The organism is Rubritalea marina DSM 17716, assembly GCF_000378105.1.
Lineage (GTDB): Bacteria > Verrucomicrobiota > Verrucomicrobiia > Verrucomicrobiales > Akkermansiaceae > Rubritalea > Rubritalea marina.
Window position 1 is genome coordinate 1 of record NZ_KB899248.1, and the last position, 57,671, is coordinate 57,671.

A 57,671-nucleotide genomic window follows, 5' to 3' on the forward strand; every position below is an offset into this window, starting at 1 on the left:
ACACAGTGGTAGATGGCGGGCTTGGGTAACTTGCCAAGCCAAGGAGCGAGTGTTCTGGGGGAGGACATAGAAAGGATTGTAGCACGGGAGAGTGCATGGCATCAACGATCCTCTGTATTTAGTCTGTCTAATATAAGAAATAGTCTAATATAAGAAATAGATCTGGAGAGGGAGAAATAGATCTGGAGAGGGAGGACTTGGAGGGTATTGTGTTAAAACCAAGAAGGCCGTCCTGTTGAAAGGACGGCCTTCTTGGTTAAAAGTACGCAGACTGGGACTCGAACCCAGGACCAATTGGTTAAAAGCCAACTGCTCTACCAACTGAGCTATCTGCGCATGTGCTGGTGGGCGGAGACGAGATAGTGGGAATGGTGGGTGCTTGCAAGAAAAAATAATGTGAAGGCGATGGTTTTTTTCGGTGGCGGCTCTGAGGTGGTCCAGAGTGAGGTGTGTAATCCATTGTAGAATAGGGGAATTAACTTGTTTTTGGTGGTGCTTTTGCAGCTGAGATAAGTCTTGCACCTAGGGGATTATGTGCTAAAGAAGTGGCAACAACTTCAGCCGTCAGGGAGGAGTGGGTGATTTTTACCCACTCTTTTTCGTATCAAGATCAAAGCTTCAATGCGAATCCTGCGGTGTAATCCACGACAATTTACAACAGAGATTATGACAAACGACATTGTAGCTCTCATTGACTACTACGAGAAAGAGAAGGGAATCGATCGCGACAAGGTATTGGCTGCGTTGCAGTTTGCGTTCTTGTCGGCGTACAAGAAGATGGTTCCTGGAGCTGAGCACATCACTGAGCTGCGTGCTGCGATCGACACCAAGAAGGGTGATACGACGATTTACGCGACACTCAACGTGGTAGCAGATGGCGAGCAGACCGATAAGTGGAACCAGGTCGTTCTCAGTGTTGCTAAAAAACTCAATGCGGATGTCGAAGTGGATGGTCAGGTCGAGTTCAATGTCACTCCTAAGAACTTTGGGCGTATCGCGGTGCAAACTGCAAAGCAGACCATGATGCAGCGCTTGCGTCAGGCTGAGAAGGAAATGATTTATGACGAGTTCAAAGACCGTGCGGGCGATATCGTGAGTGGCACAGTGCGTCGTTTTGAGAAGAACGATGTGTGGGTCGATCTCGGAAAGTTTGAAGGCAAGATGTCATCCCGTGAGCGTGTTTCTACTGAGGAATACAATATTGGCGACCGTATCCGCGCCTACGTTGTGGCGGTTGAGAATGAGCAACGTGGACCTGAGATCATTCTATCCCGTAGCCACCCGAACTTTGTGCGTCGTTTGTTCGAAGCTGAGGTTAGCGAGATTGCGGACCGCACTGTGGAACTACGTGGCATTGCTCGCGAGGCAGGTTACCGTACCAAGGTAGCTGTTTCTAGTGTCGATGAGAATGTTGATCCAGTAGGCGCCTGTGTGGGACTCCGCGGTGCACGCGTGAAGAACATCGTACGCGAGCTCAACAACGAAAAAGTCGATATCATCCGATGGAACGACAATCCTGAAGAATTTATTCACGAGGCACTCAAGCCGGCAACCCTTCGCTCCGTGTCACTGGATGAAGAGAAGAAGGTGATCAATGTTACTGTGGACGAGGAGGAACTCTCCAAGGCGATTGGTCGCCGTGGGCAGAACGCTCGTCTTACCTCCCGCCTGATCGGCTGGGATGTGCAGGTTCGCAAAGACGAGAGCCAGCAGGAAGAGTTTGAAGCACGCATCAGCAATGCGTCACATGGAGTTGGTGACCAACTCGGTATCGACGATGAGTTGGCAGACAAGCTCTTCCGCGCGGGTGGAGCCACACTCGAGTTGGTATGCCAGATGCCAGCTGAATACATCGCTAGCGCGATCGAAGTGAGCGAAGAAGAAGCTCAAGAAATTCTCACGAAAGCTCAAGCAGCACAAGAAAACGCAAATTCCTAGTTCGCTAGGTATATTGCACACATCTGGCTCCTGTCCACGGAACATTCGGAGGGAGCCAATCATACCAACTAAACATCGAAAGACAGCTCAATGGCTGATCAGAAAGATAACAAAAACGAAAAGAAAGAAGTGCTCGACCTCTTGGACGACAGCAAGTCCAAGAAGCCGTCCAGACGTGAGCGTCAGAGGCAAGAAGCTTCAAAAGTGAAGACGCTTGATGACAAGAAAGCCGAAGCACTCGATATCTTTGATGATGGAGGCAAGAAGAAGACTTCTGTCGTTAAGAAAGGTAAGGGCAATGCCGCATTACCAAGTATTTCCAAACTCAACGAAACCGCTGAAGAAGCCCCAAGCAATGGTCCTGAAGAGGCTGCTCCTGCTCCGGTAGAAGAAGTTCCTGCAGCTCCAGTTGTGAGTGATGGTAAGGTGATTCACATCAAACCACCTATCATTGTGAGCGACCTTGCGGATCTCATGGATCTCAAGCCATTCCAGTTGATGGCAGACCTCATCAAACTCCAGGTGTTCGTAGCGCCAAATCAAGCGATTGATCCAGAAGTGGCTGAGAAGCTATGCCAACAACACGGGTTTGAATTTGAGCGCGAAAAGCGTGAAAAGGGAGCAGGTGTTCACAAGGTAGAAGAAGTCTTCTTAGAGCCAGAGCCAGAGGAAGATGTTCCTGAGGACAAGCTCGAGCTTCGTGCGCCAATCATCACATTCATGGGACACGTTGACCACGGCAAGACATCCTTGCTTGATGCGGTTCGTGATTCACGTGTGGCTGCTGGCGAAGCTGGCGGCATCACCCAGCACATTGGTGCCTATGGGGTGAAAGACAGTGAAGGTCGCCCGATCACCCTTCTCGATACTCCAGGTCACGCCATCTTCTCAAAGATGCGTGCTCGCGGTGCAGACATCACAGACATTGTGGTGCTGGTTGTGGCTGCGGACGATGGCATCATGCCTCAGACCAAGGAAGCAATCGATCACGCCAAGGCGGCTGAGAAGACAATCATCGTGGCGATCAACAAGTGCGACGTTCCGGGTGCTGACCCAACGCGTGTTCGCACGCAACTGATGGAGCACAGTCTCACGCCAGTGGACTTTGGTGGTGATGTGGAATGTGTCGACGTATCAGCCAAGACTGGTGACGGTATGGAAGACTTACTTGAGCTCCTTGCGCTGCAAGCTGAGGTGCTTGAACTCCGCGCCAACCCGAATGCCAATGCTCGTGCCTCTGTGATTGAAGCGCGCGTGCAGCCAGGCAAGGGGCCAACCGCTACTGTCATTGTCGAATCCGGCACTCTCAAAGTGGGGATGCCATTCATCTGTGGTCCATTCAATGGTAAGATTAAGTCTATGCTCGATGACCATGGCAATTCAATGAAGAAGGCTGGTCCAGCCACTCCTGTTGAGGTTCTCGGTTTTTCCGAACTCCCGAATGTGGGTGATGCGATGGTGGAGATGGACTCTGAGCGAGCTGCGAAGAAGCTCGCGGCTGAGCGCCAAGGTACGAAGCGTAGTGAACGTCTCGGTGGTGCCCAGAAGAGTCGCTTGGACGACTTCATGGCGATGGCGAAGGGTGATGCCCAGAAGGCTCGCCTGCAGTTGATTCTCAAGACCGATGTACAAGGTTCAGTAGGTGCTATTACTGGTGCGATCGAGGATATCGAGTCGCAAAAGGTAGAAGCTCGCTTCATCCATTCCGCTGCTGGTTCCATTACCGAATCTGATATTCTCTTGGCAAGCTCAGCCAACGCCATCGTGCTCGGCTTCAACACCAAGGTGGAAAGCCGTGCTGTACAAGCAGCAAAACGCGAAGGGGTGGAGATTAAACTCTACTCAGTGGTGTACGAATTGATCGACACTGTGAACGACGCGATGCTCGGACTTCTGGAACCTGAAACCCGTGAGACCATCATTGGTCACGCTGAGGTGAAGCAGGTGTTCAAGGTCAACAAGGGCAAAGCTGCTGGTTGTATCGTTAAGGATGGTAAAGTCACCCGTGTGGCGCACGCCCGTGTGCTGCGTGGTGGTACTCCGGTATTTGATGGCAAGATGTCCACGCTCCGCCGCTTCCACGATGAAGTGAAGGAAGTGAAGCAAGGTATCGAATGTGGTATCAAGCTCGGCGACTTCAACGACTACGAAGAAGGCGACGTTATCCAGTGCTACAACCTTGAGAAGGTAGAGCAGACGCTCTAACCTCAAACTCATGAATTATTTAGCTCGCAGAGCCACTCTGGTTCTGCGGGCTTTTTCTCACCAATAAATAAGCTAAGATCCACGATCATGTCACAACGACTCAGCAGAATCAACGAGCTCCTCAAACGTGAAATCAGTAGCGTGGCTCAGAAGGAATTTGAGTTCCGCAACATTTTGGTAACCATCAGTGATGTTGAAGTCACTGATGACCTCCGCGAAGCTAAGGTATTTGTCAGTGTGCTCGGTGGCGACTCTGAGCCGGTGCTTGAAAAATTGACCAAGAGCAAGTCGGTATTCCAGTCCGTGATTAACAAGCGTACTAACCTGCGTTGTACTCCGGTACTTAGCTTTAGGGTCGACAATTCGGCCTCACGTGGCGTGGATATCGTGAACCTCCTCGATGAGGTAGAGAAGCTTCCTAAAGCTCCTGAAGAAGAAGCCTAAGCATGGCCGCGACACCCCAATCCAAAGCATCAAGCACGGCGGGCATGATCTACTTGATCGGCATGGGGTGCTTTTTGTTTTTTCTTGGTGGGGGCTTTTGTTGGCTGATGTGGAAGAGTTACGCATCTGCCAAGGACACGCGAGCATGGCAGGAAGTGCCGTGTCTGGTGATTCAGTCGGAAATGCGCACCAGAGTCATTGGGACTAGCCCAGAGGAGTATCAATGGAAGGTCCTCTACAAATACCAGTTTGAAGGCCAAGATTTGATTAGTGAGCACTTTAAGCCACGCGGCCAACGCTGGAGAAAAGACCCTAAAGATGTTCAGTCAATGGTGGAGCAGTACCCTGTGGGCTTGCAGACCACCTGCTACGTGAATCCAGAGTTCAGTACCTCGGAGCCTGGAGTGCAAGCGGTGCTGAAGCACGACACCCTCGCAGCAGGGTACAGTATTTGGTTTCCCGCCTTATTTTCGGTGGGTGGGATCGGTATCATCGTAGGTGTCATCCGCAAGAAAAAGTAGAGCGCCGGTAGGGTGACTCTTGCCATAAGCGATGTGGTTCAGCGGTGCTTCAGGGACCTGTATGACCGATGTTTTTGCTGCTGGTTGAAATAATTTGTCAAACGGTTGATTGAACTGAAATATCCTCAATTTACTGGGTGTTTCAGCTGTTCGAGGCTCTCATGAACTCGATCAGTAAAGAGGTGTAGGAATTTAAGCTATGCAAAGATGATCAGCGTCTTTATACCGTCTGACACACTACAACCTTTGCTGATAGAAGCTTGTGCTCTTTCGGCAATCAACCCCGAGCATCATTGGATGCTCAACCCACACTCAAAGAAACACAACATTCCACTTCTCGGTGAAGTCGAGCATCACCTGTATGATTGCTGGTGGTGAGAAGTGTTTCTTCCACCCGAATACACGATGATTAAACAATTCACGCGTGCTGCTCTGCTGTGCTTTAGCTGCATAGGAGTAGCCTCAGGCGACACCGCTTCTGATCTAGCTGCAGTAGCAGCTTTAGGAGACCTCACAACGGCACCTGCGATCTATGGTATCGCTGATGAAAATGATGTTTCTGTCTTGATTGACGCTCAGGCTGCCACTTCCACAACCCTCAGCCCTGGAGACAACAAGGGGATTTATATGGATGGGCTCACATACGATGGCTCAAGCACACGCATCTACGCACGTGTGAAGATTCCAGCAGGAGCGAGTGCGGCCAATAAGGTGCCCGCAATCGTATATGTTCATGGTGGCGGAGGCACCGCATACAAGAATGCAGTGACTGCTTGGGAGGCTAAGGGATACGCCTCGATCAGTATTGCGACAGAAGGTCAGGTAGATACCAAAGACACCAATTTCACTCAAATCAATACCGGGTGGAACCAACATAATATGGCCGGTCCTATTCGTCCGGGTATCTATGGTGACAGTGCCAACGCGATCGAAGAGCAATGGATGTATCATGCCGTCAGTGGTGCTGTGCTGGCTAATTCTTTGATGCGTAGTTTGGATTTCGTCGACGCTTCCAAGGTTGGTATCGTGGGGACTTCTTGGGGTGGTGTGATCACCAGCACAACGATGGGAGTGGATAATCGTTTTGCGTTTGCTATTCCGATATACGGTTGTGGCCACTTGTACGATTCACTCAATTTTTATGGAACCAACTTAGGGGCGAATGACACCTATCGAAACGTCTGGGATCCTATCCTACGTTTGGCCAACTTCACTCAGCCGTCTCTGTGGCTTTCCTACCCACAAGAGACAAACTTCCAGCTCGATTGTCTCGTGTACAGCTTTCACGAAGTAGGGGGGACGGCTGTGATGTCATTGCCGGATAATCTTGGACATGGCGACACGATTGGCTGGATAACTGAGTCAGCCTTTGATTTTGCGGATTCGGTGGTAGCCACTGCGGCACCATGGGCCACTCAGGTGAGTAAGAATGTGCTTGGGAGTACAGCCACAGTGGTCTTTCAGTCGACGCGACCACTCACAGGGGCTACCTTGTTGAGCACTACAGATTGGGGTACCACGCCGAATTATAGTGATGCGACCGATGTGACGTGGACATCAACTGTGCTCACGGCTCCAAGCGACAACCTCGACGGGACCTACACTGTGACCGCCACGCTTCCAGCGGGCACGCGTGCGTGGTTTGTGAATGCGACTGATGGCTCCGGGACGCCTCCATTTGGGGATGCGGTGATCAGCTCAGACTACACCGAGGTGATTTCTGTGAACGCGGTGACTGCCGACCTGAGTATCGATCATGTCATCTCCAACACGCAGACCCAATCGGGTATCACCCTGAGCTACAGCTATCCGCACAATATTGATATGACTGCGGCAACGATCTCTGGGGAATCTCACGTCGGAGCCTTTTCGGTACTCACCAGTTTTCCATTGGTGCAGAACAACGACCCTGATGATGCAGGCACGAATGACACGATCAATGTCCAGTTCGATAATAGTACAGCGGGCTTGGCCGTGGGGCAGTCGGCCACAGCGACACTCAATATCCAATATGAAAATGTCGACCAATCGATTAGCACCACATCGCTTGCGATTACAGCCACGGTGGTAGAAAACCAAGAAGTCGTCTACGACAGTACCTCTGATTGGTCAGCTCAGACGGTGAATAGCTATGATGATGCAACGATTCGAAATAATGCCGTGGTGACCACAGATGCTTCTGGCATCTTGGGTCCTAACCTCGTGACTGATGGTAGTTTTGAAGCGTATGGGACCGCTAGTATTCAGGCTCTGGATGCTGGTGCGAGTGCACTTTCTCCATGGGTGATTGGCGGGGATGGCCTGACGCTTGTGGACACATTCAACACTGGGAACTATACAACCGAGGCGGCTGACGGCGATCAGTTCGTGGCTCTTCAAAGCTTCACCAACACCGGCACAGGAACCCTCACTCAAACAATTGCGACTACGGCAGGGAAGACCTACCGATTGAGCTTTTCCTATGGTGCTGTGGATTTCTCCGCGAGATCAACGACGCTCGAGTATTCGATTGGCTCGTTGAATCGCTCGGTCAATTTCACTTCTGATGCAAACGATATCGGCTGGACGAGTGAGACTTTTGACTTTGTCGCAGAGGCTGGCACGAGTACGACGCTCACCTTCACGGGGGATTACTTCAACGGTTTTTGGGGGGGCGTTTTAGACAATGTGGTGGTGCAAGAAGTTCAAGACATTGCTGCCTTTGTTCTGACGGTAGGTGATGAAGCCAGCCCTAGCACGGCGACCTTGAATGTGACCAACAATGTGGAGGTCACGAGCTCCTTGCTGCTTGGCGCTGGAACTGGCTCAGGGGTGGTGAACCATTCTTCTGGGGTGCTGACCACTCCAAGCCTGCTGATCAATTCGAGTAACACAGGGGAGCCCTCCACCTACAACCTTACTGGCGGTACTTTAAGCCTCACAGAGGCGGCGAGCTTTCAGATTGGTCTAAATAGCTCCCTTGTCGTGCAAGGTGGCACGGCCAGTAAAGTGTACAATTCGAGCTCAACGACGATGGATATTGGGGCTTTGGGCTCAGGAAGTCGCGTGGAGGTGCTCTCGGGTGCCTTCCAAATTATGAATGGAGTGGTGGGTACCAATGTCGCCACCATCCATGCTGATCTCCATCTTTCAGGCGGCGATATCGACGTCACCGGCTATATCTGGCAATATGGTGATATTACCATCAATGGAGATGACGCGGATGTCGATCTTGGTGGGATGATTGCCCTAGGCGGGCCTAGCCTCAGCTTCGTTTTTGATAGCTCGGGCATTAGCAGCCTGGACTTTGCTAACTGGGTGGATGCTAGCCTCTTCAGTACAATTACTGTGGACGGTTCTGACTACACAGGTGGTGCTCAGAGCTTTAACCTCATCAATGCTACTGGTGGTGTTCTAGGCGACCCTGTGAGTGTGACACCTAGCGGTTTTTCAGAACATGGCTATACAGCGACAGTGTCGCAGACGAGTACCGTACTGAGTGTGGCGATTGTGCGTAATTCCTTCGGCGTTTGGGCGGAATCGGAAGGCCTCAGTGGTGCTGAGATTGATATCACGGCAGACCCTGACAATGATGGTCAGAGCAATCTCTATGAGTACGCGTTCAATGGTGATCCGAACGTAGCAGACCCGGGAGTGTTTCCGATGGCTTTTGACGCTGGAAAGGTAACTCTCACGCGTCGTGAAGGATCGGCTGCTGGCCTCATTTATACCGTGCAAGAATCTAGCACCTTGTTATCTAACGATTGGGCTGACATCAATTCTGGGATCACCACTACTGTATTGAGTACTGATGGTGACTTCGAAACCGTTGAGATCACTCCAGACCTAGGTAACTGGGGGGCAAGCGAAAAATTCCTTCGCATTAAGGTTGATTTTAACCCGTAGGGGAATGCGGCACTGGCATGCGGCCCCCACCGGCTCGATGCTCTAGATAGCATCGAGCTTTTTTCTTGTCTGTGATTACCATTCGATGGCGCTAGCAGCCCAGGTGAGGCCGGCTCCAAAGACTACGAGGATGATGGTGTCACCACGTTCAAAGCGACCGGAGCGATGAGCTTCATCCAGTGCGATTGCCACAGCTGCAGCGGAGGTGTTTCCATATTTATCGAGGTTCACAAAGACTTTCTCGTTGGGCACGGTGAGTCGGTCGGCGATGGCGTCGATGATGCGGAGGTTTGCTTGGTGTGGGATGACAAGTTTGATGTCGTCGGCAGTGAGGCCTGCACGTTCAATGACCTTTTCAGAGGCATTTTTCATCGCATTGACTGCGAGCTTGAATACCTCGCGGCCTGACATTTGAAGAGAAGCGAGTTTTTGATCCACATTCTCAGAGCTTGTGGGGCAAGCTGAGCCACCGCCAGGAATGTTGAGGATGCCAGTTTGGGCTCCGTCGGTTCCCATTTCGGTGGCGAGGATGCGGCCTTCACCTTCCTCGGAGCGACGAAGTACGGCAGCGCCTGCGCCGTCACCGAAGAGCACGCAGGTGTTGCGGTCTTCCCAATTGACGAAGGCTGAAAGCTTTTCAGCACCAATAATGAGTGCGTTTTTGTAGGCACCATCGGAGATCATGCGCTTGGCCATTTTCATGGCATATAGAAAACCAGAGCATGCTGCAGAGATGTCGAAGGCGATGGCCTGAGTGGCTCCGAGCTTATGTTGCACGTAGCATGCGGTGGCCGGGGTGATGGTGTCCGGCGAAATAGTGGCAACGATGATGAGTTCGATGTCTGCGGCAGCGATGCCAGCCTGGCTGAGTGCATTTTCTGCGGCCTTAGTCGCGAGGTCTGAGGTGTTTTCACCCTCGGCGGCTATACGGCGAGCCTTGATTCCAGTGCGGGAGGTGATCCATTCGTCGGTGGTATCAACGATCTTTTCGAGATCCGCGTTGGTCATCACGCGTTCTGGAAGGTAGCTGCCGGTGCCGGCAATCATGACGGGATATTCAGATGCTATAACGCTCATCGCTGAACTAAATAGACGTGATTCGGTGGTGGGTCAACTATTAGTATTGGCAGAGATGTATCTGTTGTTGGGCTCCATTGAGGCGAGGTGGCGATTGTGCTAGGTTGCTGAGTCAATGGTGCTTTGGCCATGTGGTGTTCATTGAAATGATTGAAAGAATCCTTAATATGTAGGAGTAGCAATGTGGATGTATTCACGGAAAATTCTATGGTTCACTGGGCTTATTGCATTGGCTCTCTCGTTCATGGCGCGCGCTGATGAGCGCCCAAATATCCTGATTCTTTTTGCTGATGACCACGCCTATGATGCGCTGCATGCACACGGTAATTCCGTGGTCAAGACACCACATTTAGATAAGCTTGTTGAACGTGGGGTGAGCTTCAGTCATGCCTACAATTCAGGAGCTTGGAATGGTGCGGTTTGCATGGCTAGCCGGCGGATGCTGATGACGGGGAAGCAAGTTTGGGGAGCAAGTAAGTTCAATGTGGCTACAGCGGTGAACAATCGCGAGATGCTACCGCAGAGAATTGCCGACGCTGGCTATGACACATACTATGCAGGGAAGTGGCATGTCGGTCCGCAGGTTTTTTGTGAAAAGACCTGGGGCAATACCCGGAACATCCGCCCTGGCATGCCAAACCAAACCAAAGCGCGCTATGAGCGAGACTTTACCCCTGGGCGTGACACTTGGGATCCTGCTGACCCAGATTTTCAGGGGTTTTGGAAAGGTGGCAAGCATTGGTCCGAGGTGCTAGCCGACGATGCAGAGCTATTCTTTGAACAGGTTAAAAAATCAGAGAAACCATTCTGTATGATGCTGGCGTTCAACGCGCCGCACGACCCGCGTCAAGCGCCACAAGCATTCCAAGACCTTTATCCCTATGACACCATCCCGGTGCCAGACAATTTTCTCAGTGAGTATCCATACGATTTGAAGGAAAAGAAGATCCGCGATGAAATGCTAGCTCCCTTCCCGAGAACCAAGCATAGCGTTCAAGTGAACCAGAGTGAGTATTATGCTTTAGTCTCCCACATGGATGCTCAGATTGGCAAGATCCTCGCCCACCTCGAAGCCAGTGGTAAGGCTGAGAATACCTACATTATTTTCACAGCTGACCATGGGCTCGGTTGTGGCCAACATGGGCTCTTGGGGAAGCAAAATATGTATGACCATTCGGTTCGAGTTCCTTTCATTGTGGTAGGGCCCAAATTGCCAGCTGGCAAGACAGTGCGCAGTCCGATTTACCTGCAATCAGCGATGGCAACCGCGCTCGAACTCTCGGGGGCGAAGAAGCCTGAGGGACTCGAGTTTGAGAGCTTCTTGCCATTGATCCATGCTGACACGCGCATGCGCGACATCTACTCGAGCTATTGTGATTCACAGCGCATGGTGACAGATGGCAGGTGGAAATACATCAGCTATCCATTGCTCTCTCAAGATCTTCTCATTGATCTGCGTGCCGACCCGTCTGAAAAGAAAAATCTCTCCAAGAACCCAGAGTACCAATCGGTGCTCGAGACCATGCAGGCGAAGCTCAAGCAACAAATGCTGGCGATGCAGGATCCAATGGATCTGGACAATCCCGCTGAGTCATACGCGAAATTTGGGCCACAGCGCGCAAAGAAGAAAAAGAAGTCGTCAGGCCACTGAGGGAGTTGCGCCCAGTCGCTTTTATGGTTTACGCCCCCCAGCGACTCTCCATACTGGTGGGACCTCATTTATGGGAGAGATCTCGAACCAGAACCTCGGGGAGGTGTGGCACATCAGCTGGGAGTTCCCACCGCATCATCGCGGTGGGCTTGGGATTGCTTGCCTAGGGCTCACAGAGGCTCTGATCGAGGCTGGGGTGTCATGTCGTGTGTTCTACCCAGGCGCAATGGGGGAGGTAGGTTTCGGTGGAGAGCCGATCGATGCCTACTGTGGACCCTCACTGAATACGAATGACCCTGAGCGATGGCTCGAGGAGATGTTAGCGGGTGAGTGGTTGAACGGGAATGCTGGGGAGGAACAGGTGTTGCGTTTTAGCCGGTGGGTGCTTGCGCAACTGAAGTATGGGAGGCCAAGTCTAGTGCATGCGCATGATTGGCACGCGGCACTTGCAGGTGTTGCACTTCAGCGCCTGCTTGGTATTCCCTTGGTCCTGCACATGCATTCTAGTCATGTCGAGCGAATGGGGTTGCAGGTGAACGACGCCTTGTATCGTTTTGAGAATTGGGCCATGCAGCAGGCAAACCAGGTGGTCGCTGTGAGTGGTCTCTCAGCAGGAGTACTCAGCGAGAGCTATGGTTTGCAGGAACGTGGGCTGACTGTCATTGCCAATGGGATCCATCAAAAGCGAGTAAGCCCGTCCGATGATGAAGGGGCTGAGGAGAAGCGCATTGATATCTTATGGGTGGGGCGCTTGTGCTTACAGAAGAACCCAGTCTTCATGCTCGAACTATTCAGGCTTCTCTGGAAGAAGCAACCCCGCTTGCGTCTGCGCATGGTCGGTGAGGGGACGCAAAAGAAACTCTTGCAGCAATTGATTGACTTTCGTGGCCTACGCGATGCTGTTCAGTTGTTGCCGACGATCGGGCATGAGTGGATGCCTGAGCTATATGCAGATGCAAGCTTACTGTGCATGACTTCGTCGTCCGAGCCCTTTGGTTTGGTGGCGCTGGAGGCAGCTGCCGAGGGGGTCGTTCCAATACTCACAGAGGCCTGCGGCGTGCGCGAAGTCCTCCCCAGTGCGCCGGTACTCAAGGCGGGTGAGATGCATGCTTGGGAAAAGCAAATACTTGGCCTGCTCGATACGCAATCGAGACGCCAAGCGCTCCAGCAGGCAGTACAAAAAGAAGCGGCATCTGCCACGTGGACAGATGCCGCTGAAAAGTGTGTGTCGCTCTATCGAGAGCTACTCAACCGATAGGTGCCTTATGCACGACGGCCGATACCTGTGATTACAGGAATGATGCAGAGTGCGCCCCATGCGGCTAAGCCACCCCAAACCTTGTAGTTAGGGCCAGCAAGCTTCTCGGACTTGATCACTTCACCTGACTTTGGCTCTGCAGGAACAGCTGCAGCTGCTGGAGCTGGGGTTTCAGTGCTGGAGCTCGCTGGAGCTGCCTCTTCTTTCTTCTCCTCAACCTTGGTCGGGTCGACGAGTTCTTCTGCCTTAAGCATTGGCTTGCCCACTTCTGAGCGGAGCGCTTTCACCATATCCGGTGTGACAGCTGAAGCATCGTTGCCGAAGTTGCTACGGATGTAGGTGAGAACAGCGGCAATGTCTTCATCACTCATGGATGCATTAGGTGGCATCACAGAGTTGTAGGTAGTGCCCTTCACAGTGATGGGTCCCATGAGACCGCGGAGCTGGATGCGAATGAGGTTTTCGACTGGGCCATTGACCCACTCAGACTCAGCAAGTGGAGGGAAAGCTCCCGGGATGCCTTGACCAGTAGCTTGGTGGCAGGCTGCACAGGTAGCGTAGACTTTTGCTCCGTCAGCTGCTTGAGCGGCATTGAGGCTGAGAAGCGCGGTGGCTGCAATAAGGGCGATGTTTTTCATAAGACTGTTACAGGGTAGAAAGCTGACAGCCTTGGTTCAAGAAAAATCAGTTCATTGTGCCAGCCAATCTATCGAAACCTAGCAGGGACTCTATTGAATCAGGGAATGAGATTTTTTTATAAGTTGTAAGTGGCTCAACATTAATTATTCATGAAGGGTGAATGCGCTGCCGTGAGAGGTTCATGTGTAGAAAGTTCTTGCTATTGAGACTCTGTATCATTAGTTTGCGTGCAGCAGCAGGTTCTCATCCTGCAGTTCGCTAGTGGAAATGTGTGGATCTGGTAGTGAGCGGTGGTGATGAGAGAATGCTCGAAACACGGATAATTACATACTATGAGCAAATCACTTCTTACCGCAGCTGTTGTAGCAGCAAGCGCGACAAGCATGGCAGTAGCAGGGTCAGATGCAGAGGCATTGGACGCAGCACTCGTGAGTACTGAAAAAACATTTTGGGATCGTTTTTCTTTCGGAACCTACGGTGAAATTCACTCCACCTTTTATAAAGATGGCGGCACTGACATTGACCCTCACCGCATCGTTCTCTTTGCAGACTTCGAAATCACCGACAAATTGAAGTTGGTGACTGAGACTGAGCTTGAGCACGCATACCGTAAGAAGCCGGGTCAAAATTTCACAAGCAGTGGCGTAGAGCTGAAGCTTGAGCAGGCGTACCTCGAGTACACATTCGACAATGGTATCGTGGGTAAAGGTGGTTTGATTCTTGCGCCAGTAGGCCGCATCAACGAGGTGCACGAGCCCACCACATTCTACGGTGTGGAGCGTCCTAATGTTGAGAAGAACATCATCCCGACTACTTGGACTTTACTCGGTGCTGGTGTGACTAAGAATGTTGGCGAGGACTGGCAGTTAGATGGTCTCTTCCACGGTGGCAACGACACCAAGGGTGGTTCTATCCGAGGTGGTCGCTCAAAGTATGGTATCGACCTTTTCACTGTGAACTCAGAAGGTAACCGTTTCAACCAGAACACCGAGAGCTGGGCTCTCACTGGTCGTGCAAAGTACAATGGCTTTGAGAAGGTAAACCTTGCAGCATCTGTGCAGTACCAATCTGACATGGACAGCACAGTGGATGGCTCACAAGACGGTGTTCTTACTGAGGCACACGGTATCTTCAGCCACGGTGGTTTCCAGTTCATCGCACTCGGTTCCGCATGGAATATCGATGTAGAGGGTGAAGGCGACAACCAGTGGGGTTACTACCTAGAGCCATCATACGCATGGGACACACCCATTGGCAAAGTCGGTGTCTTCGCTCGTTACTCACAATACCAGTACGCAAATCTCAAGGCAGGATCCACTGCTAAGAAGAACACTGAGTACAACGCAGGTGGTAACTACTGGATCAACGAAAACCTCGTTCTTAAAGCAGATTATCAGACAGTGAGCACCAAGGGTAAAGAAGGTGGCACTGAAACATACAACTTCGGCTTCGGTTGGTATTACTAATCAGCTGATCAACTTACTAGCCAGGTCATGAGGCTTGGCTAGTTATTCCAATGATTATGGGGATCATTACAAGTTTGTTATTCAAAAACTCCGTTCGGTCATTTTTTGGCCGAGCGGTATTTTCGTTTCTAGTATTGGGCTGTTTTAGCATGACAGCGGAGGCAGCGGCCAAGGTGTATGAGAAGCCATCGAGCTTCATGAAGCGCCAATTTGGTGCTGTGCCAAAGACGCAGGTATTGGTCTTATCGAAGGAACAGCACAAGCAGCTAAAATCGATCTTAAAGCATCGCTTCAAAGAAAAGCAGGTACGCTACTGGAAGGGGGCTGGCAAGACCGCCTGGATTCTCAATGAGACCGGTAAAAGTGAGTTCATCACCACTGGAGTGGTGGTCAAAGGCGGAAAAATCCATGAAATCAAGGTGCTTGTGTACCGAGAGAGCCACGGCTGGGAAGTTAGTAAATCATTCTTCACCCAACAATTTAAAGGTGCCCAACTCGATGGTCGTAAGCTGGATAGGCGGATCGACGGGATCGTTGGTGCGACCTTGTCGGTCAATGCGATGAAAAAAGTTGGTGCTGCAGCCTTGTATTTGAGCTCACAAGTTGAGAAGTAAAGAAATGTCGTCACAAGGGAAGCAACCAGACCAAGTAGAATTCGCCGTTGGCTGTTCTCCTGTTTGTGACGTGGTTCGGAAGCCGAAAAGGAGGAAGCGTAAAAGTAGGCCAGCGCATCGTTTGCTAGGTGCTTTCACGGCATTGCCGCTAGTCTGGGTCTTGATCACTGGCTTTTTCTTGAACCATGCTGAAGACTTCAAATTAGACACGACGAAGGTGAGCCACCCATGGGTTCTTGCTGCCTACGGGATGCTGCCGGAGGGGCAGGCCTATCGTGCTGAGCATCAGGGGGTGGTAGTCACGGAGTGGGATGGTGTGGTGTTCTATCATACGAGAGTATTAGAAAACACTACAGGTCTGCGTGCAGTGGCGGGAGATACTACCGGGCTCGCGTTGTTACTCGATGATACGATTATCAGGCTCGATTCAGCGGGAGAGGAAATCGAGCGATTGGACGAGCTTAGTTTTCCCGCAATGCCAGTTGATGGGCTTGCGAGCTACGAAGGAAAGGTAGCGCTCCTGGCGGCTGGAGATTGGTACTTGCCTGATGCGGATTGGGTAGAATATGACAAGGTGGATGTGGTGCTCGAACCCGCTGGGCTTGAACTCGTCAATGATACTGCGAGTTTGGAGTTTTTGCAGCGTGAGTGGAGCGGTGGAGGTGTTAGCATGTCACGTTTGATGCTTGATCTACATGCAGGCAATTTTCTAGGTGCGTTCGCCAAGTATTTTTATGATTTAGTGATTGTGTGCACCTTGGTGTTGATTGGAACTGGCTTGGTGCTGCAATGGCGCAGCAGTGGCCGCGGCCGCGCTAGCAACGCCAAGCTATGAAGGGCTCACAATGGCTCGGCATTAGTAAGTGCGTGCTTCTCACATGTGCCATCATGCTGGGCAGTTCCTGCCGTGAGAAGCATGTTGATTCTGAACAGGCATTGACGGCGGATGTGGCAGCCTCCAGATGGAGTGGCATTGTCTTTGGGATACCGATGCAAGCGCAATTCTATGGTCTCGATGCAAGCGAGGCTGAACAATTGCATGCTGCAATCGAGCGTACCGCGCGGGAGTATGAAACGAGCTTTTCTCTGTACAGTGATCGCTCTGAGCTGAGCCAGCTGAATGCATCTAGAGTGCTCAGTCAGCCCAGTGCCTTGATGCTGCGTCTGAGCGCGCGCGCGCAACACCTCCATGCGATGAGCGGCGGGTACTTTGATCCGGCGATTCAAGCGCTCTGGGACGCGCTAGACGTGGCTGATACTGAGCAGGTCATCCAGCGATGGCATGTGCCAGCAGCGTACTCTCATGTGCTGATCCAAGAGTCGGCGATTGAACTGGTAGAACCGCGGGTAAAGCTGAGTTTTAATGCTCTGGTGCAGGGGGACTTTGCCGATGCCGTGGCTGCCATTGCGCGCGGCATGGGCGTTGAATCAGCGTTGCTAGAATTGGGTGAAACGGTCGCTATCGGCCAACACCCAGAAGGACGAGCATGGGCATTGGCCGTGCGGTCTGCTGAGGGTGGAGAGCTTTTAGGTGTGGTTGAGCTGAGCGATCGAGGATTGGCTATTTCATCGCAGAGTATTGAGTCTCCGGGCTTTGATCCCTTGGCTGGAACTACCGTGACACGCGAGCTCACGGTGGCTGTCGAATCTCAGGCCGGCGCTGCTGTTGCGGATGCCTTTGCTACAGCATTTCTAGCGGCTCCAGAGGAGCAATGGGAGTCACTCTACATAGCGTTGAAGAGCTATGGAATGGCTCGGGTGCATGTGTGGGGTGAGGATGGTATGCTTGCGAGCTATGTGGAAGAGGAGCTCTTTGACCGCAAACAGTTGCCCCCGTGTTGTCAGTAAACGAGGGTCTAGATGTTTTTCATCTGAAGAATACTCGCCTTGAGTGGGTCTTGTGCTGCTAGGTGGGCTAGTGCAATGGCGAGCGCATCGGCGGCATCGTGAGCGGGGGTTTCATTGAGGCCAAGTAAGGCACGGACCATGAATGCTACTTGGTCTTTGCCGGCGTTTCCATTGCCGACGACAGCTTGTTTGATTTTTTTAGGCGCGTATTCGTAGATCTCGAGCCCAGCATCGGCGGCTGCGATGAGGGTGGCGGCGCGTGCCGCTCCCATGCTGATGGCAGTACGCATGCTTTGGACATAGATGATGCCTTCCACGGCGACCACCTCTGGCTCGTATTGTTGAATGAGGTTCTTGAGCCCGGTGCGCACCGCAGCGAGAGCCTTCGATTGAGGTAACTTTTGAGGGATTCGGATCACGCCGTAGTCGATCGCAAATTGTTTGTGTTGGTCGCCCTCGATGATGGCGTAGCCGGTGTTGCGGATGGCGGGGTCTACAGCGAGAACTTTCATAAAAAAATGCTAGAAAAGCATGTGGCTAATCTAGCAATGAGGTTTGGGTGATTGGAAGTTTGAAATTCGATCTATTAGCGGCGGCGGCGCTTTGGTGCTGGTGGACGCTTCTTGCGCACCGGCTTTGCTGGTTTGTCGTCGAGCAGAGCGGTGTACTTATAGTTGAAGCCTTCTAACTTTTTACGTTCGATTTTCTTGCCGATGAAGTTTTCCACAGAGTTTGCGTAGTCGAGCTCGTCGGCAGTGAGGATGGTGAAGGCGTCGCCCTCGGATTCGGCACGGCCAGTGCGGCCGATACGGTGGACGTAGTCTTCCGCGTTCTCAGGAACTCGGTAGTTAATGACGTGTGAGACAGAAGAAATATCGATGCCTCGTGCAGCCACGTCAGTGGCAACTAGGATATCGTAGGTGCCATCTTTGAAGCCAGCGAGGGCTTTCATGCGGTCTTTCTGACCAATGTCTGAATGCATTGCCGTGACGTTGGCATCTAGTTTTTCGTTGAGAAGCGTGCAAACAGTATCAGCTTCTTTACGTGTGCGGGTGAAGACCATCACGGATTGAGTTTCTGATTGCTTCAGCAACTCGACAATGAGGTCGTCACGTTGGTCCATGGAAACCGGGTAGAAGGCGTGCTTGATGGTGGAAGCCACTTCTCGACGCGCGATTTCGATCTCAGCTGGGTTGTCTAAGCAAAAATTAGCAAACCCTTGGATCGCCGGTGGCATGGTAGCCGAGAAGAATAAGGTCTGGCGGTCAGGCAGTTCCTTTAACTTGTATTTTTCCTCGCGTTCTTCACGTGGCTTGTTGTCCGAGGCCTTCCACGGGCAGAGGTTCACGATCTTGCGAACGATGGGAAGGAAGCCCATGTCGAGCATGCGATCGACTTCGTCCAAAATCAAAATTTTGACTGAGCCGAAGCGCATGGTGCCGCGGAAGAAATGATCGACGAGTCGGCCGGGAGTGGCGACGACGATGTCTGCATTTTTGAGTTTGTCGGTTTGTTCTCCGTAGCCGACACCACCATAGAGGAGAGCGACTTTGCAGCCGGTGTGTTTGCCGTATGCTTCAAATTGCTCGGCCACCTGGTGTGCGAGCTCGCGAGTCGGCTCAAGCACAAGGATCTGTGGTGTGCCAAGTGCAGAGATCTTTGAAAGTGACGGGAGTGCGAAAGCGGCGGTCTTTCCGGTTCCTGTTTGTGAGGCACCTACGACATCGCGACCTTCCAGTACGAGTGGGATGGCCTGCGCTTGAATTGGGGTAGGGTTTTCATAACCCGCCTCAGTCACAGCTTGTACGATTGGCTCTGCGAGTCCTAGATCTTTGAAAGACATATGAGGGAAGTAGGCTGATTTTTCTTATTATGAAAGAATAAATGACTTAGATTCTTAAGAAATTGCAAATTTCTGTCTTTTCAAGACGCAGCCTCTGCAGCAGCTTGTTAGTTATTATGAAAAAGCTACTTTGTGTGGGTCTTCTCGGAACGCTGGTTTGCATGCCATTGGCCATTGCGGCTGAGGTATCTAAGCATCGTTTGATGTGGATGGAAGACCCTTCGTCCGTGGCCACGCTTGGATGGTTCCAGAGCGGTGGTGAAGCTGCGGCAGTGTACTACGGTAGTGAGGACCATGGTGACGAATTTCGCAAGTATTCAGAGCGTATCGAGGCACAGCGTCGTGTGGAGGTTCATGATGGGAGTAACCAATTTGTGACACTCCGCGGGCTCCGTCCAGATACTGAGTATTTTTATGTGGTGGTGCAGGGTGAAGAGGTGAGTCGTAGGCTCAAGTTTCGTACTGCCCCGGCTAAAGCTCAGCCTTTCACATTCATCAATGGTGGAGATTCGCGCAGCAATCGTTGGACGCGCCAAGAGTTGAATAAACTGGTGGCGAAGCTCAAGCCGCTTTGCGTTTCTTTTTCGGGCGACATGGTGAATGTCCCGAGCGATGAGGAATGGGACACTTGGTTCACAGACTGGCAGCTTACCATTGATGAGGATGGGCGCATGGTGCCGATCATCCCGCATCGAGGCAATCATGAGAACAAGCGTGGCGTCATGACCCAGGAATTTGATACCCCCAAAGGGAGCTACTTCTCCTTTAATGTGGCGGGCAATTTGATGCGTTACTACGCGCTGAATTCTGAAATTCCGGCGATGGGTAAGCAAGGTGACTGGCTCAAAGCGGACCTCGAAACCCACGCTGAGCAGGTGAATTTCTTGGTGGCTGGCTACCACAAGCCGATGCGTCCGCATGTGGCCAAGAAGAAGGAAGGGGACAATACCTATCAGTGGGCGGAGCTCTTTTACCAGCATGGGATGGACTTGGTGTTCGAATCAGACTCGCATTGCTTGAAGCGCACGCAGCCGCTCGTCCCGAGTACGAGCGGGGAGGAGGGGTTCATGGCGAAGCCTAATGACGCAAATGCTACCGTGTACTCAGGTGAGGGAAGCTGGGGAGCTCCTTTACGCGAAGCCAATGATGGTAAATCGTGGACTTTAGATTGCGCCATGCTTTATGGGTTTGATTGGGTGCAAGTGAGCCCTGAAAAGATTGCATTGAAGACTGTTGTATTGACGAAATCAGGAGCCGAAGGGATTGATTCGGTACGTCATCTTGGCGACTTCCAATCGCCCCGTGGGCTTGTGGAATGGAATGCCAAGGGGGGCAAGGTGATGGAGATTAATGCCGATAATGACTAAAATTTCACATCTACAATCTTGCTAATAATATGCCAATGATATAGATATCGTGAAATCATATATTTGGTGGATATCGATTACCCTCTGCGAGTTTACCATATGAATTCTGGTACAACCAATCAGTAGAGTGAAAAACCGCAGCAAAAGAGGGGAAGCAAATTCGCTATTGTTCCAAGGCAAGATTTGCCAAGGGGAAGAGAGCAGTCTCAACGACCAATTACGAACGATTTGGACGGTGGTACTGCAGTTGGTAGTCGGCGTCACCTTGCTGAGCAGAGGCTACTTGATTCTCCGATGGGGGAGTCATGTGCGGGGGCTTCTATGGAATGAGGAGAGTATGTCTCCGATCGTGGAAGGCCTTCTGGGGGGGGATTGGCAGCAATACGTGGCGCATTCGGATCAGGCGATCACAGTATTGACGCAAGGAATTGGGGTTGGATTGATGCTAGCTGGGCTGTTGGCCTGTTTTGCTTTCTCTCGCCTGAGAGCGCTTTTGTTGATCGTTCTACCGCTTGCGAGTGTGATCATGTTGATCGATACTTGGAGTAGCTATGTGGATGTCCATCATCAACTGGGAATGTTGGTAGAGCATGCGCTGCAGGTGGGAGTGCCACTGTTGCTGTGGCTGAATCTCGTGTGGCCGTTCAAAGACCGTGTTGCTGGTTGGTTTGCGTGTTTTCTCGTGTTTTGTTGTTTTGCTGGCCACGGTCTCTATGCCGCGGACTTCCATCCAGTACCGGCGCATTTCATCAATATGACGATGGCTATCTTGCCGCTGGACGAGGATGGAGCCCGCAGTTTTTTGATGCTTGCTGGATGGTTGGATTTTGTGGTGGCCTGTGTTGTTTTGTGGATCCCTCCCTTGAGAAAGTTGGGGCTGTACTACATGATTTTCTGGGGTGCCGTGACGGCTCTGGCGCGGCCTTACGTATTCTGCAGTGCCTCACTAGACTGGTACGGACTCGACCGCTGGGGCGCTGAGCTTTTGGTGCGCAGCAGCCACTGGGCGGTACCATTTTTGATTCTTTTGTTATTACCGAGGAAAGGGATGCAAGATAGGCTCAATTTGAAGTTGATGAAACTTGGCTCGGTAACGCAGCGAATCATGAGTAGATCCTGACCAATTCTGCAACGTCATTCTATCAATGCTCACTGGACAAAGTCAGCAGATGCTCGTATGTGAATGGCATGACTGTTGAACCTATAGGAAACTACCGTGCAACCTGGGGTGAAGGCCCAATTTGGTGGGAGGATTCGTTGTTGTATGTAGACATCGAAGCGCACAAGGTGATCAAGTATTCACCATCCACTGGTGAGGAATTGGAAATCCCGGTGGGTGAGCGCGTGGGTACGGTGGTTCCCAGAACATCTGGTGGTTTTTTGATCGCGGGTGACAATGGACTCTATTTTTTAAGTGAAGCAGGCGAGATGCAAGCGATTGCGGATCCCGAGCCAGAAAAGCCAGACAATCGATTCAACGACGGGAAATGCTCGCCTGATGGGCATTTCTTTGCGGGGACAATTTCTTTGGTGAAGAAGACGGGGGATGCGCGACTTTATAAGCTCGATAAGCAGGGTGAACTCTCAGAGGCCTTTGGACCGGTGACGAATTCCAATGGCTTGGCTTGGTCACTCGATGGCAAGACCATGTATTACATCGACACGCCGCGCCGCGAAATTTTGGCATTCGATTACGCCGAGGGCCACTTGAGCAACCTGCGTGAGGTGGTTGACACCAAGCATCTAGATTCCTCGCCAGATGGCATGACGATTGATGCCGAGGGGAAGCTTTGGGTGGCATTTTGTCATGGTGCTTGTGTGGCACGCTTCTGTCCTGAATCCGGCGAAGAACTGAGCCGTGTGGAGATCCCCTGCCTGGAGACTACTGCCTGTGCCTTTGGTGGTGAGAACTTGGATGAGCTTTATGTGACCACTGGCGTGCACAAGTCAGAAGTCGAAGACCACGCTGGCCGATTGTTCCGCATTACGGGGCTAGGTATCCAAGGGGTTCCAGCATTTGCTTACCAAGGGTAAGCGCAACCATCCTTCATTTCAGTCAGAATCATCTGACAACTAAGTATTGAGCATCCATGACTAATCAACCACTCGTAATCGCTGATCGTAGCTTTGAATCACGCCTCATGACAGGTACTGGGAAATTTCCTTCTAACCTGATGATGCGGGAGGCACTGGATGCCTCAGGCACCGAGATTGTCACGGTGGCATTGCGCCGTGCTGACCTCAGTGGCGGGAATGATCCATATGCAAATATTCTAGAATTCATTGATCCCGAGAGGTACTTGCTGTTGCCCAACACGAGTGGTGCAATGGATGCTGAGGAAGCAGTGCGTTTGGCTCGTCTTGCAGTGGCTGCTGGGCTGCCGAAGTGGGTGAAGCTAGAGATTCACCCGGATCCGACCTACCTACTTCCAGATCCGATCGAGACCTTGAAAGCAGCTGAGGTGTTGGTGAAGGAAGGCTTCACGGTGCTACCCTATATCAATGCTGACCCAGTCTTGGCGAAGCGCTTGCAGGAGGTGGGTACTGCCGCAGTGATGCCACTCGGGGCGCCGATTGGTTCAAACAAGGGAGTGGTTACTCGCGACCAGATTCAAATCATTGTGGACCAAGCGACTGTGCCAGTGGTGGTGGATGCTGGTATAGGGGCACCATCACACGCAGCCGAGGCGATGGAGCTCGGTGCTGATGCTGTTTTGGTGAATACTGCGATTGCGATTGCCAGTGATCCCGTTCGTATGGGGCTGGCCTTTAAGCATGCTGTAGAGGCGGGTCGCGCAGCCTATGAGATGGGATTACCTGAAGTTTGCAATACTGCTTCAGCCACTAGCCCGCTCACAGGATTTCTTCAGAGCTAATTTAGGAAGAAGGATTCTTTGTGCAACAAACGGCCAAGGTGGAAACCTTGGCCGTTTTTCGTCTCCTGCCGAGAGAGTAGAAGCATAACGGGCGATCAGTAGGGCTGATCGCCCGTCCACTAATAATACAACAGTTTTATGTTCGTTCTTATGCTTCGATAAGGAGTTCGCCGTCTACTTCTTTGACTGGGAATGTCTCTAGGCTGAACTGATCGTCCGTGAGGCATGCTCCAGTGTCCAAAGCGTAGCGGTATTTGTGGAGTGGGCAAATGACGATTGGTGTGCCATCGGCATCGCCAGTGAGCCCACGCGCTAGAACCATGCGTTGGTTCTGTGGGTTGAAGTTTTGGACTGCGTACCACTTTTGTTCGGTAGAGAGGTGGAAGATGGCGATTTGTTTGCCACCTACCTTGACGCAGCCACCGAGATGCAGTGGGAAGTTGGAGCTTGGTCCCACGTTTGTCCAAGTTGTTTCTTTAGTGATCATAGTACGTTCTAAAGTTTGAGTTATGCGTTAGCGAGTTCACCAGATTCTTTTTCATCTGATTCGTTGAGGCGAGCGGGGCAGATCTGGCCACGTAGGTCGACGAATTCGACGGTTTCATCGACATCGTCCGTGTTTTGGAAGTGCTTGAAGCGCTTGAGTTTCTCTGGGTCTTCAATAGCATTCTTCCACTCACACTCATAGTTGTCTACGAGGAGCTGCATTTGAGCTTCAAGTTCATCGCAGATGCCAAGTGAATCGTTGATGACTACGTCTTGGAGGTGCTTGAGGCCGCCTTCGAGTTTGGTCATCCAGGTGGAGGTACGTTCGAGTCTGTCCGCAGTCTTGATGTAGTACATGAGGAAGCGGTCGATGTACTTGATGAGGGTTTCGCGGTCGAGGTCGGTAGCGAAGAGGTCTGCGTGGCGTGGCACGATGCCGCCGTTACCACAGACGTAGAGGTTCCATCCCTTTTCCGTGGCGATGACGCCGAAGTCTTTCGATTGTGCTTCAGCACACTCGCGGGTACAGCCAGATACGGCGGACTTGAGTTTGTGTGGTGAGCGAATACCGCGGTAGCGTTTTTCGAGATCGATGGCGAGGGTGGTTGAGTCCTGCACTCCGAAGCGACACCAAGTTGAGCCCACACAGGACTTGACGGTACGTAGGGCCTTGCCGTAGGCGTGGCCTGATTCGAAGCCTGCATCGATGAGTTCTTTCCAGATATCAGGAAGCTGGTGAGCGCGTGCTCCGAGAAGGTCGATACGTTGGCCGCCAGTAAGCTTCATGTAGAGGTTGTACTTCTTGGCAACTTCGCCGATGACGATGAGCTTGTCTGGGGTGATTTCACCACCAGGAATACGTGGAATCACCGAGTAGGTGCCATCCTGTTGGATGTTTGCGAGGAAGGCATCATTCGTGTCCTGAAGTGGTCGTGAGCTATTGAGGATTGGGTCATTGTAGACCGAGGCAAAGACAGATGCCGCAGCGGGCTTACAAATCTCACAACCCATGCCCCCTTTGCCGTGTCTTCCGAGTAGTTCGTCGAAGGTTTTGATCCCTGTTGCGCGGACGACTTGGTACATTTCTTGGCGAGACATTTCAAAGTGCTCACATAGGTGATCGTTCACCTCGGCACCCATTTCCTTCATCTTGGTTTTGAAGAGGTCAGTCATGAGTGGCACACAGCCACCGCAACCAGTACCAGCTTTGGTGCAGGCCTTGAGTTCACCTACAGAGGTGCAGCCATTTTCGATGGCGCTACAGATGGTGCCCTTGGTGACTGCCTCACAGGAACAGATTTGAGCGGAGTCTGGGAGGTCGCCCACACCAGCTCCAACGGGTTCGCCATCGGATGCTGGAAGGATGAGCTGCAACGGGTCACCTTTGATTTCCATCTCATTGATGTACATCTGGTGGAGTGAGCCATAGGCGCTGGCATCACCTACGAGGATGCCGCCGAGGAGTTTCTTACCGTCCTCGCTGACGACGAGTTTCTTGAACTGTTTGGTGTGGTTGTCGTTGACCACGATTTCGCGTGCATTGGAGCCCTCTGGAGCTTCAATGGAGCCAAAGCTGGCGACATCCGTACCGATGAGTTTGAGCTTGGTGGACATGTCAGCTCCGGTGAAGGTGGCTTCACGGCCCATGAGGAGTTCGCCAACAACGTCCGCCATCTGGTAGCCAGGAGCAACAAGGCCATAGATCATGCCTTCGTAGAGAGCGCATTCACCAATAGCAAAAATGTTGGGATCGCTGGTGAGGAGGTAGCTATCGACTTCGATACCACCGCGCGGCCCCACGGTGAGATCAAATTCGCGAGCGAGCTCATCACGTGGACGAATGCCTGCAGAGACGATGATCATGTCTACCCTGAGGCTTGTTTCATCTGCAAATTGCATGGCTTCCACCGACTTATCACCTGTGATGCAGGAGGTGGATTTGCTGAGGTGTACCTTGATGCCGCGGTCCTCGATGATGCCCTTGAGTAGCAGGCCTGCTTGATTGTCGAGCTGACGTGGCATGAGGCGTGGGGCAAATTCTACCACGTGAGTTTCCATGCCGAGATCTTGCGCTGCTTTGGCTGCTTCTAGACCGAGTAGGCCACCACCGATGACAGCACAGCTTTTTGCTTGCTTGGCAAATGCCTGCATGTCGTCGAGGTCTTCGATGGTACGGTAGACAAACACACCTTCTTTGTCGATGCCGGGAACTGGTGGTACAAACGGTGCGGATCCTGTGGCGAGCACGAGCTTGTCGTATTCAAGAACTTTACCTTGGGAGCTGGTGACTGTCTTGTTTTCTTTGTCGATGCTGACCACCTTGTCGTTGATGTGGAGTTCTACATCATTTTCTTGGTACCAGGAAAAGTGGGTCATGCTGAGGTCTTCAGCAGTTTTGCCAGTGAAGTATTCGGAAAGGTGCACACGGTCGTATGCAGGGCGAGGCTCCTCGCAGAACGTCACGATCTGGAATTCCTTTTCAGTGTCTTTTTCTACAAGCCTTTCACAGAACTTGTATCCGACCATGCCGTTTCCTACTACGATAACTCTTTTTTTCATAAAACTGTGTGTTGGTGTTGGCTCTTACTCAGCATGGGGCGTGCCACAAATAGAAACGGTGCATGAACTGAGTTCATGCACCGTTTGAGTTGAGTTAATCAATCTGAGTCGTTGAGATCAGTGATTAGAAGGTGTAGTTGAGTTCAACAGAGAACTGAGAAACGTTGTTGCTGAACTTGTTGGTAGCGTCGTTGTCTCCAAAGAAGTAGGCGTACTTTGCCACTGCCTTGATGTCGTCGGTAAGCTTCTTAGCAGCTACTGCGTCGAATTCAAAACCGTAGAACTGGTCCACATCTTTGTCCCAGAATCCGTGAACGAATCCCTTGAGTGCTACGCCGCCAGGTACCTTGGTGCCAACCATTGCGTAGAGGTCTGTTAGACCATCCCACTGAGCGGAACCAGAAGTGAGACCAAGACGGTCTGCGATGAATACGTCAGCGAAACCGTTGTATGCGTGCACTGTGGCAAGAGGAGTGACTGTGTCTTTGCCGAGGTACTCAGCACCGAGCTTGTAGCTTACCTTGCCAACTTTGTTGCCGTAGAAGAGGTGACCGTAGTAGTCCTCATAGCTCGCTTGGTTGCCAGCTTCTGTTTGGTAAGCGAACTCTGTGTGGAGCTTGCCGCCACCGAGACCGAAGTCAAATGCACCACCGTAGGTGTTGCTGCTTGCACGGGCGAACTGCTGCTCGGAGAAATCCATGAGGTATCCGTATGCAGTGAACTTGTGGTCTCCGAACTTGTAGGAACCATTCAAGAGGTGTGCATCGCCTTTGAGGGCTCTGACAGCACCGAGTGCGTCAGCACCGAAGATGCGGTTCACACGGCTAGCGTATGCGTATTTGAAGGTGAATGCGTCGCGCTTGTAGTCGAGGAGACCTGCGTCGAGTGTTTGTTCGTTCTGTCTCCAACCAACGTTACCGATGAAGGCTGCCTTGTCGTAAATGACGCGCTGACGACCAACACGGAGAAGAGCGCCGTGGCCTTTGTACTGACCGTAGAGCTGGTTGAGCTCGTTGTTTTCAGGGTCAGCGATTGGCGTGTTGCCTGCTGTGTATGGAGAGAGGATTGCGGATTGCGGGGTACCTACTTGGTAGTCATCGATGAATGCAAGTGTGTGCTCAGACTCAACGTAAGCTGCGAAGCCTTCGTCTTTACCTACTTGGAAACCAGGGCGTACGCGAACGGTACCTGCCCATGAGTTATCGAGACCTTGTTGGTTGCGTTGTTCGATACGTGCACGAGCACTGAACTTAAACTTGTACCATGGCTCTTCAGCGGATGGTGCTTCAACAACTGGTGCTGGACCAGCAATTGCAGATGTCTGGAGAGCAGCTGCTAGTGGTAGTAGTATGTGTTTTTTCATAGCAATTGAGTTGGTAACAATTGTTGTGCCAAGTTTTGGCTTGGTTGATTACTTTAAAGGGAGTCAGTGATGAGTTGGATTCATGCGTGGTTTAGTTCACGTCCTTTATGAATCGCATTATTCAGTTCTTCGCGGCAGATGGTGATGAATTCTTCTTCGGGAAGTGAGAAGGTTTTGCCGCTGTTAGAGAAGACGCCCCAGTTCCGCTTGGGGGCAGGTGATGAGATCGTGTGTGCGACGAGTTTGCCTTCTCCTAGTTCCTTGCGGGCAACCCATGGTGGGATGATGCCGACGCCGAGACCATTTTGTGTCATTTCCTTAATGGCTTCCATATTCCCCAGTGTGAGGGGGTGGCGGTATTTCACGGTGTTGTCGTGAAAGTGCTTGGTGATGAGGCGCATGGTTTCACTCTCAGCACTGTAGGCGATGAGTCGGATATCGGTGAGGGAGCCGCCGCGGTTGGTCTGGGTGCTCACCCAATCGTGGTCTGGGGCTGTGATGAAACACAATGAATCTTCTGCGAGCGGGGTGAAGATGAAGTTGTTGTCGCTTGGAGCTAAGTGGATACCGATTGCGAGGTCGAGGCGGCCATGGGCTAGTTTCTTTTGCATTTCCAGTGTGTCACCTAGGTCGATGGTGACTTCGCACTTCGGGTGTTTCTTGGCGAAGCGCTTGAGTACCTGAGGCATGACGTACTGACAGATCGTGTCTGAGGCCCCGACTCGGATTGAAGTGTAGCCCCAGTGCTTGAGTGTTTCGATCTTGGTGATGGAGGTTTCGAGTTCGTTGATCACGCGGCGAGCGTGGTGTAAAAAGACTTCACCGTAGGGAGTGAGGGTGATGCGTTTGCCCATGCGCTGGATCAACTCGCAGTCGAGCTGCTTTTCAAGTGATTTGATTGAATGTGATACTGCCGACTGGGTGATGAAGTTTTTATTTGCTGCAGCAGTGAATGAGCGTGTCTCTTCGAGTGCGATAAAGATCTTAAGTTGGCGTATTTCTGGTAAGTTCATGGCTGGCGTGATGAGATGAATGGAATTCATTTCATAGGAGCAGGAAGCGTACCATGTCTTGTAAATGAATGTTCCTCATTCTTTGCTTGCCGATTCCTTTCTGGTGACACCGCTGGTGGTCAGTGATGCTTCGATGAGGAGGATTGTTTCATGCGGGGCGTTAAAATTGGTGAAATAATTTTGACCTCCGCAGCGATAGAATTTAGCTTAGCCAGCATGACTTGGGAGGATGCCGCAGAAAAAATTCTAGTGACGATGCTTGGCCATTTGGGATTTGAGGTGGGAGTGAAGCGCGAGCAGGGAGATGATGGCCTCTGCCTGCAAGTGGTGTACGAGGATTCCAAGTTGATCATCGGACGCAATGGTGACCGCCTCGAAGACCTACAATACCTACTCAACCGCACGCTCAATAAACATTATCCAGATGCCCCGCGAGTGAAGGTAGATTGTGATAACTACCGCAGTGAACAAGAAGCAAAGCTGATAGAGAAAGCTAGAGAATTGGCTGTGCGTGTGGCGTCTACAGGCAAGTCAGCGCGCACGCGTCCACTGAATGCGTACTACCGCCGCGTGGTGCACAACGCATTGACAGATATCGAGGGGGTTGCGACTCAGAGCCCGAAGAGTGATGCGCGCTATAAGCGCATTGAAATAACACCGCAATCGTAAATATGGAAACTCACCGACTTGTCCTCACTGAGGACCTCAATCAATATGGGTTTCTATTCGGTGGGCGCTTATTGAGCTGGGCGGATGAGCTTGGCTATATTGCGGCAAGCAACGACTTTCCCGATGCCAACTTTGTGACCATAGGTATGGGTGAGGTGGCCTTTAAGAAGCCGGTGAAGAATGGAGCGATTTTGTGTCTCAAGGCTGTGCAGAGCAAGCGTGGTACGACATCGGTAAGTTATGAGATCAGCGTCACGGCTGGGCAGTCTACCGAACAAATCTTCTCTACGGACATTTCCTTTGTGAATGTGTATGCCAATGGGCAGAAGCGCGCGTTGAGTCATTAGGGGAATTTGAGAGCGCGCAATGCGTTGATGCGCACGAGCATGGGCGGGTGTGAGTATTCCATGAAGACCACCATGGGGTGCGGGGTGAGGTTCACCAAATTGTCTGCGGAAAGTTTTTTCAGTGAGTCGATCAAGTACTCTGAGCTGCCTTGGGCATTGGCGGCGTATGCATCAGCTTCAAACTCATGTTTCCTGCTGCTCATGTTGGCAAAGATGCTAAGAAGTGATTGTACCGGAGCGAAGAGGATGAAGAAGATGACCAAGCCTGCGTATGGGGTCACGTCATCGATGTAGAAGCTATGAAAAATGGTTTGTGCGATCGCGCTATCTGGATCGGTGACGAGGCCAATTAGAAAGAAGATGGCTGCCGTCTGGATGATTCCAGTGATGAGCCTCTGGATGATGTGCTTGCATTTGAAGTGGCCAATTTCGTGTGCGAGAATGCCCACCAAGCCTTGAGTGCTGTGGCCCTCGATCAGGGTGTCGAATAGCGCGATTTTTTTGTTCTTACCGAAGCCAGTGAAGAAGGCGTTGGATTTTGTGGATCGCTTGGAGCCGTCCATGACGTGGATTTCGGTGAGTGGGAATTCACATTTCTTGGCCACCTCATTGATGGCAGACTTGAGTTCCCCATCAGGCATGGGTTCGAATGTATTAAAGAGTGGTAGGATGTAGGTTGGTGCGAGATAGGTGAGTAGCAGCTGGATGGCCGTCAGCGTGATCCATGCCCAGAGCCAGGCGTGCTCTACAGAATTGAAAATCCAGAGGATGGCAGCCAAGATCGGGATGCCGATCAGAAGTGAAAGCGTAGCGCCTTTAACCTGGTCGATGATGAATGTCTTTGCTGTCGTTTTGTTGAAGCCGAACTTCGCCTCGATCACGAAGGTGGAGTAGACCTTGAAGGGTAGATTGAGAATCATCTGGCCGAAGCCTAATAGGCCGATGTAGCAAAGACCGGTAACGAGGGAGCTAAGCTCATAGCCGCGGAGGAACTGATCGAGCCAGCCAAAGCCGCCACTGAACCAGAAGCCAAGGGTGAGGGCCAAACTAAAGCTGGATTCGATTAAGTGAAAGCGAGAATTGGTACGCGTGTACTCTTGTGACTTGGCGTATTTTTCCTGAGTGAAGACTTCGTTGAACTCGTCAGGCAGCTCAGGCTTTAGCGCTTTGAGGTTGAGCAAAGTGGCTGCAAGATCGATTTTCCAAAGTAAAAAAAGAACGAGGGCGATGATGAGTCCCAGAAGATTATCCATGGACATGAGTAGTGGGACTTCACTGCCACTCTGGCAAGCCAGAAAATCAGGAGTTGGCATGTGCAAAATTCGTGCTAGCAAGGAGGGCATGATTTCACGATTCCTCATTCTTGTGATGCTTGCTGGATTGGCAAGTTGTGCCCAGCAAGTCGATCAGTCGCCACAATCACCCGGGCAGGCCTATCAACGGTCTCCAGAGGTAGAGCTCAATGGTGCGAAGGTGTATAGCGAAGTCTTGGCTCTGCGTGGCGAGGCTGCAACACACATGGCTCAGCTAGTCTATCGTTCGTCGCAGGCAGAATTCCAGGGCCCCATGCGCTGGCGCTTTGTGGCGGAAGGCCAGCAAGGTGAGCAGGTGACGATGCAGGTGAAGCAGGTGCAAATTGAAACTGAGGAATCAGGTCGTAAGGTGGTGATCCATGCTGATGGCTTGGGCGGTGTGCGTCCATTTGCGATGGAGAAAATCCGTAAACCCTCGACTCGGAAACGTGCTGGTAGGCTGAAAAGTCAGCGAGTGAAGAAGCTTGAGGAACCTGTCGAATTGCCTGATCCGCGCTGGATGGCAAGCTTCGAAATACCTTCGGTGCTGCAGCTCTTCCCTGCTGCGGATGGGCGCATTACCGTGGCTGCCAAGATTCAAGTATCGAGTGCTGACTACTCGGAGACTGAGTGGGTCAATTTTGCCTTGTTACCCGAAAAAAATACGACGAAACCGTTGAAGTTTCGTCGTACGATGATCGAGTATGATGGTGTGCCAATCGATTAAGCCAGCCTAGAGCGGCGGGAGAATAAGCTCATCACCTGGTTGGATGTCGATCGTGCCACCGAAAAAGGAGCCGGGCACGGGATCGGCGACACCTTGGTTGCGGTCGATCATGCCCACCGTGATGCGGCCGATGATTCCAGCATTGCGGCGGATACCGAGGACATCGCCAGAATTGACGTTGCCAACGCGGTCGATCTGGATGCCAATGATTTTGTTGACGTTGTCATACTCGGTGACACGCGCCATCACTAGGGCTGACTTGATGAGCTGACCTCGGCGGTCAGGCTTTTTTGGTTCGTGGGTGCTGAGAGCGTCTTCGATAACTGCCACGGCTTGCTCTTCAATCAGGTCTTGAGCCTCTTTCAGTTGTTTAAGCTCGGCGCGGACGCGTTCGAGTTCTGCCACATTTTCATCTGATTTAGCCACTGATGCTGTGCTGGGTGTTGAGGCTGCTAAAGGGAGTGTGATCGTCTGCATCGGGGCGTTCTGTAGCGCTGATTCAAGCTGGGAAAGCCGTGTTTCTAATTGTTGGATCTGCGCGTCAGTCGAGGCTCCGTTGTTTGAGGAAATAGGGCCTCTAGCTGACAGCAAAAAACCGGCGATGAGCAGTGCGCAAGTCGCACCGATGATCACATTCATGATATTCATACAAGGAGATGTAGTCTATTTCAGGATCTGAGAAAGCGAAAAATGTGGGAAAACGAATGTCGTTAGACAATTCCTTAGAATCTGGCTTGAGAGGAACTGATGAATGGCTATTCTGATTGCAGTGAAGATGCGGATGGCAGTGTTAGGGAGTGGTAGTGGCGGCAATGCAACGTTACTTGATTGCGGTAAGTCCATGATTCTTATTGATGCTGGATTGTCCGCCAAGCAATTGGTTGTCAGGATGGAGGCGATGGGAGTGGCTCCAGATTCACTCAGCGCGATTTTACTCACCCACGAGCACAGCGACCATGCGCGTGGCTTGGATGTTTTTTTACGCAAACGTAAAGTCCCAGTGTATGTGAATGCGATGACCAAAGAAGCGCTTCAATGGGGGATGAAAAGTGACGTTGATTGGAAGGTGTTCCAGACTGGCACGGATTTCCAGCTGGCAGAGCTCACGGTGCATCCTTTTCCGATCCCTCACGATGCGGCCGAACCTGTGGGCTTCACGGTGCACGCTGGTGAAACAAAGTTTGGCCTGGTGACAGATGTGGGCTACGTGACTGAGGCGATGCGAGTTTACCTCAAGCAAGCTCATGGATTGTTTGTCGAGGCCAATTACGATGAAGGTCTTCTTGAAGCTGATACCAAGCGACCTTGGTCGACCAAACAACGAATCGCTTCGCGCCACGGCCACCTCTCGAATGTCCAGGCTGGGGAATTGATTGCTGAGGTGGGATGCTCGCTGCTAGAGCAAGTGGTGTTGGGACACCTTAGTAGCGACTGCAACACAGCTCAGCATGCGACCCAAACGATTGGGGATCTCCTAGGCAATGTGGGGCTTCAAGGTGTGAACTTAGCTTGTGCCAATCAAGAGGAACCCACTGATTGGATAGAGTTTGGCGTGATGCCACGTCGCTCTGCCGCGGTGCTGGACGGTGCCCCACTTCAGCAAACTGAACTCTTTTAGCACGCATTCTCGAATGGCATCCGACCATACAGCAGCCTACGCCGTCTTCCAGCAGGCTTATGATCATTTTAATAAGCACCTCTTTGAGGGCGCTTTACCCGGTGTGGTGATCACATTGCAGCGCAAATCACACACTGTGGGGATGTACCGACGCGCTAGCTTTGAGCAGCGTGGTGTCCATGGACAGCGGCTGGATGAGATTGCGATCAACCCCGACGCCTATGTTGGGCTTCCCGATATTGAGGTGTGGCAGGCATTGGTGCACGAGATGTGCCACCAATGGCAGTTCCGCTTTGGGAAACCCTCACGCAAGAGCTACCACAATCGTGAGTGGGCCAGAAAGATGGAAGCAGTCGGGCTGATTCCATCATCCACAGGGGAGCCAGGCGGAGCGAAGGTAGGGCAGACGATGTACGACTATGTGGCGGACGAAGGGCTCTTCAGAGAATCAGTCATCGGACTGCGTAAGCTTGGCGTGGTGTTAACCATTCAGTCTTCTGATCAGGGTGCCCAAGTGGCGCGCACTGAGACGAGCAAACGCCGTGAGCTCGAGCTGCGTGAGGCTGGGCTGCGAAAGAATCGTTCGAACAGAGTGAAGTATTCTTGCCTAAGCTGTGGCATGAATGCCTGGGGAAAGCCTGAATTGAATCTTGTCTGCGGTGATTGTTCTCAGCCCTTAGTCGCGGTCTAGCAAGCTCTCGATTGCTATCAGCTGCGACGGACTTGCTGTTCCCTGAGACTGGCTGATGGGAAGAGTAGCTTTTGCTAGAATGTGATAGAGTGGTAGCAGCGACGGCGCTAGGAGCTGGAGTGACTCAAGATGTTTGGCCACCGTGTCATGATCACCTCGGGCGATTGGTCCTGTGAGTGCGCTGCTTGGGCTACCTTGCATGAGATTGTTGAGCGTTGCTTGCATGATGGGCCCTAGAATCTGCATGTGTTGTTTGGCTTCGATATCACATTGTTTCAGTAGCGAACTGCTAGTGGCTGCTAGAGTGGTGAGGTAGTTACAAGCCATCACGCCTGCTAGATGATAGAGTACTTTGTGTTCTCGGGCGATGGGGATTGCTTCGAAGCCAATCGCATGGAAGGCATTACTGAGTCTCTCAGAATCTTGTCCCTCGATGGCGCAGTAGGTATTGGCGAAGTTTTGGTCGAGTGGTGCTTGAAATGTCATCATGGGGTGGACACTGCTTAGCTGCACACCAAGTGGTGATAGCGCTTCGAGCTCAGAGCTGTCGAGTGCACCACTGAGGTGGAAGACTGAATCGTTCGCTCGCAGCACCTTGCTGTGTGCTAATTGCTGTGCCACGGCGGCAATTTGATCATCAGGAGTGGCGATCATCCACAGTTTGGCAGCTTGCATGGACCGCATGTCGCTCGTGAGTGCTCCGGAGCCTATGTGTTGGAGTGCTTGCTCTCCGCGTTGGCTTTGAGGCCTATGATAGATGTCTCCGATCTCTAGCAATGAGGCTGCATGCCACTGCCTAGCCAGCGACTGAGCGACATTGCCAGCCCCAATGATGTTCAAGCGATCCATGTTGCGATGTTAGGGACGAGCGATAAAAAAAGCGAGTGATTAAGCCCAGAGATCCACACGTGGAGAAAACAAAAAAGCGACCCGAGCTGGGTCGCTTTTTTAATGGCAGAGGGGGAGGGATTCGAACCCTCGAAGGGCGTTAACCCTTGCCGGTTTTCAAGACCGGTGCATTCAACCGCTCTGCCACCCCTCCGTGTGCAATTTGGTTGCGCGCAAAGAACAACGTATTGGCATGGATTTTGCAAGTAAACAGTTGAAGTTTTTTTACGAATCCATACTTAAATATTGATAATGAGAATCTTAGTGGCGTGTGATAAATTTAAAGGATCGCTGACAGCAGCCGAGGCATGTGAGTCGATCGAGCGAGGCTTGATAGAAAAGGATCCCTCTCTGGTGGTGGATTTGGCTCCAATAGCAGATGGGGGGGAGGGCTTTACCGAGGCACTCAAGGATGCGCTCGATGGGGAGTGGGTGTCTTGTGAGGTGGTGGATGCGCTGGGACGTCCATGTGTGTCACAATATGTTTTGGCTGGTGACACAGCGGTGATGGAGATGGCGGCGAGTGCAGGGCTCTTGATGATTGAGCCTGAGGATCGCGATCCATGGCATTCAAGCACATTTGGTGTGGGCTTGATGCTCAGGCATGCTGTGGAAGTGCATGGAGTGAAGCGTGTGGTCATGGGGATAGGTGGAAGTGCCACTAATGAGCTAGGGGCTGGATTTGCTTGTGCCTTAGGGGCTAGGTTGTTTGATGCTGATGGGAATCAGCTAGAGCCAGTTCCGGCGAACTTCCAACAAGTGGCAGAGATGGATCTCTCTGGCATGATCAAGCTGCCTGAGGTGTTGATAGCCTCTGACGTGCGTAGCCCCTTGTTGGGTGAGCGTGGGGCTAGCCATGTTTTTGGCCCGCAGAAGGGGGTGGAGAATGTCTCTGAAATGGAGGCGATGGTGACATTGTTTGCGCGCTTGGTCGATTCCAGTGCGAGGACAATTGATCGTGAGGGAGCTGGAGCTGCCGGCGGTCTAGGATTTGGCTTGATGCATTTTGCCCACGGAGAATTGGTCAATGGCTTTGATTGGTTGGCCAAAGAGCTTGAAATCGATAATCGCGTGCGTCTTGCGGATGTGGTGATCACTGGTGAGGGGAGTCTGGATGCGCAAAGCCTCGAAGGGAAGGGACCTGTGGGCTTGGCGCGCATGGCTCGCTCTGAGGGCAAACGGGTGATTGCGTGTGCGGGGCGTATTGATGTTCTTGCTGAACCTGAATTTGATGCCTGCCATGCACTAGATCGGCTGGGCCTTCCGTTGGAGGAATGTATTGCCCGCGGGGCGGAGCTTCTTCAGCAGATCGTTGCAGAGGAACTTCAGCTTTGATAGCTGGATCATCTGAGGCCAACAAAGAGGGCTTCGAGTGATCTCGAAGCCCTAGCATGTTTGAGTTGGTTGGGTCTCAGAAGTGCTTAGGTGGTGGCTCCTCCACGAGCCATCACGACTTTGCCAGTACGGACGGTTTCGACAATTTCGAAGTTGCCGAACATCTTGATGGCTGCGTCGAGTTTTCCACTGTCTCCTGAAATCATCGCTATGATGGATTCGGGGGTGAGGTCTACGGTTTTGCCATTGAAGTGGTCGATGATCTGAAGCGCGGATGTGCGGTCTTCTGTGCTCTTGATCAAGAGTTTGATGAGGACGAGTTCCTTGACTACAGAATCATCGGCTTCGTGTTGGATACAATGGATCACGTCGATGAGCTTTGACACCTGCTTGATGATTTGCTCGAGCCCGTTGGATGAGCCGGTGATGCCGATAGTCATGCGTGAGAATCGTTCGTCACGACCTTCAGACACCACTAGGGAGTCGATGTTGAAGCCACGGCGTGCGAATACCTGCGTGATGCGCATCAGCACACCCGGCGTGTTGTTGACAAACACAGAGAGGCTATGGCTGCTCTGATCCAAGCTGGGTTCAGCAGGAACATCGGTGGTAACAATTTTCTTAGACATTGTTCTTAAATAGTAAGTGGATTGATTACAAAACGAGTAATGTACGAAACTGGCAGGGTCTAGGTGGATCCAGTTGGTTTAGCCATCTTGTGTTTTGGTGGTTCGATGAGCATGTCTTCGAGTGCGGCGCCCGCAGGGATCATTGGGAACACGTTGTCTGTCTTCACGCACTCGGCGTTGATCAGGATAGGACCCTCATTGTACTCGAGTGCCTGCTTCACCACGCGGTCCACATCGGCAGGGCGCTTGATGTTCAGTGCCTTGATGCCGTATGCTTGGGCGAGTTTGACGAAGTCTGGGTTACCCTCGAGGTCTACACCAGAGAGGCGGTCGTCGAAGAAGAGTTCCTGCCACTGGCGCACCATGCCGAGGTAGTGGTTGTTGAGTACCACGATTTTGATTGGCAATTTGTGGATGGCTGCTGTCGCTAGCTCGAAGAGTGTCATCTGGAATCCACCATCGCCGCAGAAGGTGATCACGTCGCGGTCCGGGCAGGCGAAGGCTGCGCCAATTGCGGCAGGGAAACCGAAGCCCATGGTGCCGGCGCCGCCGGAACTGAGCCATGAATGAGTCTTGGCATTGCGGTAGAACTGAGCCGCCCACATTTGGTGCTGACCCACATCAGTGGTTACGATGGCTTCACCCTTGGTTTGGGTGTTGAAGGAGTCAATCACCTGCTGCATGCGCAGTCCGCCTTGTTTGCGGTAGCCCAGCGGGTACTTCTTTTTGTAGCCATTGAGGTGCTTGTTCCATTCTGCATGCTTGGTGGCTTCCACTTCTGTGAGTAGCGCTGACACGGCCGCCTTGGCATCACCTACGATTTCTACATCAGGTGAGATCATCTTGTTCATTTCGGCGTGGTCGATATCGATGTGGATGATCTTGGCGTCCGCACAGAACTTGTCTGGCTGGCCAATGATGCGGTCATCGAAGCGCGAGCCGATGTTGAGCAAGAGGTCACATTCTACCATTGCTTTGTTCGCATAGGCAGTGCCGTGCATGCCGAGCATGCCAAGCGAGAGTGGATGAGTTTCAGGGAGAATCCCCTTACCAAGTAGGGTGGTGGTGAATGGACAATCGAGCATTTCCACGAGCTGGAGCAGTTCTTTTTCTGAACGCGCAATCATGGAACCCTGGCCAGCAAGAATCACCGGACGCTTCGCCTTCTTGATGAGTGCGGCTGCCTCTTGAATGGCTGCTGGGTCGATGTTGAATGCTTTCTCAGGGTGGTATCCCGGAAGGTCGAAGTCTTCACTGGTCTTGCTTTTTAGTTTGCCGGTGAATGGTGCGGAGCTGATGTCCTTGGGAATGTCGATGAGTACGGCACCAGGGCGGCCAGAAGTGGCGATGTGGAATGCCTCGCGAGCAATTCTCGGTAGGTCGTTGGTTTTCTTCACCAAGTAGTTGTGCTTCACCACTGGTATGGTGATGCCAAAGATGTCCGCTTCTTGGAAGGCGTCTTTACCGAGCATCCAAGTCACCTGCTGACCACAGATCACGATCATTGGAACGGAGTCCATTTGCGCGGTCATTAATCCAGTGATGGTATTGCCGGCACCTGGGCCAGAGGTCACAAGTACGACAGCGGGCTTGCCAGTAGCTCGTGCGTAGCCGTCGGCCATGTGACACGCTCCTTGCTCGTGGCGTGCCAGTACGAATTGGATGTTACTTTTGACTGTTTCGAGCGCATCGAAGATCGGGATTGCCGCTCCGCCTGAGTAACCAAATATGTACTCAACGCCTAAGTCATCAAGGGTCTTGATCAGCGCCTGTGCGCCATCTAACTTTTCTTTAGCCATGGTGAAAATTGTGTTGTTTCGTGGAATGTGCCACTGTTTTCGATTTAGTAAACCACAAAATGGTGAAAATTTCAGCAAGTTTGAGTATTTTTTGAATTTCACCCTCTAAAGTTTTGAGTTAATCGAGGTAAAGTTGGAATTTCTGTTCCTCGTTGTTTTGTAAAATGTGATTATGAAGGCGACTTTCCACTTTAGTTTTGCTTGAGTGCGTGCAACAAGCGCCCTTGCTGGGAACGGAGTGGTGGGATGCAAGGCCATTGCTACCTGAGGCGGGGCTGGTGGAGGTGATACTGCCAATCGAGATGCTCTGGCCTCTACTAAATGAAGTGAGCACACTCTTACTGAGCATATTAGTCAGATTCGCAGCAGCCGCGGACGAGGGCTGGAGAGACGGTGCGCGTATGGCGACGAGCAATCCGAGCTTTAGATGGCTACGGTTTAGCCGATAAAGCATCGGCATGATGGACTCCTTAAACGTAGTATTGAGTCCAAATAAGGATGAATTGGTAGGGCCGGTGGGACTTGAACCCACGACCAAGGGATTATGAGTTTGTAGATTTCACTTCTCGACTAGTCTCACTCTGTCTCACCTCGTCTCATTAACCCCTTATTTTATATGGGTTTATGGACTTTTTTGATTCGACATGGGCGGACAGGTGCAGTTTACTTTGGACATGAAAAACCGGACAGAAACCGGACAGTGGAACAAGCAAGGGACTGCTGTCAAACTAGGAAAAGACGACGTGCGCTACTGGAAGAGCCGTCTCAAGAAACGCTCTTACAAGAGCGGCGGGAAGACTGTGGAAATTAAAGAATGGCAAGTTCGCTTGTTTTCCGGCTCGTCCGAGGAGTGGTTCAATCTTGGCACTCAGAACCAAGCGGCAGCCGCTCGCCACGCTCGGGACATCTACCTCCACCTCAGAGCGAACGGAATGGCCGAAACGGTTGCCCGCTTCAAAGCCAAGCCGCAGGAGGAAACCAAGGTCTCCACTTTCTTAGACGGTGGTTTCTTCTCGGCGATCTTGTATCCCGGAGCCTTTTCCGGGGGATTGAGGTTGATGAAACGAAGAGGGTTAAGCTCCGTGCTCAAGCCAGACTCATCCAGCACGCATCGCTGACCATCCCTTTCGATGTAGGGAACCTGCGGCTCGCCTTTCGAGGCAGGCCACTCGCGCACGTAGCGACGACCATCGCGCTCAATGGCCTCAGGGCCACTTGGCTGGTAGTTGTGAAATAGAATTGGAAAATTGGGATCGCTCATGCGAATGAAACGAAAAGAAGAGCGCTCTCATCCGCTTCGCTGATTCATTCCTGCAAAACCCCAGCAAAACGGTCAGATTTTCGGAAGTTGCCGACTGAGGTGATCGCGGAGCTGCTCGCCGTGAAGGAGATTTTGAAAAAAGCTTCTCTGCACGACTTCTCCTTTTTCTGTTTCGGGCATCGGGGTGCAAACAGAACAAAGGAGTTCATCATGACAAACGAAAAGCAAACAAAAGCAAAACCATCCCATCGTGTCTCACCATCCCATCGTGTCTCATTCTCACGCATCATCGGCAACAATGACGATGGCAGTGACAAACTCGGACAGCACGTGAAATCGGAGCCGTCAGGGAACGCCGAAGCGACAAGAAAGGTGGAATCCTCCAGCTCGACCATATTCCCGTCGAACTTACTCGTCACGAAGGCGTAATCTTCATCGTTCCGGTGGAATAAGCTAACCCTGCTGGGAGAACTCTGGCCAGAGAGCTATCTTAGCCAGAGTTCTTCTTGCCTCTTCGCAAGAGTAGCTGCTTGAGAGCAAGACTTAGTAGTGTCGTCAAAGCACCTTGATTCATCAAATCTGACCTTTATTAACAAACTGCTCAGGCCTTTTCCGAGCGCGAATGCGGTGCTGCTAAGAAAATCTTAAATTTCTTGACACCTGTCCTTCCAGACCTTAGAAAACACTCATCGCAAGATTTATCACATCTGTAGTAGCGCTCGTCGCAATCTTGTCTATGACACTCACTATGGTGTCAGCAGTGGGTTTATGCGTGAGCACGACAGAAATTTTCGTCGGCCAGCATGAAGTCGAAGGACATTCAGACTGTTCGCATTCTGACGAAGAAGAAACTCCTCCAGATTGCACTGATGGGCAGGAGCCTTGCGATGGTCAGCATTTGGAAATTGATCTAGAGGTTGATGATTTTGTTCGCTCCTCTTCAGGAAGCGAGAATGCGCCTTCAGACGACGGTCTTTGCGCATCGCTTATTTCATTCTCTGCAGATAAATATTTTCGCCCTCGGAGACAAATTCTTCCGTCGGACTTTGCCAGACCGCCACCGGATCTTCCGGTTTTTCTGCGTTTTGGTGTGATGAGGCTTTGATGCCAGTAGCTCCACGGCACAAGTGCGTGCCGTGATGAATCGATGTTCCTGCCCTCCCGATGATCGGTGTGAGGCACTTTTGGTCACATTCACCAGCTACCGGCATGAAAGCCTTATTCTATTTTACTCCTACTCTTTTTCTAACAGTCTCCTGCTCATCCCAGACAACTCAGTTTCCCATTGTTCCCGCCACACCTCCAGCGAAGAAAATCGCGGTCGAGAGGATAGGCTCCATTGACAATGAAAACGTTGCTCTGACTTTGTCCAATCTCCGTAGTTTAGTGCAGCGGAATAACCCAAACCTTGCAGCTGCACGAAAATTGATCGATGCCGCGCAAGGGCGGCTACAGAAAGCTGGTTTGCGATCGAACCCCACTGTGGAGGTGGAATTCGAGACGACCGCGAATCTACGCGAGCCCTTCCTCATCGCCGGAATCTCTCGCAGCTTTCCAAGAACCAATCGACTCCTTCTCGAAAAACGCGTCTCGGCACCACTCGTCGAAGCCGCTCGTGCTGAGGTCGCCAATGCGGAGCGACTGCTCGTAGGCGAAGCCCGCGAACAGCTCGTTGAGGTCCTCGCTCTAAGAGAGGTGAAAGGCTTATTGCAGGAGCAGTCTGAAAATGCTCAAGAACTGGCCGACTTCATTAACGAGGCGGCGGCCCGTGGTGAAGCGTCTCTGTTAGAGGTGCCTACAGCTGAGATCGAGGTGACTCGTATTCATACGAAGGCTGAGCAAATTCAGATTCAGATCGATCTTGCGGAAGCCAAGTTGAAACCAATCTTAGGCTTCAATCCAGAAGCGAAACTGGCTGTCGCAGGCGCGCTTCCTCCAACGAGTCTGCCACCCATGCAGGTCAGTGTGCCACGGGATAGACCAGACCTCGTCGCGGCGAAGCTCCGTGCAAAGTCTGCTACGGAAAACATTCACCTCACACAGGCTGAGGGAATTCCTGACTACGATCTTGGCGTTTATGCAGGATTGGGACGCGAGGAGGATGAGCCCGAAGGTGGAGAGCTTGAAGGAATCATCGGTGTTCGCTTTAGCATGCCTCTGGGAAGAGATCCGAAAACTCCCGGAGCCCTTCGCGAGGCTCATGCGGAGCGAGATCGTCTTGATCTCACGACCCTTGCTCTCCGGAAATCGATCACTGCCGAAGTCCGCGCTGCCTACGGTGAAATGGCCCAATGGCAGAAGCTGGCAGTGCGAATTAATCAGGACCTGATTCCCAAAGCACGCGAGAATCTCTTCCAAATCCGCACCGCTTATCAAGACGGCCAGGTGCCGCTACAAGATGTCCTTCGCGCTCGCGAGCAGGAGCTTTCGCTCAAGCTCACCCTTATCGAAGCTCGCCAGAATTTTCACAAAGCCCGTTCGCGCTACCTCACTGCGACCAACGGCTAACTCTCACTCACACACTTTTTTAATCCAATGAAACACTCATCATTTTTTCTCCTTTCACTTCTCTGCCTCACATCGCTCCACGCTGAGGAAGCGATCGATCCAGAACGCATTGCTAACACCATCATTCTCAATGACTCGGGGGTGAAAAATCTCCGTCTCGAGACCATCGAAGTCGACGAGCGTGAGTTTAATGAATCCGTCTTTGCGATTGGTCGTGTCGAAGACATCCCCGGACGTGGTTACGCCTTGTCTTCACGGATTCTAGGCCGTGCCGTCAAAGTGAATACGCGCCTCGGAGATCGTGTCGAAAAAGGCGACACCTTGGTCGAGGTCGAAAGCCGCCAGCCCGGGAATCCTCCTCCAGTCATCGCTCTTAAAGCACTGCGCGATGGCGTGGTCACTGAGGCAAATGTCATCGAAGGGAAACCTGTGAGTCCGGATGGCTCTTTACTAACAATCGCTGACCGCACCATGATGTGGGTCACTGCTGAAATCCCCGAACAGCGCGCTGCCAAGATCAAAATAGGCACCAAGGCCGAAGTGACCTTTCCCGCTCTCGAAGGCGAGCCTGTCATGGCCACACTTCTCAGTTTTGGAGTGGAAGCCGATGCGTCCGCTGGATCCATTCACGGCATTTTCGAACTCGCCAATCCCACCGGCTGTCTCAGTCCCGGCATGCGAGCCGAGCTGAACATTATCATCTCCACCCGAGAGGATGTCATGGCAGTCCCGGAATCCTCAATTCAAGGTAACCCGTCATCACGAGTCGTCTATGTGAAGGACTTCGAGCTTGATAACTCCTATGTCAAAGCTCCCGTAGTGCTCGGTGCGAGCAGTGGTGGTTGGGTTGAGGTGTTAGAAGGGCTTTTCCCCGGCGACGAGGTGGTCACTCGTGGTTCATACGCGCTTGGTTTCGCTGGAGGTGGTAGTGGCATTTCGCTAAAAGAAGCACTGGATGCTGCCCACGGTCACGAGCACAATGAAGACGGGTCAGAAATGACTCCTGAGCAAAAAGCTGCGAAAGAAAAACCCTATGATGACGACCACGGTCACGAAGGAGGCAATGCTCCAAAATGGCTCATTTACTACGCAGCTGGTATCACGCTCGCTTTTCTAATCAGCCTCCAGCAGCTCTGGAACAAGCGCAGAAAGGAGAACTCATCTCATGCTTAACGCTCTCATCCGCTTCTCGCTTGCTCAGCGTGGACTCGTTTTGATTGGTGCCGTTCTCATCCTGATTCTCGGTGCTCGAAAGGCGACTCAAACGCCCGTCGATGTTCTGCCGGATTTGACGAAGCCGACCGTCACTCTTCTCACTGAAGCCAGTGGCTATTCACCGGAGGAGGTCGAAACACTCGTCTCCATCCCCTTGGAAAATTCCCTCGGCGGCGTCACTGGCGTCGACCGAATCCGCACCGTCAATGACATCGGGCTCTCTCTCGTCTTCATCGAATTCGACTGGGGCACCGACATCTATCAGGCACGCCAATTCGTCCAAGAACGCCTTATAGGAGTCTCTGGAGAACTGCCCGAAGGCATCACGCCTTACATGACTCCCGTGTCCTCGCTCATGGGTGATATCATGCTCATCGGTCTCCGTGATCATTCGGGAAAAACCTCACCGCCCGACCTCCGCGTGCTCGCCGATTGGACGGTCGCTCGTCGCCTCCAGTCCATTCCCGGTATCGCGGAAGTCCTCTCCATGGGCGGCGGGGTGAAGCAAGTGCAAGTTCAGCCCGACCCCGAGCGGATGCGCCTTTATAACATCACCTTTGAGCAACTGCGAGATGCTGCTGCTGAAGCGGTGAAAAACACGACTGGGGGCTTTCTCACCGAACGCGCTCAGGAGATCATGGTGCGAAATCTTGCGATGTCATCATCTACGGAAACGATCGGAGCAACCGTCGTTGATTATCGCAATGATCGCCCGATCCAAATTCGTGACGTTGCCACCGTTGCTTGGGACATCGAGCCCATGCGGGGAGATGCTGGTTTTGGCCTCGCCGATGGAGAGAAAAATGAGGGCGGCGAACTGGGAAGCCGCGGCGTCATCATTTCTATCCGTAAAGCACCTGGCTTCGATACCATCGCCTTGACTAAAGAAGTCGACCAAGCCCTCGAAGAACTCCGCGCGTCACTCCCCGAAGGCACTGAACTCGTCCCGCTCTATCGTCAGGAAGAATTTATCGAACTCTCGATCGATAACCTCGTCGAAGCCCTCCGCGACGGTGCGATTATGGTCGCGATTATTCTCTTCCTATTCCTGCTCAATCTCCGCATCACGGCCATCACCCTGACTGCGATTCCGCTATCTCTCGCGATGACGATGTTGGTCTTTGATCTCTTTGGCCTGACCATCAATTCCATGACCCTCGGTGGTCTCGCCGTCGCAGTCGGTATGGTTGTCGATGACGCCATCGTTGATGTGGAAAACGTCTTCCGCCGTCTTCGAGAAAACGCGTCTTTAAAAGAGCCTCTTCCAAAAATCGAGGTCATCGCACGAGCCTCCAGTGAGGTGCGTTCATCGATTCTCTACGCGACCATTCTCATTATTCTCGTCTTCCTTCCGCTCATGGCGCTTAGCGGGGTGGAGGGGAAACTTTTCACACCCATCGCCATCGCGACCATCGTCAGCATGGCGGCATCCTTCATTGTCTCGCTAACCGTTATTCCAGTTCTCAGCTCGCTACTACTCAACCCGAAGGCAGGAAAAGAGCACAAGGACTTCATCCTCGTCCGTTGGTTGAAGGCCGGGTTCCGTGCTACATGGCTCCGCTTTGCGATTTCTCAGCCGCTTCTGGTGATCTTTATCACAGGTGCGCTCATCGTTTTCGCATGGTTCGAGTATTCTGCCATGGGGAGAAATTTCCTCCCGCCATTTCGCGAACCAACTGCCCTCGTCGCAACCACCATGAGCCCGGGCACCTCGTTAAAAACCACCTCTGAAATGTCCGACGTCGCCATCGAGCGTTTACTGGAAATCCCGGGGATCAAAACGGTCGCATTCAGAGCTGGCCGTGCTGAGCGTGGAGATCATGTCGTTCCCGTTTCGACTATCGAGTTCGATGTCGAATTCGCGGAAGACACCACTCGTGATCGCGCCGAAATCATTGCTGATATCCGTGCTACCATGAAAGACATCCCCGGCACCTTTAGCGCCATGAGCGGGCCGCTCGCTGACCGCATCGGTCACATGCTCAGCGGAGTGTCATCCAAGGTCGCCGTCAAAATATTTGGCCCGGATCTTGATGAACTTCGCCGTCTCGGAAATGAAATTGCGGACGTCGCTCGTGACATTCCCGGTATGGAGGAAGCGACCGTTGAGCAACAGGCCAGTGTGCCCCAGCTCCGCATCGAGCCAAAGATCGATCGTGCTGCTGCCTATGCCGTCACTCCAGCCGCCCTCACCGAAGAGCTTTCCGCTCTCATGGGAGGCGAGAAAGTTGCCGAGATCTACGAGGGCGTGCAGGTCTATGACCTTGTCGTCCGTCTGCCAAAAGAATGGAGGGAAAACCCCGGAAGCCTCAAGGATCTCTACATCGACACGAAGGCGGACACTCTTGTGCCGCTCGATGCCGTGGCTCACATCCGCATGGCTACAGGTCCGAATACGATTAAGCGCGAAAACCTGCGTCGCCGTTTCGTCGTTGGCATCAATCCAAGCAACCCAGACCTGATCGCCGCAGTCGATCAGCTCAAAGAGGAAGTTGCCGAAAAAGTAGAACTCCCCGAAGGCTATAGTCTTTCCTATGAGGGCGAATACGTCGCACAAAAAGAAGCCGCTCGCACCATCGCGCTCAGCTCCGCGCTCATCATCGTCGTCATTATCTTTCTACTGCACTCTTTCTTCAAAAGCTTTGGCTTCGTCGCACTCGTGCTGACCATCCTGCCCGTCTCACTCGTCGGCGGGATTCTCTACACTGGCGTGACGCTGAACAATATCAGCATCGCCACCCTTGTTGGCTTCATCGCCGTGGGCGGCATCGCGGCGCGGAATAATATCATGCTCATCTCTCATTACCTGCACCTGATGAAGCATGAGGGCGAATCCTTCACCGCTGAAATGGTCATCCGAGGCACCGAAGAGCGCCTTGTGCCCATCCTCATGACTGCCGTCTCTGCCGGGCTTGCACTCGTGCCACTCGTCATCGCAGCTGATGAACCCGGGAAGGAAATCCTCAATCCTGTCGCTATCGTCATTGTTGGGGGACTCATTAGCTCGACTCTGCTCGGCCTGCTTGTCACTCCCGCTCTCTTCTACGCTTTCTGTCGTAAATCCGCAGAAAAGTCTCTCCGGCTCAATGCCTCAGCCTGCTCCTAAAACACCAAACCAAAACCAAAATACTAGAATTATGAAAACAAGAAACATCCTGCCTATCGCAGCATCCGCCATTGCCCTCATCGCCACCCCAGTCGCTCTCGCCGAGCACCACGGTGAGCATAAGGATAAGAAAGAAGAAAAAGCCCACGATCCCCACGAAGGTCATGATCACGGCAAGCTCGCAGGCCCCAATGGAGGCCGCATCCTCACCGAAGCCGAGCCCCACCTTGAGTTCTTCGTCATGAAGGACCGTAAAGTGAAGCTCACCGTCGTCGATGACCATGGCATAGCTCTTCCACTTGGTGAGCAAAGTGTTAGCGTCATCGCTGGTGACCGTAAGAACCCCATCAAAATGAAGTTCACCAAAGAAGGCGACTCCCTCATCTCCGACAAAGCCTTCCCCGAAGGCAACGACTTCCCAGTCGTGGTTTCAATCAAGACCAATCCAGCCGCCAAAACAGTTCGCTCCAAGTTCAACCTTAACCTAAGAGACTGTCCCAGCTGCGACTACCTAGAATACGCCTGCACCTGCGACCATGGTGATGATCATGAAGGCCACAATCACTAAGGATTGCTAAAGATCGAATACTCAGCGGGTGGCGGCTTCCCTCCGTCACCCGTTTTTTCTTATGTCTCACAATCATCATCACGGCAGCAGCGACAATCTCAAAATTGCCTTCTTCCTCAATCTCGGCTTCACCATCATCGAGATCATAGGCGGTATGTTCACCAACAGCATCGCCATCCTCACCGACGCCCTACACGACGCCGGAGACACCGCCTCGCTCGGCCTCGCGTGGTATTTTGAAAAACTCTCAAGCCGTAAACGCAACGAGCAGCACACCTACGGATACAAACGTTTCCGACTCCTTGGCGGACTGATCACTGGTGTCGTCCTCGTCATCGGCCTCAGCTTCATCCTCTGGAAAGCAATCGAACGCCTGATGACCCCGGAGCCCGTCAATGCCCCCGGCATGATGGCCCTCGCCGTGCTCGGAATCATCATCAATGGCGCCGCCGTCCTGCGTGTCAAAAAGGGCACCTCTCTTACAGAAAAAGTCGTTAGCTGGCATCTCATCGAGGACACCCTCGGCTGGGCCGCAGTCCTCATCGGCGCCGGTATCATGGTGCTCTGGGATCTTCCCATTATCGACCCCATCCTCTCCATCGGCATCTCCCTCTTCGTCCTCTGGAACGTCTGTCGCAATCTCAAACAAGTCATCCTAGTTTTTCTTCAAACCACCCCCGAATCCTTCGACCTCGCCGACTTCGAAAAGCAAGTCGTCACCATCCCGGGTGTCCTCTCCACCCACCACACCCACAGCTGGTCGCTCGATGGCGAAAGCCACGTCCTCTCTACCCACCTCGTGATGGAGAGCAACACCGACCGCCCCGCCATCCTTACCACCAAAGACAGAGTCGTAGACCTACTCAAAGAACACCACTTCGAGCACATCACCATCGAAGTTGAGCTGGAATGCGAATCCTGTCACACTGGTGACCAGCCCATGCATCAATAGCTCTAAAATGCCAAGTCAAAGTGTTCTCATACCGGAGCAATCTCTCTGTCTGGTCGTGACAATCCCTGCAACTCAATCTATCTTTCTACGGGTCCGAAGGACAGGTTTGTTGATCAGCGATGGGTAGCGGAGTGGTCCAAGTGAAAAGGCCAAATTTTCTGTTTGCACTAGGACTGGTCGCTCTATAATATAACAATTAATGATTCAGAGGATTTTAGCTCTCATAATGGCATTGCTGATTGGCAATCCCGTTTGTTGCTGCGCCTTGGGTTGTGGGACTGCGCCGACTGAGGTAGCTTCCCAGTGTTGTTCTGGTGGCACGCCGGTCGATGACGGATCTGATCAGGATGATAGGCAGAAGCGCAAAGGCTGTGACTGCTGTTTTGACAAGATTTCTGCTGAGAATTTCAGCAATAAAGTCCTGCCGCCTGCGAACCCAGATGATCTTCTCGGGGGGCCGCTGGCTCCGACCGATGCGGAAGTTTCGCTTCCGCGTATTCCTCTTGCTGTTCAGTGCATCAGCAAATGGCCACCCGGTGAATTACCGGGTATTTCGATGGGCGAGCGACTCGCCCGCAAATGTTCTTATTTGCTTTGATTCACGGGATCGGACGCCTCACCGCGTCCTCATCGAATCCCGTGCGATGACCCTTCATCGCCGTTTTTAACTGGCCCATCCTTCGTGGATTCGTGGCCGCATCTCAAACGAAATCAAAACAATTAGAATTATGAAATTTATCCTCAATGCGACGCTTGTCGCCCTCACGCCGCTGGCATTCATCTCCTGCAATGACCAGACCTCAGAAACGAATACTGAATCCGTGTCTACTGCCGAAGTAGTTGCGAAACCTTACCCGCTCGAAACGTGCCTCGTTTCCGGCAAGAAGCTGGGGTCGATGGGTGACCCTTACGAGATTGTCCACGAGGGGCAGCAGATCAAATTTTGTTGCGACGGCTGTGAGCCGGCCTTCAAGAAAGATCCTGCCAAGTATCTCGCGAAGTTGTCTCAGCAGTAAATCTCTCACTGCTCCACCACTGCGGAAGCTCTTTGGAGCTTTCGTGGTGCTTGGGCACCTCTTGTTATGAAGGCACTCCTTCTCGCTCTTTGGGCGGCTGTTTTAACGACGGCATGTTCCTCCAATTCAACGAACGGCTCTAAAAGTGCTCCGGTCGTCGAAGTCGATTCATCCCGGACGATTCCTGCTGAACCAAAAGCCTACTCCATTCCGCGCCAAGCTGGACCGGAAACGCTCGCAGCCATGGCGATTCGTCACAACCCACGTCTTCAGGCTCTCCGCCACCGCGCGCAGCGTCTCAATGAGAAGGTGCCTCAAGCTCTCGCTTTACCTGATCCAAACGCTAGTCTCGCTCTGGGAAAGTTGCCCGAAACCGCCGCTGGTCAAGTTGACGCCGTCGTCGGTGTGAGCCAAAAAATTCCTTATCCCGGGAAGCGCAAATCTGCCGCTTTAGCAGCTCGTAGTGAAGCACTGGCCATCCAAGCAGATGCCAATGCCTACGCGCTGAAACTCAGTGAACAGGTCCGCAGTGCCTGGTGGGATTATTACCTCGCTACCGTTACCATTCGCATCAGTCAGGAAAGCCGCGAACTCCTCCAAGTCGCCGAAGAAACCGTCGAGGCACAAGTCGCCGCTAGCCAAAGCGGGCAAGCCGATCAACTCCGCGTCGCTAACGAGATTACCAAGGTCGACCGCGATCTCGCACAAGCTAGACGCCTCATGCAGACAGCGCAGGCCCGCCTTAACTCTCTCCTGAATCGACCGGTAGGATCAGCTCTTCCTGCACCTTCAAATAGAAGCGTCAAAACACCTAGCAATCTCGAAAATCTCCTCGCTCGTGCCGAAGCCAATCATCCCGAGGTCATATCAGCATCGAATAAGATCGCTGCCTTCAAGCACCGACTCCAACGGGCAAAGCTAGAGAAGTATCCCGACTTTACGTTCGGTCTGCAAGGTGCTGCTGTCGCCTCTAATGGCATCGCTCCATCTGCCAATGGTCGGGATCAAATCTTCGGGACTCTGGGTTTCAATATCCCACTCTGGCAAGAACCTCGACGAGCTATGATCCGTGAGGCCAATGCCGGGATTGCGGAAACTCAGGCTCTTCTGGGATCGACTCGGGCAGACCTCCGTTACCGAGTCGAAGATGCTTACTTCCGCGCCAAGACCGCCCGCGAAGTCTCCGAGCTTTTCAAAGGCCGACTCATTCCGGATGCCAAGCAAGCCTATGAAGTTACTCTCTCGTCCTATGCCGCTGGCGAAGACACTTTTACCAACGTCATCGATACCTGGAGGCAATGGCTCACCTATCAACTCCAGTTCGCTCAAAACCGCGCCCAGTTGGGTAAAGCGGTCTCCACTCTAAATTCCGCTGCTGGCATTCAATAATTTCTCAACCACATCATGTGATGAAAACAAAAATCAAAAAGCTCATCGGAGTTCTCATTCGCAAACCGCGACAGCTCCTCACTATCCTCCTTCCTTTGGCACTCTTTGGTGCCGGTTGGTGGTTCGGTCTACCTGCTGAAAAAAAAGACCAACACGATCACGCCGCTACCGAGAGCAACGAAGTCTGGACGTGCTCTATGCACCCACAGATCCGTCAGCCGAACTTCGGGCTTTGCCCGATTTGCGAAATGGATCTCATCCCGCTGCAGGATAGCGGAGGCGGAGGTATCCGTGAAATCTCGGTCAGTCCCGAAGCTGCGGCCTTGCTCGACTTGCAAGTCTCCCCGGTTGTCCGCTCTATTGCTGAGGCTGACATTTCTCTCTTCGGAAAAATTTCTTACGATGAACGCAGTATCTCGTCGATCACCTCTCGTATTGGAGGTCGCGTTGATCGCCTGTTTGTCGATTTCACCGGAGCATTGGTCCGCAAAGGCGATCATCTTGCTGAGATCTATTCTCCAGAAATCTACGTCGCACAGAGAGAGGTCATTGAGGCCACCAAAGCGATTCGTAATCAGCAAAGCGGCGCTTCAAAGCCTGCCAGACAAACGCGCCTGCGCCTCTTGAATGCGGCTCGGGAAAAACTACGGCTTCTGCAACTCTCGGAAGCTCAGATTGATGACATTGCTGACCAGAGCGAGCCCAGTGATCGCATCACCATCAATTCCCCACAAGATGGGGTCGTCGTCTCCAAATCAGTTGATCTAGGCAAGTATGTCAAAACAGGAGATTCGCTGTTTAAAGTCGCTGATCTCTCCAAGCTCTGGTTTGTCATGGAAGCCTACGAAAGTGACCTCCCATGGCTTCGCTACGCCCAGGACGTGGCCTTCACCGTAGAGGCTCTGCCCGGTCAGGTTTTCCACGGTCGTGTTGCCTTCATCGATCCGGATATCAATCCCGTCACTCGTATCGCAAAAGTGCGGGTGAATGTTTTGAACCCCAAGCAACTTCTCAAGCCGGGGATGTTTGCCCGGGCCGAGGTGAAGTCGAAAATGACGGGATCAGGAGAAGTGTTAGATCCTGAGTTGGCGGGAAAATGGATTAGTCCCATGCACCCGGAAATCATGAAAGACGCCCCCGGACAGTGCGACATTTGCGGCATGGATCTTGTTCCAGCTGGCGAGCTGGGCTTCATCGCTGAATCAGCAGATTCCAAAACTCTTCCCTTACTCGTCCCTGTCTCAGCGGTATTACAAACAGGGAAAAGAGCTGTCGTGTATGTTCGAATCCCCGAAAAACTTGACCCGACCTTTGAGGGGCGTGAAATCGTCGTCGGCCCGAAAGTCGGCGATCAATTCATCGTCGAGAGCGGACTGAGTGAGGGCGAACTCGTCGTGACACAGGGAGCCTTCAAGCTGGATTCCGAGCTTCAAATCAAAGCGAAGCCATCCATGATGAATCCTAATGCCGGTCTGGTGGAAGTTCCTGCCAATCAGGCTCCTGAAGATCTCGCTGGACAATGGCAGCCCGTGATTCGCTCACTGGCCCGGCTTCAAAAAGCCGCTCAAGAAGATGATGCTTCTGCAGCTGAAGAAGCTCTCACGGGAATGATGAGAGCCATCAACAGTGTGGATCAGTCTACCTTTCAACCCGATACCCTTAAACTGTGGGGGGAGTTTTCTAACAGGTTGATGAATAGCCTGACAATCGCGAAGCGAAAGCTTCCGACTCATACGAAACAAGCGGCTAGAATCACGACACGGGCCACGGAGGAAGCAGGCCGCTATCTTGGTTTATCAAGCCAGACCGAAGCTCCCCAAACGGTCGACCCGGCCATCGCCAAATCGCTCAAGCAACTCATTAAATTCTACCTTCCGCTTGCCAAAGCTCTTGCCGATGACAAGCCCAAGGAGGCGATGTCCACAGCCAAGATTCTTTCCGGCCACGCCAGGATGTTGCCGCTTCCAGAGGAATCTGAGTCTCTTTTTCAAGACTCTATGAAGCTTTCCCAGACGGTTGAGATTGAAGCTCAGCGAGCCATTTTTCAACAAATCAGCAACCGCTTGATTTCACTGGTTCGTGCCTATGGTCTTGATCGCGTCGGTAGTGCCTACGTGGTCCATTGTCCCATGGCGTTTGATAATAACGGGGGTGACTGGATCTCCAACGTTCCCGAGATCCTTAACCCATACTTTGGAGACGCCATGCTCAATTGCGGATCAGTGACAGCGACTCTGTCGCTCGGTGACTCTCCTCCCAAGAAACCCATGAAGGACATGGAGCACCACAATCACGGGAAATAATCCAATCAAACCTGACACACCGTGAAAGCACTCATTCATTTTTGCCTACATCAGAAGCTGGTCGTCTTCCTGCTCCTCGCCTTCTTCATTGGTTGGGGAGTCAAGGTTGCTCCCTTCGACTGGGACACTGGCGACTACCCGCGCGACCCCGTCGCAGTCGATGCCATCCCCGATCTGGGTGATAATCAGCAGATCATTTTCACAGAGTGGAATGGCCGATCTCCCCAGGATGTCGAAGATCAGATTACCTATCCGCTGACTGTGGCACTGTTAGGTGTTCCTGGAGTCAAGGAAGTCCGCTCTTTTTCCATGTTCGGTTATTCCTACGTCTACCTCATTTTTGAAGAAGAGGTGGAGTTCTACTGGAGCCGTAGTCGTGTTCTGGAAAAGCTCAACTCACTCCCGGCCAATCTTCTTCCAGGTGGAGTCACTCCCACCCTCGGGCCAGATGCAACAGCTCTTGGTCAGGTTTTCTGGTATGTTCTGGAAGGACGCGACCCTGACGGAAATCCCGCTGGCGGTTGGGATCTGGACGAACTGAGATCGATTCAGGATTGGCAGGTGCGTTACGCTCTGCTGGCCGCAAATGGCGTGGCAGAAGTGGCCTCGGTGGGCGGCTTCCAACGTCAATATCAGGTCGATGTCGATCCTGATGCTCTTCGTGCCCACGGGATCTCTTTGGCTCAGGTGGCGGATGCAGTGCGGAAGTCTAACCAAGAAATCGGTGCCCGAAATCTCGCCATCAACGGAGTGGAGTATTTCCTTCGCGGCACCGGCTACATTGAAAGTGTAGACGACCTCAATAAGGCAGTCGTCGCAGTGAGAGAAAACACCCCGATCACCGTAGCCGATGTTGCCTCTGTCCAACTCGGCCCGGCCACACGTCGCGGAGTATTGGATGTGAATGGAGCTGATGCAGTTGGTGGTGTCGTCGTTGCCCGCTATGGCACCAACCCGCTTGCCGCGATCAAAGCTACCAAGCAAAAAGTGGAAGAGCTGACCGAAGCCCTTCCAATCCGGCCTGTCATTGATTGGACCAAAGTCACTCTGAGTGAAGCCATCGATTTCGCGCAACAGCAGGGAATTGAGGAACCATTCGTTTCCACAACCCAACTGAATGAAGAGGCCTGGCTAAGCTACTCACGAAAAAGCGAACGCCGTGCCTGGCCCCAGTGGTTCACCACGTCCAAAGTCACCGTTGTTCCTTTTTATGATCGCTCCAAGCTGATCGGGGAAACGCTAAACACACTTGATGATGCACTCTATCAGCAGGTCCTCGTTACCATCATCGTAGTCGTGATCATGCTACTACACTTCCGGAGTAGTATCCTCATCTCAATGATGCTGCCGCTGGCAGTTCTCATAACGTTTATCAGTATGAAAATCTGGGGAATCGATGCCAACATCGTCGCCCTATCAGGAATCGCGATTGCCATCGGAACCGTGGTGGATGTCGGAATTGTTCTCACGGAAAATATTCTTAAACATCTGGACGAAGCCGATCCGGAGGAATCAAAAGCAGCAGTGATTTTTCGTGGAGTTACTGAAGTCGCAGGTGCCGTGACCACCTCGGTGGCCACGACGGTTGTCAGCTTCTTACCCGTCTTCACCATGACCGGAGAGGCGGGCCGCCTTTTCAAGCCATTGGCGTTTACCAAGTCCTTTGCCCTGATCGCATCGATCATCGTCGCTCTAACAATCATCCCGCCAGTAGCGCACATTCTCTTCGGCTACCGTTTTCCTCTCTTCAGAAAATTTGCCGCTCTGAGAAAGTCCAGGGCTCTTAAGTTTACCTTCTTTGGATTCAATATCGCAGTGGCCCTCTTCGTCACCTGGCTCCTCGCAAAAGACTGGATGCCTCTCGGTCTGGATCGTTCCACCTCAATCAATCTCTTGTTTGTGTGTCTCGTCATCGGCGGGCTCCTGCTCGTCTTTAGGCTCTTTGAAAAAGCCTACGGCGGCATCTTGAAATGGTGCCTGAATCACAAAGCTCTCTTCCTTTCCGCTCCGCTCCTTCTCCTGATCATGGCCTTCAGCATTTGGCTGGGATTCCCAAAAGTCTTCGCTCCCGCGAAAAGCCTATTCGGTGACGGCATCACTGAAACGCGGCTTTGGAAAGATGCCTCTAACAAATTCCCGGGTCTCGGTGAGGAATTTCGTCCGGCTCTCGATGAAGGTTCCTTTCTTTTCATGCCTACCGTCGCTCCTCATGCTTCGATTGAAGAAGCTCAGGATGCTCTCAAACAGTTGGACGCCGCCATCGCCTCCATTCCGGAAGTCGAACGCGTCGTCGGTAAGATCGGTCGCGCTGAAACCCCACTTGACCCGGCACCTCTTTCGATGATCGAGACCGTCATCAACTACGTCTCCGAATTTAAGACCAACGCCAAGGGACAAGTCCTCAGATTTAAAACCAATACCAACGGAGATTTCGTTTATGAAAACGAGCAACTGATTCCCGATGAAAAAGGAAAACCCTTCCGCCAATGGCGACCAGAAATCAAATCACCTGATGACATCTGGTCGGAGATCAGCCGCGTGACTCAGCTTCCTGGCGTCACTGGAGCGCCGAAGCTTCAGCCCATCGAAACCCGCCTCGTCATGCTTCGCACCGGAATGCGTGCCCCCATGGGCCTCAAAATTAAGGGGCCGGATCTTCGCACGATTGAAGATTTTGGAATCGAAATCGAACGCCACCTGCGAAGCGGTATGATTAAAGGACTCAATACCGCCACCGTGAATGCCGACCGCATCGTCGGAAAACCGTATCTCGAAATCACCCCCGACCGCGATGCCGCTTCACGCTATGGTTTGAATATCGTTGATGTTCACGACGCCATTCAAACCGCGATTGGTGGCCGCATGGTGACTACCACCGTTGAAGGGCGGGAACGATACATGGTGCAAGTCCGCTACATGCGCGAAAATCGAGATTCCATTGGAGATCTCGAAAAAATTCTCGTGAGTGCAAAGAACGGAACGCAAATCCCACTCTCACAACTCGCCTCGACCCGCTACGTCCGGGGGCCTCAAAATATCAAAGCCGAGGACACATTCCTCACCGGATACGTGACCTTTGGAGCCGAACCCGCTAATGCAGAAGTCGATGTCGTCGAGGCCGCACAAGCCTATCTCAAAAAGATGGAAGACGAGGGCCAACTCATCCGCGCCCCTGGCGTTCGATACGAATTCGCGGGCAACTATCAGGCCGCGCTGGAGTCTAACCGCACACTCATGTTTGCGGTGCCACTCTGTCTCGGAATCATTTTCATGATTCTCTACCTCGACAATAAATCAGCTGCCTCCACTGCCATTGTCTTCTCCGGAGTCGCCGTCGCATGGGCCGGAGGATTCCTCATGCTATGGCTCTACGGCCAACCGGGTTTCCTCGATTTCGAACTCTTCGGTCACAATATCGGGCACCTCTTCAATGTCGGCCCAGTGAATATCTCGGTCGCAGTCTGGGTCGGTTTCCTCGCCCTCTTCGGCATAGCCACTGATGACGGAGTCGTCATCTCCACCTATCTCCGCCAGAAGTTCGAGGAAATTAAACCCACCACCATTTCTGAAATGCGCGCCGCCGCTCTCGAGGCTGGAAAACGCCGCGTGCGCCCTTGCCTCATGACAACAGCGACGACACTTCTAGCACTTCTCCCGGTGCTCACCAGCACTGGCCGTGGCTCAGACCTCATGGTCCCCATGGCCATCCCGATTTTCGGCGGAATGTTCATCGAACTCCTCACCATGTTCGTCGTCCCCGTCCTCTACTGCTTCAACCAAGAACGCCGCGCCTCAAAACTAACCACCACCGGAAACCATGAATAAAAAAGCAAAAATCGTCCGCATGGTCACACCCGACCACCTCTGCCCTTGGGGGATCAAAGCACTCGATCTTCTCAAACGAAACAACTTCGAGATAGAGGATGAACATCTTGATTCTATGGATGCCAACAAGACTTTCAAAGAAGAGAACGGCTTTGACGAGACACCGCAAATCTGGATCGAAGGCGAAAACGTCGGTGGCTACGAAAACCTCCGAAGTCATCTTGGCATGAAGCCGGAGGAGGAAGACGGAAAGACCTATCAACCGGTCATTGCCATCTTCGCCGTTGCCTTCCTCATGGCCATCACTACTGCTCACGCTATCAGCAGCGGATTCCCGGTCATCCGAGTTGCGGAACTTTTCATTGCTATTCTCATGTGCATCCTTGGAGTTCAGAAACTCCAGAATCTCAGCCAGTTCACCACCGGCTTCGTTCAATATGACCTCCTCGCACAGAAAGACGTCAGATATGGCTACCTCTA

General features: G+C 52.4%; 47 protein-coding genes and 2 tRNA genes (1 of these 49 running past the window's edge). 34 read left to right on the forward strand and 15 right to left on the reverse strand.

The genetic code is table 11. The features are described from left to right. Positions 1-263: 263 nt before the first annotated feature. Positions 264-336 (reverse strand) — tRNA-Lys (locus tag F454_RS0101325). Between the two features lie 330 nt (positions 337-666). Here F454_RS0101325 and nusA point away from each other — a divergent pair. The 5 genes from nusA (at position 667) to F454_RS15425 (ending at position 8,993) form a co-directional block, all read left to right on the forward strand. Further along, positions 667-1,938 (forward strand): transcription termination factor NusA, encoded by a 1,272-nt coding sequence (gene nusA, locus F454_RS0101330; RefSeq protein WP_018968818.1) that lies wholly within the window; start codon positions 667-669, stop codon positions 1,936-1,938. Between the two features lie 90 nt (positions 1,939-2,028). Further along, positions 2,029-4,143, forward strand: a complete 2,115-nt coding sequence (infB, locus tag F454_RS0101335) for a translation initiation factor IF-2 (RefSeq protein ID WP_018968819.1) — start codon at positions 2,029-2,031, stop codon at positions 4,141-4,143. Between the two features lie 87 nt (positions 4,144-4,230). Further along, entirely contained in the window at positions 4,231-4,587 is a 357-nt protein-coding gene (gene rbfA / locus F454_RS0101340) for a 30S ribosome-binding factor RbfA (protein WP_018968820.1), read from the forward strand. Between the two features lie 2 nt (positions 4,588-4,589). Continuing rightward, entirely contained in the window at positions 4,590-5,108 is a 519-nt protein-coding gene (locus F454_RS0101345; RefSeq protein WP_018968821.1) for a DUF3592 domain-containing protein, read from the forward strand. Between the two features lie 405 nt (positions 5,109-5,513). Next, entirely contained in the window at positions 5,514-8,993 is a 3,480-nt protein-coding gene (locus F454_RS15425) for a DUF642 domain-containing protein (RefSeq protein ID WP_018968822.1), read from the forward strand. A 75-nt stretch (positions 8,994-9,068) separates the two neighbouring features. Here F454_RS15425 and F454_RS0101355 read toward each other — a convergent pair whose 3' ends face one another. Beyond that, positions 9,069-10,070 carry a beta-ketoacyl-ACP synthase III gene (locus tag F454_RS0101355; RefSeq protein ID WP_026292632.1) on the reverse strand — a complete coding sequence of 334 codons (1,002 nt, stop codon included), beginning with the start codon at positions 10,068-10,070 and terminating at the stop codon, positions 9,069-9,071. A gap of 187 nt (positions 10,071-10,257) precedes the next feature. Between F454_RS0101355 and F454_RS0101360 the strand changes: the two genes are divergently transcribed. Both F454_RS0101360 and F454_RS0101365 read left to right on the forward strand, forming a co-directional pair. Continuing rightward, entirely contained in the window at positions 10,258-11,721 is a 1,464-nt protein-coding gene (locus tag F454_RS0101360) for a sulfatase family protein (protein WP_018968824.1), read from the forward strand. 70 nt (positions 11,722-11,791) lie between these two features. Next, positions 11,792-12,979 carry a glycosyltransferase family 4 protein gene (locus F454_RS0101365; RefSeq protein ID WP_018968825.1) on the forward strand — a complete coding sequence of 396 codons (1,188 nt, stop codon included), beginning with the start codon at positions 11,792-11,794 and terminating at the stop codon, positions 12,977-12,979. Positions 12,980-12,984: 5 nt separating this feature from the next. Here F454_RS0101365 and F454_RS15430 read toward each other — a convergent pair whose 3' ends face one another. Further along, positions 12,985-13,617, reverse strand: coding sequence for a c-type cytochrome (locus F454_RS15430; RefSeq protein ID WP_018968826.1), 633 nt, complete (start codon positions 13,615-13,617; stop codon positions 12,985-12,987). A gap of 333 nt (positions 13,618-13,950) precedes the next feature. On the opposite strand from F454_RS15430, the gene F454_RS0101375 reads away from it, so the two are divergent. The 4 genes from F454_RS0101375 to F454_RS0101390 all read left to right on the forward strand — a co-directional run bounded on the left by F454_RS0101375 (position 13,951) and on the right by F454_RS0101390 (position 17,546). Further along, positions 13,951-15,084, forward strand: a complete 1,134-nt coding sequence (locus tag F454_RS0101375) for a hypothetical protein (RefSeq protein WP_018968827.1) — start codon at positions 13,951-13,953, stop codon at positions 15,082-15,084. Between the two features lie 149 nt (positions 15,085-15,233). Then, on the forward strand, positions 15,234-15,698 hold the full coding sequence (locus F454_RS0101380; protein WP_018968828.1) for an FMN-binding protein: 465 nt from the start codon (positions 15,234-15,236) through the stop codon (positions 15,696-15,698). Next, complete coding sequence (locus F454_RS0101385; protein ID WP_156817071.1) at positions 15,688-16,533, forward strand: PepSY domain-containing protein; 846 nt, start codon at positions 15,688-15,690, stop codon at positions 16,531-16,533. Before F454_RS0101380 ends, F454_RS0101385 begins: the two co-directional genes overlap by 11 nt. Next, positions 16,530-17,546, forward strand: coding sequence for an FAD:protein FMN transferase (locus tag F454_RS0101390; RefSeq protein WP_018968830.1), 1,017 nt, complete (start codon positions 16,530-16,532; stop codon positions 17,544-17,546). The genes F454_RS0101385 and F454_RS0101390 overlap by 4 nt, the downstream gene beginning before the upstream one ends. A gap of 8 nt (positions 17,547-17,554) precedes the next feature. Here the strand turns inward: F454_RS0101390 and ruvC are convergent, their stop codons facing one another. Next, positions 17,555-18,058 (reverse strand): crossover junction endodeoxyribonuclease RuvC, encoded by a 504-nt coding sequence (gene ruvC, locus F454_RS0101395; protein WP_018968831.1) that lies wholly within the window; start codon positions 18,056-18,058, stop codon positions 17,555-17,557. A gap of 74 nt (positions 18,059-18,132) precedes the next feature. Next, positions 18,133-19,389 carry a DEAD/DEAH box helicase gene (locus tag F454_RS0101400; RefSeq protein WP_018968832.1) on the reverse strand — a complete coding sequence of 419 codons (1,257 nt, stop codon included), beginning with the start codon at positions 19,387-19,389 and terminating at the stop codon, positions 18,133-18,135. Between the two features lie 116 nt (positions 19,390-19,505). Between F454_RS0101400 and F454_RS13750 the strand changes: the two genes are divergently transcribed. From F454_RS13750 to F454_RS0101420, 4 genes are all read left to right on the forward strand, one after another. Beyond that, complete coding sequence (locus tag F454_RS13750; RefSeq protein ID WP_018968833.1) at positions 19,506-20,756, forward strand: purple acid phosphatase family protein; 1,251 nt, start codon at positions 19,506-19,508, stop codon at positions 20,754-20,756. Positions 20,757-21,093: 337 nt separating this feature from the next. After that, positions 21,094-21,876 carry a hypothetical protein gene (locus tag F454_RS0101410; RefSeq protein ID WP_156817072.1) on the forward strand — a complete coding sequence of 261 codons (783 nt, stop codon included), beginning with the start codon at positions 21,094-21,096 and terminating at the stop codon, positions 21,874-21,876. A 68-nt stretch (positions 21,877-21,944) separates the two neighbouring features. Continuing rightward, on the forward strand, positions 21,945-22,790 hold the full coding sequence (locus tag F454_RS0101415) for an SMP-30/gluconolactonase/LRE family protein (protein ID WP_018968835.1): 846 nt from the start codon (positions 21,945-21,947) through the stop codon (positions 22,788-22,790). A 56-nt stretch (positions 22,791-22,846) separates the two neighbouring features. Then, positions 22,847-23,632 carry a thiazole synthase gene (locus F454_RS0101420; RefSeq protein WP_018968836.1) on the forward strand — a complete coding sequence of 262 codons (786 nt, stop codon included), beginning with the start codon at positions 22,847-22,849 and terminating at the stop codon, positions 23,630-23,632. 148 nt (positions 23,633-23,780) lie between these two features. Here F454_RS0101420 and nirD read toward each other — a convergent pair whose 3' ends face one another. The 4 genes from nirD to F454_RS0101440 all read right to left on the reverse strand — a co-directional run bounded on the left by nirD (position 23,781) and on the right by F454_RS0101440 (position 29,053). Beyond that, positions 23,781-24,119 carry a nitrite reductase small subunit NirD gene (gene nirD, locus F454_RS0101425; protein WP_018968837.1) on the reverse strand — a complete coding sequence of 113 codons (339 nt, stop codon included), beginning with the start codon at positions 24,117-24,119 and terminating at the stop codon, positions 23,781-23,783. A 20-nt stretch (positions 24,120-24,139) separates the two neighbouring features. After that, the gene (gene nirB / locus F454_RS0101430) at positions 24,140-26,677 is read right to left on the reverse strand and encodes a nitrite reductase large subunit NirB (protein WP_033367152.1); all 2,538 of its coding nucleotides are present in this window, start codon (positions 26,675-26,677) and stop codon (positions 24,140-24,142) included. A 124-nt stretch (positions 26,678-26,801) separates the two neighbouring features. Next, complete coding sequence (locus tag F454_RS0101435; protein WP_018968839.1) at positions 26,802-28,040, reverse strand: hypothetical protein; 1,239 nt, start codon at positions 28,038-28,040, stop codon at positions 26,802-26,804. A gap of 80 nt (positions 28,041-28,120) precedes the next feature. Continuing rightward, positions 28,121-29,053: a LysR family transcriptional regulator gene (locus F454_RS0101440; protein ID WP_169334282.1), complete on the reverse strand. Its 933-nt coding sequence runs from the start codon at positions 29,051-29,053 to the stop codon at positions 28,121-28,123. Positions 29,054-29,269: 216 nt separating this feature from the next. Between F454_RS0101440 and F454_RS0101445 the strand changes: the two genes are divergently transcribed. Together F454_RS0101445 and F454_RS0101450 are read left to right on the forward strand one after the other, a co-directional pair. Next, positions 29,270-29,722 (forward strand): Jag family protein, encoded by a 453-nt coding sequence (locus F454_RS0101445; protein WP_018968841.1) that lies wholly within the window; start codon positions 29,270-29,272, stop codon positions 29,720-29,722. 2 nt (positions 29,723-29,724) lie between these two features. Next, complete coding sequence (locus F454_RS0101450) at positions 29,725-30,069, forward strand: acyl-CoA thioesterase (protein WP_018968842.1); 345 nt, start codon at positions 29,725-29,727, stop codon at positions 30,067-30,069. Here F454_RS0101450 and F454_RS0101455 read toward each other — a convergent pair. Further along, positions 30,066-31,328: a M48 family metallopeptidase gene (locus F454_RS0101455; RefSeq protein ID WP_033367191.1), complete on the reverse strand. Its 1,263-nt coding sequence runs from the start codon at positions 31,326-31,328 to the stop codon at positions 30,066-30,068. The two genes, F454_RS0101450 and F454_RS0101455, sit on opposite strands and share 4 nt — an antisense overlap. Before the next feature lie 82 nt (positions 31,329-31,410). Here F454_RS0101455 and F454_RS0101460 point away from each other — a divergent pair, with 82 nt between their 5' ends. Further along, on the forward strand, positions 31,411-32,088 hold the full coding sequence (locus F454_RS0101460) for a hypothetical protein (protein WP_156817074.1): 678 nt from the start codon (positions 31,411-31,413) through the stop codon (positions 32,086-32,088). Between the two features lie 6 nt (positions 32,089-32,094). Here F454_RS0101460 and F454_RS0101465 read toward each other — a convergent pair whose 3' ends face one another. Continuing rightward, complete coding sequence (locus F454_RS0101465) at positions 32,095-32,727, reverse strand: Mic19 family protein (RefSeq protein ID WP_156817075.1); 633 nt, start codon at positions 32,725-32,727, stop codon at positions 32,095-32,097. Between the two features lie 112 nt (positions 32,728-32,839). Between F454_RS0101465 and F454_RS13755 the strand changes: the two genes are divergently transcribed. Together F454_RS13755 and F454_RS0101475 are read left to right on the forward strand one after the other, a co-directional pair. After that, positions 32,840-33,706, forward strand: coding sequence for an MBL fold metallo-hydrolase (locus tag F454_RS13755; protein WP_018968846.1), 867 nt, complete (start codon positions 32,840-32,842; stop codon positions 33,704-33,706). Between the two features lie 13 nt (positions 33,707-33,719). Next, a complete protein-coding gene (locus tag F454_RS0101475; RefSeq protein ID WP_018968847.1) occupies positions 33,720-34,397 on the forward strand; it encodes a SprT-like domain-containing protein in 678 nt (225 codons plus the stop codon). On the opposite strand, the gene F454_RS0101480 is transcribed toward F454_RS0101475, so the two are convergent. Together F454_RS0101480 and F454_RS0101485 are read right to left on the reverse strand one after the other, a co-directional pair. Next, entirely contained in the window at positions 34,383-35,246 is an 864-nt protein-coding gene (locus tag F454_RS0101480; RefSeq protein WP_018968848.1) for a Rossmann-like and DUF2520 domain-containing protein, read from the reverse strand. The two genes, F454_RS0101475 and F454_RS0101480, sit on opposite strands and share 15 nt — an antisense overlap. A 103-nt stretch (positions 35,247-35,349) precedes the next feature. Beyond that, positions 35,350-35,439: transfer RNA gene (locus F454_RS0101485), tRNA-Ser, on the reverse strand. A gap of 98 nt (positions 35,440-35,537) precedes the next feature. On the opposite strand from F454_RS0101485, the gene F454_RS0101490 reads away from it, so the two are divergent. Further along, positions 35,538-36,620 (forward strand): glycerate kinase, encoded by a 1,083-nt coding sequence (locus F454_RS0101490; protein WP_018968849.1) that lies wholly within the window; start codon positions 35,538-35,540, stop codon positions 36,618-36,620. An 86-nt stretch (positions 36,621-36,706) separates the two neighbouring features. Here the strand turns inward: F454_RS0101490 and ilvN are convergent, their stop codons facing one another. Both ilvN and ilvB read right to left on the reverse strand, forming a co-directional pair. Continuing rightward, positions 36,707-37,249, reverse strand: a complete 543-nt coding sequence (gene ilvN / locus F454_RS0101495) for an acetolactate synthase small subunit (RefSeq protein ID WP_018968850.1) — start codon at positions 37,247-37,249, stop codon at positions 36,707-36,709. A 59-nt stretch (positions 37,250-37,308) separates the two neighbouring features. Next, a complete protein-coding gene (gene ilvB, locus F454_RS0101500) occupies positions 37,309-39,048 on the reverse strand; it encodes a biosynthetic-type acetolactate synthase large subunit (RefSeq protein ID WP_026292635.1) in 1,740 nt (579 codons plus the stop codon). 674 nt (positions 39,049-39,722) lie between these two features. Between ilvB and F454_RS0101510 the strand changes: the two genes are divergently transcribed. From F454_RS0101510 to F454_RS0101580, 13 genes are all read left to right on the forward strand, one after another. Further along, positions 39,723-40,166: a hypothetical protein gene (locus F454_RS0101510; protein WP_156817076.1), complete on the forward strand. Its 444-nt coding sequence runs from the start codon at positions 39,723-39,725 to the stop codon at positions 40,164-40,166. A gap of 353 nt (positions 40,167-40,519) precedes the next feature. Then, positions 40,520-40,738, forward strand: coding sequence for a hypothetical protein (locus F454_RS16235; RefSeq protein WP_156817077.1), 219 nt, complete (start codon positions 40,520-40,522; stop codon positions 40,736-40,738). 343 nt (positions 40,739-41,081) lie between these two features. Next, complete coding sequence (locus tag F454_RS16240; RefSeq protein WP_156817078.1) at positions 41,082-41,414, forward strand: hypothetical protein; 333 nt, start codon at positions 41,082-41,084, stop codon at positions 41,412-41,414. A gap of 104 nt (positions 41,415-41,518) precedes the next feature. Next, positions 41,519-42,817: a TolC family protein gene (locus F454_RS0101530; RefSeq protein WP_018968857.1), complete on the forward strand. Its 1,299-nt coding sequence runs from the start codon at positions 41,519-41,521 to the stop codon at positions 42,815-42,817. A gap of 27 nt (positions 42,818-42,844) precedes the next feature. Continuing rightward, positions 42,845-43,990 (forward strand): efflux RND transporter periplasmic adaptor subunit, encoded by a 1,146-nt coding sequence (locus tag F454_RS0101535; RefSeq protein ID WP_018968858.1) that lies wholly within the window; start codon positions 42,845-42,847, stop codon positions 43,988-43,990. Then, complete coding sequence (locus F454_RS0101540; RefSeq protein WP_018968859.1) at positions 43,983-47,138, forward strand: efflux RND transporter permease subunit; 3,156 nt, start codon at positions 43,983-43,985, stop codon at positions 47,136-47,138. Before F454_RS0101535 ends, F454_RS0101540 begins: the two co-directional genes overlap by 8 nt. Positions 47,139-47,169: 31 nt before the next feature. Continuing rightward, complete coding sequence (locus F454_RS15435) at positions 47,170-47,706, forward strand: hypothetical protein (RefSeq protein ID WP_018968860.1); 537 nt, start codon at positions 47,170-47,172, stop codon at positions 47,704-47,706. Between the two features lie 61 nt (positions 47,707-47,767). After that, on the forward strand, positions 47,768-48,658 hold the full coding sequence (locus F454_RS0101550; protein ID WP_018968861.1) for a cation diffusion facilitator family transporter: 891 nt from the start codon (positions 47,768-47,770) through the stop codon (positions 48,656-48,658). 728 nt (positions 48,659-49,386) lie between these two features. After that, positions 49,387-49,674 (forward strand): YHS domain-containing protein, encoded by a 288-nt coding sequence (locus F454_RS13765; protein ID WP_018968863.1) that lies wholly within the window; start codon positions 49,387-49,389, stop codon positions 49,672-49,674. A gap of 66 nt (positions 49,675-49,740) precedes the next feature. After that, on the forward strand, positions 49,741-51,063 hold the full coding sequence (locus F454_RS0101565; RefSeq protein ID WP_018968864.1) for a TolC family protein: 1,323 nt from the start codon (positions 49,741-49,743) through the stop codon (positions 51,061-51,063). Positions 51,064-51,083: 20 nt separating this feature from the next. Further along, positions 51,084-53,366, forward strand: coding sequence for a heavy metal-binding domain-containing protein (locus F454_RS13770; protein WP_018968865.1), 2,283 nt, complete (start codon positions 51,084-51,086; stop codon positions 53,364-53,366). A 21-nt stretch (positions 53,367-53,387) separates the two neighbouring features. Continuing rightward, on the forward strand, positions 53,388-57,191 hold the full coding sequence (locus F454_RS0101575; protein WP_018968866.1) for an efflux RND transporter permease subunit: 3,804 nt from the start codon (positions 53,388-53,390) through the stop codon (positions 57,189-57,191). After that, positions 57,184-57,671 carry the 5' portion of a MauE/DoxX family redox-associated membrane protein gene (locus F454_RS0101580; RefSeq protein ID WP_018968867.1) on the forward strand. The gene runs 253 nt beyond the window's last position, so the window shows 488 of its 741 coding nt (coding positions 1-488); it begins with the start codon at positions 57,184-57,186; its stop codon lies beyond the right edge, outside the window. The genes F454_RS0101575 and F454_RS0101580 overlap by 8 nt, the downstream gene beginning before the upstream one ends.

Excerpts from the sequence above, each read along its gene's own strand:
- nusA (WP_018968818.1), top strand. The coding sequence starts at position 667 with ATGACAAACGACATTGTAGCTCTCATTGACTACTACGAGAAAGAGAAG.
- infB (WP_018968819.1), top strand. The coding sequence starts at position 2,029 with ATGGCTGATCAGAAAGATAACAAAAACGAAAAGAAAGAAGTGCTCGAC.
- rbfA (WP_018968820.1), top strand. The coding sequence starts at position 4,231 with ATGTCACAACGACTCAGCAGAATCAACGAGCTCCTCAAACGTGAAATC.
- F454_RS0101345 (WP_018968821.1), top strand. The coding sequence starts at position 4,590 with ATGGCCGCGACACCCCAATCCAAAGCATCAAGCACGGCGGGCATGATC.
- F454_RS15425 (WP_018968822.1), top strand. The coding sequence starts at position 5,514 with ATGATTAAACAATTCACGCGTGCTGCTCTGCTGTGCTTTAGCTGCATA.
- F454_RS0101355 (WP_026292632.1), bottom strand. The coding sequence starts at position 10,070 with ATGAGCGTTATAGCATCTGAATATCCCGTCATGATTGCCGGCACCGGC.
- F454_RS0101360 (WP_018968824.1), top strand. The coding sequence starts at position 10,258 with ATGTATTCACGGAAAATTCTATGGTTCACTGGGCTTATTGCATTGGCT.
- F454_RS0101365 (WP_018968825.1), top strand. The coding sequence starts at position 11,792 with ATGGGAGAGATCTCGAACCAGAACCTCGGGGAGGTGTGGCACATCAGC.
- F454_RS15430 (WP_018968826.1), bottom strand. The coding sequence starts at position 13,617 with ATGAAAAACATCGCCCTTATTGCAGCCACCGCGCTTCTCAGCCTCAAT.
- F454_RS0101375 (WP_018968827.1), top strand. The coding sequence starts at position 13,951 with ATGAGCAAATCACTTCTTACCGCAGCTGTTGTAGCAGCAAGCGCGACA.
- F454_RS0101380 (WP_018968828.1), top strand. The coding sequence starts at position 15,234 with ATGACAGCGGAGGCAGCGGCCAAGGTGTATGAGAAGCCATCGAGCTTC.
- F454_RS0101390 (WP_018968830.1), top strand. The coding sequence starts at position 16,530 with ATGAAGGGCTCACAATGGCTCGGCATTAGTAAGTGCGTGCTTCTCACA.
- ruvC (WP_018968831.1), bottom strand. The coding sequence starts at position 18,058 with ATGAAAGTTCTCGCTGTAGACCCCGCCATCCGCAACACCGGCTACGCC.
- F454_RS0101400 (WP_018968832.1), bottom strand. The coding sequence starts at position 19,389 with ATGTCTTTCAAAGATCTAGGACTCGCAGAGCCAATCGTACAAGCTGTG.
- F454_RS13750 (WP_018968833.1), top strand. The coding sequence starts at position 19,506 with ATGAAAAAGCTACTTTGTGTGGGTCTTCTCGGAACGCTGGTTTGCATG.
- F454_RS0101410 (WP_156817072.1), top strand. The coding sequence starts at position 21,094 with ATGTCTCCGATCGTGGAAGGCCTTCTGGGGGGGGATTGGCAGCAATAC.
- F454_RS0101415 (WP_018968835.1), top strand. The coding sequence starts at position 21,945 with ATGACTGTTGAACCTATAGGAAACTACCGTGCAACCTGGGGTGAAGGC.
- F454_RS0101420 (WP_018968836.1), top strand. The coding sequence starts at position 22,847 with ATGACTAATCAACCACTCGTAATCGCTGATCGTAGCTTTGAATCACGC.
- nirD (WP_018968837.1), bottom strand. The coding sequence starts at position 24,119 with ATGATCACTAAAGAAACAACTTGGACAAACGTGGGACCAAGCTCCAAC.
- nirB (WP_033367152.1), bottom strand. The coding sequence starts at position 26,677 with ATGAAAAAAAGAGTTATCGTAGTAGGAAACGGCATGGTCGGATACAAG.
- F454_RS0101435 (WP_018968839.1), bottom strand. The coding sequence starts at position 28,040 with ATGAAAAAACACATACTACTACCACTAGCAGCTGCTCTCCAGACATCT.
- F454_RS0101440 (WP_169334282.1), bottom strand. The coding sequence starts at position 29,053 with ATGAACTTACCAGAAATACGCCAACTTAAGATCTTTATCGCACTCGAA.
- F454_RS0101445 (WP_018968841.1), top strand. The coding sequence starts at position 29,270 with ATGACTTGGGAGGATGCCGCAGAAAAAATTCTAGTGACGATGCTTGGC.
- F454_RS0101450 (WP_018968842.1), top strand. The coding sequence starts at position 29,725 with ATGGAAACTCACCGACTTGTCCTCACTGAGGACCTCAATCAATATGGG.
- F454_RS0101455 (WP_033367191.1), bottom strand. The coding sequence starts at position 31,328 with ATGTCCATGGATAATCTTCTGGGACTCATCATCGCCCTCGTTCTTTTT.
- F454_RS0101460 (WP_156817074.1), top strand. The coding sequence starts at position 31,411 with ATGATTTCACGATTCCTCATTCTTGTGATGCTTGCTGGATTGGCAAGT.
- F454_RS0101465 (WP_156817075.1), bottom strand. The coding sequence starts at position 32,727 with ATGAATGTGATCATCGGTGCGACTTGCGCACTGCTCATCGCCGGTTTT.
- F454_RS13755 (WP_018968846.1), top strand. The coding sequence starts at position 32,840 with ATGGCTATTCTGATTGCAGTGAAGATGCGGATGGCAGTGTTAGGGAGT.
- F454_RS0101475 (WP_018968847.1), top strand. The coding sequence starts at position 33,720 with ATGGCATCCGACCATACAGCAGCCTACGCCGTCTTCCAGCAGGCTTAT.
- F454_RS0101480 (WP_018968848.1), bottom strand. The coding sequence starts at position 35,246 with ATGGATCGCTTGAACATCATTGGGGCTGGCAATGTCGCTCAGTCGCTG.
- F454_RS0101490 (WP_018968849.1), top strand. The coding sequence starts at position 35,538 with ATGAGAATCTTAGTGGCGTGTGATAAATTTAAAGGATCGCTGACAGCA.
- ilvN (WP_018968850.1), bottom strand. The coding sequence starts at position 37,249 with ATGTCTAAGAAAATTGTTACCACCGATGTTCCTGCTGAACCCAGCTTG.
- ilvB (WP_026292635.1), bottom strand. The coding sequence starts at position 39,048 with ATGGCTAAAGAAAAGTTAGATGGCGCACAGGCGCTGATCAAGACCCTT.
- F454_RS0101510 (WP_156817076.1), top strand. The coding sequence starts at position 39,723 with ATGAAAAACCGGACAGAAACCGGACAGTGGAACAAGCAAGGGACTGCT.
- F454_RS16235 (WP_156817077.1), top strand. The coding sequence starts at position 40,520 with ATGACAAACGAAAAGCAAACAAAAGCAAAACCATCCCATCGTGTCTCA.
- F454_RS0101530 (WP_018968857.1), top strand. The coding sequence starts at position 41,519 with ATGAAAGCCTTATTCTATTTTACTCCTACTCTTTTTCTAACAGTCTCC.
- F454_RS0101535 (WP_018968858.1), top strand. The coding sequence starts at position 42,845 with ATGAAACACTCATCATTTTTTCTCCTTTCACTTCTCTGCCTCACATCG.
- F454_RS0101540 (WP_018968859.1), top strand. The coding sequence starts at position 43,983 with ATGCTTAACGCTCTCATCCGCTTCTCGCTTGCTCAGCGTGGACTCGTT.
- F454_RS15435 (WP_018968860.1), top strand. The coding sequence starts at position 47,170 with ATGAAAACAAGAAACATCCTGCCTATCGCAGCATCCGCCATTGCCCTC.
- F454_RS0101550 (WP_018968861.1), top strand. The coding sequence starts at position 47,768 with ATGTCTCACAATCATCATCACGGCAGCAGCGACAATCTCAAAATTGCC.
- F454_RS13765 (WP_018968863.1), top strand. The coding sequence starts at position 49,387 with ATGAAATTTATCCTCAATGCGACGCTTGTCGCCCTCACGCCGCTGGCA.
- F454_RS0101565 (WP_018968864.1), top strand. The coding sequence starts at position 49,741 with ATGAAGGCACTCCTTCTCGCTCTTTGGGCGGCTGTTTTAACGACGGCA.
- F454_RS13770 (WP_018968865.1), top strand. The coding sequence starts at position 51,084 with ATGAAAACAAAAATCAAAAAGCTCATCGGAGTTCTCATTCGCAAACCG.